At 64.2% G+C, this 57,671-nt stretch carries 49 protein-coding genes (1 of these 49 running past the window's edge); 26 read left to right on the top strand and 23 right to left on the bottom strand.

The features are described from left to right. The 4 genes from def to DK366_RS04460 form a co-directional block, all read left to right on the top strand. Positions 1–123, top strand: the end of a protein-coding gene (def, locus tag DK366_RS04475; protein ID WP_109124527.1) for a peptide deformylase. 387 nt of this gene lie to the left of the window's left edge; 123 of the gene's 510 nt are visible here — the last part of the coding sequence; its start codon lies beyond the left edge, outside the window; its stop codon occupies positions 121–123. Continuing rightward, positions 120–1,040 (top strand): methionyl-tRNA formyltransferase, encoded by a 921-nt coding sequence (fmt, locus tag DK366_RS04470; protein WP_109124340.1) that lies wholly within the window; start codon positions 120–122, stop codon positions 1,038–1,040. The genes def and fmt overlap by 4 nt, the downstream gene beginning before the upstream one ends. Before the next feature lie 188 nt (positions 1,041–1,228). Continuing rightward, positions 1,229–2,524 carry a 16S rRNA (cytosine(967)-C(5))-methyltransferase RsmB gene (gene rsmB, locus DK366_RS04465; RefSeq protein WP_109124339.1) on the top strand — a complete coding sequence of 432 codons (1,296 nt, stop codon included), beginning with the start codon at positions 1,229–1,231 and terminating at the stop codon, positions 2,522–2,524. Positions 2,525–2,629: 105 nt separating this feature from the next. After that, positions 2,630–4,360, top strand: a complete 1,731-nt coding sequence (locus DK366_RS04460; RefSeq protein WP_109124338.1) for a glycosyltransferase family 39 protein — start codon at positions 2,630–2,632, stop codon at positions 4,358–4,360. Positions 4,361–4,456: 96 nt separating this feature from the next. Here DK366_RS04460 and DK366_RS04455 read toward each other — a convergent pair whose 3' ends face one another. Genes DK366_RS04455 through DK366_RS04435 form a run of 5 tightly spaced genes read right to left on the bottom strand, consistent with a single transcriptional unit; the run spans position 4,457 to position 9,524 of the window. Next, positions 4,457–5,572: a glycosyltransferase family 4 protein gene (locus DK366_RS04455; RefSeq protein ID WP_109124337.1), complete on the bottom strand. Its 1,116-nt coding sequence runs from the start codon at positions 5,570–5,572 to the stop codon at positions 4,457–4,459. After that, a complete protein-coding gene (locus DK366_RS04450; RefSeq protein ID WP_109124336.1) occupies positions 5,569–6,429 on the bottom strand; it encodes a glycosyltransferase family 2 protein in 861 nt (286 codons plus the stop codon). Before DK366_RS04450 ends, DK366_RS04455 begins: the two co-directional genes overlap by 4 nt. Next, positions 6,426–7,361, bottom strand: a complete 936-nt coding sequence (locus DK366_RS04445; protein ID WP_109124335.1) for a glycosyltransferase family A protein — start codon at positions 7,359–7,361, stop codon at positions 6,426–6,428. The genes DK366_RS04450 and DK366_RS04445 overlap by 4 nt, the downstream gene beginning before the upstream one ends. Further along, positions 7,358–8,308, bottom strand: a complete 951-nt coding sequence (locus tag DK366_RS04440) for a UDP-glucuronic acid decarboxylase family protein (protein WP_109124334.1) — start codon at positions 8,306–8,308, stop codon at positions 7,358–7,360. The genes DK366_RS04445 and DK366_RS04440 overlap by 4 nt, the downstream gene beginning before the upstream one ends. A 40-nt stretch (positions 8,309–8,348) precedes the next feature. Beyond that, entirely contained in the window at positions 8,349–9,524 is a 1,176-nt protein-coding gene (locus tag DK366_RS04435) for an O-antigen ligase family protein (protein ID WP_198651419.1), read from the bottom strand. A 231-nt stretch (positions 9,525–9,755) separates the two neighbouring features. Here DK366_RS04435 and DK366_RS04430 point away from each other — a divergent pair, with 231 nt between their 5' ends. The 4 genes from DK366_RS04430 to DK366_RS04415 all read left to right on the top strand — a co-directional run bounded on the left by DK366_RS04430 (position 9,756) and on the right by DK366_RS04415 (position 13,727). Next, positions 9,756–10,571 carry a glycosyltransferase family 2 protein gene (locus tag DK366_RS04430; protein WP_109124332.1) on the top strand — a complete coding sequence of 272 codons (816 nt, stop codon included), beginning with the start codon at positions 9,756–9,758 and terminating at the stop codon, positions 10,569–10,571. Continuing rightward, a complete protein-coding gene (locus DK366_RS04425; RefSeq protein WP_109124331.1) occupies positions 10,568–11,614 on the top strand; it encodes a CDP-glycerol glycerophosphotransferase family protein in 1,047 nt (348 codons plus the stop codon). Before DK366_RS04430 ends, DK366_RS04425 begins: the two co-directional genes overlap by 4 nt. 86 nt (positions 11,615–11,700) lie before the next feature. Next, entirely contained in the window at positions 11,701–13,407 is a 1,707-nt protein-coding gene (locus tag DK366_RS04420; RefSeq protein ID WP_109124330.1) for a glycosyltransferase family 39 protein, read from the top strand. Next, on the top strand, positions 13,404–13,727 hold the full coding sequence (locus tag DK366_RS04415; protein WP_109124329.1) for a tetratricopeptide repeat protein: 324 nt from the start codon (positions 13,404–13,406) through the stop codon (positions 13,725–13,727). Before DK366_RS04420 ends, DK366_RS04415 begins: the two co-directional genes overlap by 4 nt. A gap of 107 nt (positions 13,728–13,834) precedes the next feature. Here DK366_RS04415 and DK366_RS04410 read toward each other — a convergent pair whose 3' ends face one another. Beyond that, positions 13,835–14,716, bottom strand: a complete 882-nt coding sequence (locus DK366_RS04410; protein WP_109124328.1) for a lipid A biosynthesis acyltransferase — start codon at positions 14,714–14,716, stop codon at positions 13,835–13,837. Between the two features lie 139 nt (positions 14,717–14,855). Between DK366_RS04410 and dtd the strand changes: the two genes are divergently transcribed. Both dtd and rpoD read left to right on the top strand, forming a co-directional pair. Then, a complete protein-coding gene (gene dtd / locus DK366_RS04405; RefSeq protein ID WP_109124327.1) occupies positions 14,856–15,296 on the top strand; it encodes a D-aminoacyl-tRNA deacylase in 441 nt (146 codons plus the stop codon). 166 nt (positions 15,297–15,462) lie between these two features. Then, positions 15,463–17,319, top strand: a complete 1,857-nt coding sequence (gene rpoD / locus DK366_RS04400) for an RNA polymerase sigma factor RpoD (protein WP_109124326.1) — start codon at positions 15,463–15,465, stop codon at positions 17,317–17,319. A 215-nt stretch (positions 17,320–17,534) separates the two neighbouring features. Here rpoD and DK366_RS04395 read toward each other — a convergent pair whose 3' ends face one another. From DK366_RS04395 to ftrA, 5 genes are all read right to left on the bottom strand, one after another. Further along, positions 17,535–17,909, bottom strand: coding sequence for a nuclear transport factor 2 family protein (locus DK366_RS04395; protein ID WP_109124325.1), 375 nt, complete (start codon positions 17,907–17,909; stop codon positions 17,535–17,537). Between the two features lie 96 nt (positions 17,910–18,005). After that, positions 18,006–19,607, bottom strand: coding sequence for a peptidase S10 (locus DK366_RS04390; protein WP_109124324.1), 1,602 nt, complete (start codon positions 19,605–19,607; stop codon positions 18,006–18,008). Between the two features lie 100 nt (positions 19,608–19,707). Further along, a complete protein-coding gene (locus DK366_RS04385; protein ID WP_109124323.1) occupies positions 19,708–20,088 on the bottom strand; it encodes a DUF1090 domain-containing protein in 381 nt (126 codons plus the stop codon). Between the two features lie 66 nt (positions 20,089–20,154). Continuing rightward, the gene (locus DK366_RS04380; RefSeq protein WP_109124322.1) at positions 20,155–21,012 is read right to left on the bottom strand and encodes a hypothetical protein; all 858 of its coding nucleotides are present in this window, start codon (positions 21,010–21,012) and stop codon (positions 20,155–20,157) included. 84 nt (positions 21,013–21,096) lie between these two features. Next, positions 21,097–22,086: a transcriptional regulator FtrA gene (ftrA, locus tag DK366_RS04375; RefSeq protein ID WP_232820905.1), complete on the bottom strand. Its 990-nt coding sequence runs from the start codon at positions 22,084–22,086 to the stop codon at positions 21,097–21,099. Positions 22,087–22,164: 78 nt separating this feature from the next. On the opposite strand from ftrA, the gene DK366_RS04370 reads away from it, so the two are divergent. The 5 genes from DK366_RS04370 (at position 22,165) to DK366_RS04350 (ending at position 26,626) form a co-directional block, all read left to right on the top strand. Further along, positions 22,165–22,557, top strand: coding sequence for a rhodanese-like domain-containing protein (locus tag DK366_RS04370; RefSeq protein ID WP_109124320.1), 393 nt, complete (start codon positions 22,165–22,167; stop codon positions 22,555–22,557). A gap of 1 nt (position 22,558) precedes the next feature. After that, a complete protein-coding gene (locus tag DK366_RS04365; RefSeq protein ID WP_109124319.1) occupies positions 22,559–23,023 on the top strand; it encodes a GNAT family N-acetyltransferase in 465 nt (154 codons plus the stop codon). A 60-nt stretch (positions 23,024–23,083) separates the two neighbouring features. Continuing rightward, positions 23,084–23,389 (top strand): DUF1272 domain-containing protein, encoded by a 306-nt coding sequence (locus DK366_RS04360; protein ID WP_109124318.1) that lies wholly within the window; start codon positions 23,084–23,086, stop codon positions 23,387–23,389. A 63-nt stretch (positions 23,390–23,452) separates the two neighbouring features. Then, positions 23,453–25,669: a sensor domain-containing diguanylate cyclase gene (locus DK366_RS04355; RefSeq protein WP_198651418.1), complete on the top strand. Its 2,217-nt coding sequence runs from the start codon at positions 23,453–23,455 to the stop codon at positions 25,667–25,669. 21 nt (positions 25,670–25,690) lie between these two features. Further along, on the top strand, positions 25,691–26,626 hold the full coding sequence (locus DK366_RS04350) for a hypothetical protein (RefSeq protein WP_109124316.1): 936 nt from the start codon (positions 25,691–25,693) through the stop codon (positions 26,624–26,626). A gap of 20 nt (positions 26,627–26,646) precedes the next feature. On the opposite strand, the gene DK366_RS04345 is transcribed toward DK366_RS04350, so the two are convergent. Continuing rightward, complete coding sequence (locus DK366_RS04345) at positions 26,647–27,975, bottom strand: MFS transporter (RefSeq protein ID WP_109124315.1); 1,329 nt, start codon at positions 27,973–27,975, stop codon at positions 26,647–26,649. Between the two features lie 214 nt (positions 27,976–28,189). Here DK366_RS04345 and cyoA point away from each other — a divergent pair, with 214 nt between their 5' ends. From cyoA to DK366_RS04320, 5 genes are read left to right on the top strand one after another with little or no spacing between them, the layout of a single operon-like run. Then, a complete protein-coding gene (gene cyoA, locus DK366_RS04340) occupies positions 28,190–29,101 on the top strand; it encodes a ubiquinol oxidase subunit II (protein WP_232820904.1) in 912 nt (303 codons plus the stop codon). Between the two features lie 46 nt (positions 29,102–29,147). Next, positions 29,148–31,121, top strand: a complete 1,974-nt coding sequence (cyoB, locus tag DK366_RS04335; protein ID WP_198651436.1) for a cytochrome o ubiquinol oxidase subunit I — start codon at positions 29,148–29,150, stop codon at positions 31,119–31,121. Beyond that, positions 31,114–31,749, top strand: a complete 636-nt coding sequence (gene cyoC / locus DK366_RS04330; protein ID WP_109124312.1) for a cytochrome o ubiquinol oxidase subunit III — start codon at positions 31,114–31,116, stop codon at positions 31,747–31,749. The genes cyoB and cyoC overlap by 8 nt, the downstream gene beginning before the upstream one ends. Continuing rightward, complete coding sequence (gene cyoD / locus DK366_RS04325; RefSeq protein WP_109124311.1) at positions 31,746–32,135, top strand: cytochrome o ubiquinol oxidase subunit IV; 390 nt, start codon at positions 31,746–31,748, stop codon at positions 32,133–32,135. The genes cyoC and cyoD overlap by 4 nt, the downstream gene beginning before the upstream one ends. A gap of 33 nt (positions 32,136–32,168) precedes the next feature. Beyond that, positions 32,169–32,936 carry an SURF1 family protein gene (locus DK366_RS04320; RefSeq protein ID WP_109124310.1) on the top strand — a complete coding sequence of 256 codons (768 nt, stop codon included), beginning with the start codon at positions 32,169–32,171 and terminating at the stop codon, positions 32,934–32,936. Positions 32,937–33,048: 112 nt separating this feature from the next. Here the strand turns inward: DK366_RS04320 and DK366_RS04315 are convergent, their stop codons facing one another. After that, entirely contained in the window at positions 33,049–33,585 is a 537-nt protein-coding gene (locus DK366_RS04315) for a DUF2501 domain-containing protein (RefSeq protein ID WP_198651417.1), read from the bottom strand. A gap of 158 nt (positions 33,586–33,743) precedes the next feature. Here DK366_RS04315 and DK366_RS04310 point away from each other — a divergent pair, with 158 nt between their 5' ends. Further along, entirely contained in the window at positions 33,744–34,109 is a 366-nt protein-coding gene (locus DK366_RS04310; protein ID WP_109124308.1) for a hypothetical protein, read from the top strand. A 45-nt stretch (positions 34,110–34,154) separates the two neighbouring features. Here the strand turns inward: DK366_RS04310 and DK366_RS04305 are convergent, their stop codons facing one another. From DK366_RS04305 to zwf, 5 genes are all read right to left on the bottom strand, one after another. After that, entirely contained in the window at positions 34,155–34,631 is a 477-nt protein-coding gene (locus DK366_RS04305) for a hypothetical protein (RefSeq protein ID WP_198651416.1), read from the bottom strand. 127 nt (positions 34,632–34,758) lie between these two features. Beyond that, a complete protein-coding gene (gene eda, locus DK366_RS04300) occupies positions 34,759–35,400 on the bottom strand; it encodes a bifunctional 4-hydroxy-2-oxoglutarate aldolase/2-dehydro-3-deoxy-phosphogluconate aldolase (RefSeq protein ID WP_109124306.1) in 642 nt (213 codons plus the stop codon). Between the two features lie 35 nt (positions 35,401–35,435). After that, positions 35,436–37,256, bottom strand: a complete 1,821-nt coding sequence (gene edd / locus DK366_RS04295; RefSeq protein WP_109124305.1) for a phosphogluconate dehydratase — start codon at positions 37,254–37,256, stop codon at positions 35,436–35,438. A 68-nt stretch (positions 37,257–37,324) separates the two neighbouring features. Then, complete coding sequence (gene pgl / locus DK366_RS04290) at positions 37,325–38,038, bottom strand: 6-phosphogluconolactonase (protein ID WP_109124304.1); 714 nt, start codon at positions 38,036–38,038, stop codon at positions 37,325–37,327. A gap of 134 nt (positions 38,039–38,172) precedes the next feature. Next, on the bottom strand, positions 38,173–39,678 hold the full coding sequence (zwf, locus tag DK366_RS04285; RefSeq protein WP_232820903.1) for a glucose-6-phosphate dehydrogenase: 1,506 nt from the start codon (positions 39,676–39,678) through the stop codon (positions 38,173–38,175). A 178-nt stretch (positions 39,679–39,856) separates the two neighbouring features. Between zwf and DK366_RS04280 the strand changes: the two genes are divergently transcribed. From DK366_RS04280 to DK366_RS04270, 3 genes are all read left to right on the top strand, one after another. Beyond that, positions 39,857–40,609, top strand: a complete 753-nt coding sequence (locus DK366_RS04280) for a GntR family transcriptional regulator (RefSeq protein ID WP_109124303.1) — start codon at positions 39,857–39,859, stop codon at positions 40,607–40,609. A 195-nt stretch (positions 40,610–40,804) separates the two neighbouring features. Continuing rightward, positions 40,805–43,960: an efflux RND transporter permease subunit gene (locus DK366_RS04275; RefSeq protein ID WP_109124302.1), complete on the top strand. Its 3,156-nt coding sequence runs from the start codon at positions 40,805–40,807 to the stop codon at positions 43,958–43,960. 951 nt (positions 43,961–44,911) lie between these two features. Beyond that, positions 44,912–48,466, top strand: a complete 3,555-nt coding sequence (locus DK366_RS04270; RefSeq protein WP_109124301.1) for an efflux RND transporter permease subunit — start codon at positions 44,912–44,914, stop codon at positions 48,464–48,466. A gap of 12 nt (positions 48,467–48,478) precedes the next feature. Here the strand turns inward: DK366_RS04270 and DK366_RS04265 are convergent, their stop codons facing one another. The 5 genes from DK366_RS04265 to DK366_RS04245 all read right to left on the bottom strand — a co-directional run bounded on the left by DK366_RS04265 (position 48,479) and on the right by DK366_RS04245 (position 55,411). Then, entirely contained in the window at positions 48,479–48,952 is a 474-nt protein-coding gene (locus tag DK366_RS04265) for a DUF3617 family protein (protein ID WP_109124300.1), read from the bottom strand. A gap of 72 nt (positions 48,953–49,024) precedes the next feature. Then, the gene (locus DK366_RS04260; RefSeq protein WP_232820902.1) at positions 49,025–51,034 is read right to left on the bottom strand and encodes an alkaline phosphatase family protein; all 2,010 of its coding nucleotides are present in this window, start codon (positions 51,032–51,034) and stop codon (positions 49,025–49,027) included. A 496-nt stretch (positions 51,035–51,530) separates the two neighbouring features. Next, positions 51,531–53,177: a multicopper oxidase domain-containing protein gene (locus DK366_RS04255; protein ID WP_109124298.1), complete on the bottom strand. Its 1,647-nt coding sequence runs from the start codon at positions 53,175–53,177 to the stop codon at positions 51,531–51,533. A 143-nt stretch (positions 53,178–53,320) separates the two neighbouring features. Next, on the bottom strand, positions 53,321–54,784 hold the full coding sequence (locus DK366_RS04250) for an MATE family efflux transporter (RefSeq protein ID WP_109124297.1): 1,464 nt from the start codon (positions 54,782–54,784) through the stop codon (positions 53,321–53,323). A gap of 30 nt (positions 54,785–54,814) precedes the next feature. Continuing rightward, on the bottom strand, positions 54,815–55,411 hold the full coding sequence (locus DK366_RS04245) for a DUF2239 family protein (protein WP_109124296.1): 597 nt from the start codon (positions 55,409–55,411) through the stop codon (positions 54,815–54,817). Positions 55,412–55,532: 121 nt separating this feature from the next. Here DK366_RS04245 and DK366_RS04240 point away from each other — a divergent pair, with 121 nt between their 5' ends. Beyond that, positions 55,533–56,453 (top strand): bestrophin family protein, encoded by a 921-nt coding sequence (locus DK366_RS04240; RefSeq protein WP_109124295.1) that lies wholly within the window; start codon positions 55,533–55,535, stop codon positions 56,451–56,453. Positions 56,454–56,711: 258 nt separating this feature from the next. Then, complete coding sequence (locus tag DK366_RS04235; RefSeq protein ID WP_109124294.1) at positions 56,712–57,227, top strand: lipid A 3-O-deacylase; 516 nt, start codon at positions 56,712–56,714, stop codon at positions 57,225–57,227. Positions 57,228–57,671 lie beyond the last annotated feature (444 nt).

Raw genomic sequence — 57,671 nt, 5'->3', positions numbered from 1 at the left:
TGCGTGCAGCACGAGATGGATCATCTCGCCGGCAAGGTGTTCGTCGATTACCTCTCGCCGCTCAAGCGCTCCATGCTGCTCAAGCGCATGGAAAAGCAGCGCAAGCAGGCGGCGACCGCTTGAAGCTCCGCGTCGTTTTCGCGGGCACTCCCGAATTTTCCGTCCCCTGCCTTGAAGCGTGCCGCGCCAGCGGCGCCGAGGTGGTGGCCGTCTACACGCAGCCGGATCGTCCGGCCGGCCGGGGCCGCAAGTTGACGCCGAGCCCGGTGAAGCAGGCGGCCATCGCCGCCGGTATCCCGGTGGAACAGCCCGAATCACTCAAGTCCGAAGCGGCACGCGCCACGCTGGCCGGCTACGACGCGGACCTGATGGTGGTGGTGGCCTACGGCCTGATTCTTCCGCGCAAGGTGCTGGCCATGCCTCGCCTCGGTTGCTGGAACGTGCATGCCAGCCTGTTGCCGCGCTGGCGCGGGGCGGCGCCCATCCAGCGCGCCATCCTGGCGGGCGATGCCGAAAGCGGCGTCGACCTGATGCAGATGGAAGCGGGCCTGGATACCGGTCCCGTCCTGCTGGAACGGTGTACGCCCATCAGTCGCGACGACACCGGCGGCACGCTGCACGACCGTCTTTCCGCGCTGGGCGCGGATGTGCTCACCGAAGGCCTGTCCCGCGTGATGGCCGGCGAAACACTCACGCCTCACCCGCAGCCGGACGAGGGCGTCGTCTACGCGCACAAGCTCGACAAAGCCGAAGCGCGGCTGGATTTCACCCGTACGGCCATGGAGCTGGAGCGCCAGGTGCGTGCCTTCGATCCCTGGCCGGTCGCCGAAGGCGATGTGGCCGGCGAAACGCTGCGCATCTGGTCGGCCCGCGCCGTGGAAGGCAACGGGGCTCCAGGTTCGGTGATCGGCATGAGCCGCGATGGCATCGACATCGCCTGCGGCGAAGGCGCCCTGCGCGTAACAGCATTGCAGCGTTCCGGCGGCAAGCGCATCACCGCTGCCGATTACCTCAATGCACTGAAGCCGCGAAACGGCTGATGCCCGTCATTCCGGCGCATGCCGGAATCCAGTGCGAGGGCGGTTGGACGTCGCGCGGCGTCCATCAAGACGTTGCCAGCACCTCGCCAGAATCAAACGTGGCGGCCACCGGATTCCGCCCTGCGCCGGATTGACGGGCAAAGCATCGTTTACCTCCACTTCTCATATAACTCCATACATTCTCCTCCATGACCGACACCCGCGCCCTTGCCGCCCAAGCCCTTGCCGACATTGCGTTGCGCGGCACGTCACTGCGCGACGCCATGGAACGCCACGCACACAAGCTGGCCGATGGCCGTGATCGCGCACTGTTGATGGCCCTGCTCAGTGACGGCGCGCGCTGGTGGTTGCGCTTCGATCCGGTGCTCGATCGCCTGATGGAAAAATCGCTGCGCCAGAAGGAGCCGGCGATCCATGCGCTGCTCGTGCTGGGCCTGGTGCAGCTGCAGATCCTTCAGCTCCCCGAATACGCCGCCGTGGCTGCCACCGTGCAGGCCACGCGAGCCCTGCAGCGCCCGCGCATGGCAGGACTGGTCAATGCCGTGCTGCGACGCTGGCTGCGCGAGCGCGACGATCTGCTGGCCGCACTCGATGCGAAGCCGCAGACACGGCACGCGCACCCGGCGTGGCTGGCCAGGACGCTGGCACGCGACTGGCCCGAGCAGGCTGATGCCGTGATGGCGGCCGACAATGTCGAGCCGCCGCTGATGCTGCGCGTCAATCGTCGCCGCGCCACACGCGAATCGTTGATCGAGCGTTTGCGTACGGACGGCTATACGGCTGAAGCGCATGCGTGGTTGGAAGATGGCATCGTGCTGCCGCACAGCACCGACGTGACGCGACTGCCGGGTTTCGCCGCCGGCGAATTCGCGGTACAGGACGGTGCCGCCCAGATCGCGGCCGATCTGGCCGACCTGCGCGACGGCCAACGCGTGCTCGACGCCTGTGCCGCTCCCGGCGGCAAGGCGTGCCATGTGCTGGAACGTGCCGACGTTGCATTGTCGGCGCTCGAATTCGACGCCCGGCGCGCGCAGCGCATCACGCAGAACCTGGATCGACTCGGACTGCAGGCCCACCTGATCATTGGCGACGCCGGCCAGCCCGGCGACTGGTGGGACGGCAAGGCTTACGACCGCATCCTGATCGACGCTCCCTGCTCGGCTACCGGCGTGCTGCGCCGTCGACCGGACGTGCGACTGCATCGCCGCGAAAGCGACATCGCCGCGCTTGCCGTGCAGCAGCAGCGCATACTGGCGGCGCTGTGGCCGTTGCTGGCCCAGGGCGGACGCCTCCTCTACATCACCTGCTCGATGCTTCGCGCTGAAAACGACGTCATCGTCGCCGAGTGGCTCAAGACGCAGCCCGACGCCCGCGCCGTGGACCTGCAGCTGCCGGTGGGCCAGGCCGCTGCCGTGGGTTGGCAGATCCTTCCCGGCGATGGCGATCTGGACGGCATGTACTATGCCGTTCTCGAGAAAGCCTGAAGCCGCCCGTGGGCGCGACTGGAACGCGCCTAAGCCAGGGACAAGGCGACGCCATTAAGCTATGAGGCTGGCGATGCGATCTCGCCGCCGCTCCGGAACCTACGCATGTCTGTTTTCCCAGAAGCCACGTCCCTCGAACGCCGCCGATTCTGGCTGCTGATGCTGATCGCCTTCATCGTGATCGGCGCCGGCATGGGCCTGCGCGATCCGTGGCCCTCGGACGAGCCGCGCTTCGCGCTGGCCGCCAAGCAGATGGTGGAAAGCGGCGACTGGCTGTTCCCGCATCGCGGCAGCGAACTGTATTCGGACAAGCCGCCGATGCTGTTCTGGCTGGAAGCGGCCAGTTACACGGTGCTGCGCAGCTGGCGCTTCGCGTTTCTGTTGCCTTCGTTGCTCGCGGCACTCGGGTGCCTGGCTTTGGTCTATGACCTGGGCCGACGCCTGTGGAGTCGCCAGGTCGGCATCTACGCGGCCTCGGCGCTGCTGATCACCTTCCAGTTCGTCTACCAGACCAAGCGAGCGCAGATCGATCCGTTGGTGATGTTCTACATCACGGCGGCGAACTGGGGCCTGCTCGTGCACATGCTCAAGGGACCGAACTGGCGGGCATTCTGGTTCGGCTGCTTCTGCGCCGGCCTTGGCGTGATCACCAAGGGCGTCGGCGTGCTGGCACTCTTCATGTTCGTGCCATACCTGGTCGCCGCGTTCGGCCAGTGGCATGGCGTGTCGCGCATGGGCGAGGGCGCGTGGTGGCGCTGGGCGCTTGGCATCGTCGCGTTGATGCTGGCCATGGCGCTGTGGCTGGTGCCGATGCTGCTGGGCGCGAAGGCGCATGCCGGCGACCCAACGTACGCCGCTTACGTCAACGACATCCTGTTCCACCAGACGGCAGGCCGTTACAGCAAGTCGTGGGATCATCACCACAACGCGCTCTACTACGTGCCCATCGTGCTGTTCACGTGGCTGCCCTTGTCGCTTACGTATCCCGGCACGCTGCCACGCTGGTGGCAGGCGCTGAAGGCCAAGGACGCTCGCATCCTGCTGCCGCTGGGCTGGATCGTGCTGCTGCTGGTGTTCTTCTCCATCCCCAAGGGCAAGCGCGACGTGTACATCATGCCGGCGCTGCCCATGCTGGCACTCGTCAGCGGTCCGTATCTGGAAGAACTGCTGCGGAAGCGCTGGCTGCGCGTAGCTGGCCTGGTGTTCATCGGCATCATGGGTGCGGCGATGCTTGGCGTGGGCGCCGCTGCACTGGTCGCGCACCCGAAGTTCGCTGCCGAATTCGCCACCGCCCGCGGCTTCGACGATGGCGGCCATGCGCTGTGGTGGATGTTCGTCACCATCGGCGCCATCCAGCTGCTGCTGATTGCCGCGCTGCGCATGCGCCGGGCCGTGGCGGCTGTTGCCGGTGGCCTGGCGGCGATGTGGCTGGTGTGGAGCCTTTGGGCGTATCCCATCCTCAACGATTCCAGCTCGGCCGCGGGCCTGATGCAGGACGTGCGCGAACGCCTGCCGGCGGGAGACGAGATCGGTTTTGTGGCGTGGAAAGAACAGAACCTGCTGATGTTCAACCATCCTGCGACGGACTTCGGCTTCACGCGCCCGTGGCACGAGCAATACGGCGCTGCAGTGAAATGGCAGGCCGAAGATCCTGCTCATCGCTGGTTGTTCGCCCTCGATGGCGTGATGGCCAACTGCGTGGATCGCAGCAAGGCGGTGAGCCTTGGCCATGCGAACCGACGCGAGTGGTGGATGTTCAAGGCCGACGCGGTGGTGCCGGGGTGCCTGCCGAGCGAGGACGTGGATCGCGTGTCGGCAGCGTCGCTGGAAGAGTGAGCTCGACGCGATGAGGGCGCGAGGTTGATCCCTCGCTGGCGTAAAGACCGCATGCCCCGACCCTCTCCCTGAAAGCGGGAGAGGGGGAAAGCGATGTCACCGCGACTGCAACAGCCGTGTGTACGCGGCTTCCGTGCGCTCCACGAACAACGGCAAGCCAAACTCGTGCTCTGCGTGCTCGTGTGCGGCGACGCCCATCGCGGGCAGTGAATGGCGCTGCCGGACCAGCCGCTCCACCGCGGCAGCGATGGCCTGGCGATCACGCACAGGGACCAGCCAGCCATCCCTGCCTTCGTGGATGTTCTCGGGAAGTCCCGCATAGCGCGTGAGCAATACCGGCTTGCCCATCGCCATCATTTCGCGGCAGGCAAAGGAAATCGTCTCGACGTCGTACGAAAGCACGAAACCCGCATCGAGCGACGCGACCATGCCCCGTGCATCGGTCAATACGCCAGGGAAGACCACCTGTTCCGACAGTCCCAGTGCAGCGACACGCTCCAACTCGGCTGTTTCGGGTGGAACGCCGGCGACGATCACGCGCACCTGTTTGCGCACATCCTCGGAAAGCAGGCCAAGCGCCTGGACCAGATCCATCCAGCCCTTGTAGCTCGCGGTACCGGCATTGCTTCCCAGCAGGAATACGCTGCTGTTGCCGCCATCCCAGCGCACCCGCTCTGCCTGGACATCGCTTGTCGACCACGGAGACCAGCGCTCGATATCGACGCCGTTGTAAACCGTCTCCATGCGGCAACGACGATACGCGGTATGCAGCAGCTCGCGTCGCGTGTACTCGCACACCGCGATGACGAGATCGGTGCGGCGCGCCCGCAAGGCATTGCCGATGCCACGCACCGGCTTGGAGTTGTGCTTAGTCCAGACCAACGCCGGACGCTTCGACGGCATGGCCGCCAGCACGAGGCGATGATCCGCCGAGCCATTTACGTGGACCAGATCGAACTGCTGCTCGCGCAAATACGCGGCCAATTGAGCCCGCGCGCGGCGCCGTGCCTTCCAGCGATTGAGGCCGTTGGGAAACGGCTGATCCACCACGAACACACCGGGAAGCGCACGAGCCTCGCGATTGAGGCGACTGCCAGGCGGTGCGGCGACATGCACTTCGTGCCGGGCCGCCAGCGCAGCCGCCAGCTCGCGAATGTAGGTGGTGTGGCCACCCCCGTCACCGCCGTGGAAGTTCGTGTAGAGCAGCTTCATGCCACGCCATCCGGCGCTTCAAGCAGATCGGCATGCTGGCTGATGCCTCGCTCGCACCAGGTAATGCGCTGCGTACGCGTGGCATGGAACAGGCGGTTGTTGGGCAGATCCATGTCGTCCACGTCCGGCGGAGAACGCGAGTTGTGCCAGAGGTGCACGGCAAGCGCGGCCCACTTGAGCGGGCGACGCTTCAGGCCGGCATTTTCCAGCCGCGCTGCAAGCTCGCGATCTTCAGCACCGTAGCCTTCCATGCGCTCATCGAAACCGTTGACCTTCAACAGGTCGTCGCGCCAGAAGCTCATGTTGCAGCTCATCACGCGGCCACCGTTGCGCGAACGCGATTTCCAGCGCGCCAAGGCGGGAGCACGAAAGGCATAGAGTCGCTTGGTGCCGTCGAATTCGTCGAAATTCGCGGTAGACCACGGGGCAAAAACCGGCGCCTTGCCATCAAGCAGCCGCAGCGATTCCTCGGGTGTCGCCTTGATGCGGCCGCCCTGGAGGAAATAGCCACGCTCGGCGAGCATCAGGTGATCGGCGATGAAGTGCGGATGCACCAGCATGTCGCCATCGAGCAGGATCACGTAGTCACCGCGGCTTGCGGCGATGCCGCGATTGCGTGCGCGCGCCGCGCGAAAGCCGTGGTCTTCCTGCCAAAGGTGACGCAACGGCACAGGGAACGTCGGCGCCATGCGACGGATGAGCGCGGCCGTTTCTTCCGTGGAACCGTCGTCCGCCACGATGACTTCGTAGGGAAGCTGCGCCTGCTTCGCCAGGCCTTCGAGCATGCGCTCAAGTGCATGCGGCCAGTTGTAGGTCAACAGGACCACGCTGACCTTGAGGTCGGCGCTCGCGTTCATGCGGCAGGGCCTGCCTTGCGTCGCTGCCTGCGCCCATGCCCGAGAATGGAAACCGCGCGCTCGATGCGCTTGAGCAGGCCAGCGGTACCGCGGCGCAGGGCAATGCCCGCATAGCGACGCGCCTCGTCCATGCTCGGCTCGGGCTTGCTGCGAAACTCGAACTTCGCCAGATCCAGCGTATGGACGTCCATATGCATGCGCTCGGCGTAGTGGTTGATCAATACGCGCGAGCGGAACAGGTTGGCGAACTGGTTTTCGCGCTCACGCGCATGCCACCAGCCGTTCGCGCCATGCACTCGGTACTGCACCATGCCGGTCGGCAGATAGTACTTGCGCGCGCCGAGCACACTGGTGCCGAACACCAGGCAGTTGTCGGCCGAGATGCGCCAGGTGGTGAGAAATTCGTGCGGCAGATCGAGCGCACGCTGCGCCCAGAGTCGGCGCATCGACAACGCGGAGGTGGCTGCGCCGTACCAGTACGCGGTAACCCAGGTGCTGATGGCGGTGAAACCCAGGTCAACGGCGCGATCGGCGTAACCGACGATACCCTGCTCGTTGCCGAACAGGTTGACGTCGGTGAAGACGAAATCGATGTCGCGGCGACTGTCGTAGACCTCGCCGATGCGCGCGAGATAATCCTTGTCCCATCGATCGTCGGCATCGAGGAAGCACACGATGTCGCCGGTGACGCCTTCCATGCCCTTGACGAATGCCGAGAGCTGGCCGCCATTGGTGACGCATCGCAGCGTCACGCGCGGATCGTTGCCATAGTGCTCGGCCAGCCACGCGGCGGAACCGTCCGTGGAACCGTCATCCATCACGATGATCTGCGCGGCGGCGCGCGTTTGCGCCAGCACGCTGTCGATCGCTTCGCCGACGTAGTCGCGGTAGTTGTAGTTGGTAATGACGACGCTGAAGGTCACCGCCTTCATGCCGCAGCCTCACCCTTCAATGTCTTGCGGAAGTAGGCGATGGTTTCGCGCAGGCCGTCGTCCAGGCTCACGCGCGGCTCCCAGCCGAGCTTGTCCTTGGCCAGCGAGATGTCCGGCTGGCGCTGGCGCGGGTCGTCCGACGGCAGCGGACGGAACACCAGCTTCGACTTGCCGCCGACCAGTTGCAGCACGCGCTCGGCCAGCTGCAGCATGGTGTGTTCCACCGGGTTGCCGATGTTCACCGGGCCGACGAAACCGGCCTCGCTGTTCATCATGCGGGTGATCACTTCAATGAGATCGTCCACGTAGCAGAAGCTGCGCGTCTGGCTGCCATCGCCGTAGATGGTGATGTCTTCGCCGCGCAACGCCTGCACGATGAAGTTGCTCACCACGCGCCCGTCGTTGGGGTGCATGCGCGGGCCGTAGGTGTTGAAGATGCGCACCACCTTGATGTCCAGGTTGTGCTGGCGGTGGTAGTCGAAGAACAGCGTTTCGGCGCAGCGCTTGCCTTCGTCGTAGCAGCTGCGGAAGCCGATGGGATTCACGCGACCCCAGTAGTCCTCGCGCTGCGGATGCACCTCGGGGTCGCCGTACACCTCGCTGGTCGACGCCTGCAGAATGCGCGCGCGCGTGCGCTTGGCCAGGCCCAGCATGTTGATGGCGCCATGCACGCTGGTCTTGGTGGTTTGCACCGGGTCGTGCTGGTAGTGCACCGGCGAAGCGGGGCAGGCGAAGTTGAAGATGCGGTCCACTTCCACGTACAGCGGGAAGGTGACGTCGTGCCGCATCAGCTCGAAGTACGGGTGGTTGAGCAGGTGGGCGATGTTCTGCTTGCTGCCGGTAAAGAAGTTGTCCACGCACAACACGTCGTGGCCATCCTTGAGCAGCCTGTCGCAAAGGTGCGAGCCAAGAAAACCCGCGCCACCCGTTACCAGCACCTTGTTCATCGATAACCCCGATCCCCAAACGCGTCGGGGTACTTTAATTTCAATGGAGAGAATTTGCCGACTTCAGCCGGTCGCTGCAGGTCATGCCAAGCACCAGCGCCATGGGCAGCCAGATCAGCAGCCAGGCGGGGCGGGGACTGTCGAGCATCTGCGGCATGTCGAACTGCAGCACGATGGAGGCATACACCCAGATCGCCAGCACCACGCGCCCCTGCAGGCTCCGGCGATGCCGCCAGCCCTGCCAGGCAATCATCAACCACAGTGCCACGGTCAGCAGCAGGCCGGGCAGGCCCAGCTCCACGGTGACCTGGGTGAGCAGGTTGTGCGTGTGCGTGTAGGCGGCACCGTTGACCATCAGGGTGATGGGTGCGCCCTGTCCCAAGCCGCGAAACGGGTGCTGGGCGATCAGATGCAGCGCCTGGGTGAAAAGCTCCGGACGCAGCGACGTGCCGCGCTCGGTCAGCAGCGCCGTTGGCCGCAACAGCATGGCCGCGGCCAGCAACGCCAGGACCACCGCCAGCCAGCGATGCGCGCGGCCGGGCTGCCACAACGGCATGGCCACGATGGTGACGGCCAGCGCCAGCCAGACGCCACGCGTATGGGTGAGGCCAACGAACAGGAGCAGGGCGGCGATGCCCACGTATCGAGCAACGGACCAACGGCGATCCGCAAGCTCCAGCTGGCTCAGCCAAAGCGCCACCACGCCCATCAGCGCCGCCGCGTAATTGGCCGTGGCAATGGTGCCCTGGCCAATGATGCGGCCGTCATCCATCGGCACGAAGATGAAGCTGATGCAGTAATAGGCCGCACATGCGGCCACCGCCAGGCCGGCTCCCAGCAACAGCTGGCTTATGCGCCTGGCATCATCCTCGGCATACGCGTGCCAGCCCACCACGAAGATCAGCACACTGGCGAGGCGACCCACTTCGCTGGATGGATGGGCGCCCTGTGTCCAGGCCAGCGACAGCAGCGCCCACGCCAGCAACACGAGGAAAACGCGAAACAGCGGCTGCGGCCAGAGCTCCCGCCATGCGCGGGCGCCAAAAGAGAATGAAACGAACAGGGCGGGGAGATAGAGCAGAACCACCAGACTCGTCTGGTACGCCCTGCCAGGGTTGAACGACACACCGGCCGGCATGATCACCATGCCGAGAATCAGCCACGCGAGACCCACGCCAAGAAGGCTGTGACCGATGCTCAGGCTCTTCGGTAGCACATCGGATTTCAATGGGGTCGCCCTGCTTCTCATACTGCCTGCTTGCGTAATCGTCACTGCCTCCCGGTCAAGCCCGGGAATCGCATAGTCTCGGGCCTGACGTACCCAATGTCAGCCAAATAGTGCACGGCTCCAGCTGAAACTGAGCCGACCATCACCCCTGCATCCAACGCAGGGCCATGGCGGCCAGAGGACAAGAGGCTACGGGCGAATGCGGCTAGAATTCACCTCATGCCTACTTTCCCCCTCACCCTCGTCGTCATGACCTACAACGAGGCGAAACATATTGCGCGCTGCCTGGATAGCGTGCCCTTCGCCGGTGAAAAGCTGGTGATCGACAGCGGAAGTACGGATGACACGGTGGCCGTGGCCCAGGCGCATGGGGCACGGGTGGTGCACCAGGACTGGCTCGGGTTCGGGCCGCAGCGAAATTTTGCCACCACGCAGTGCAGCAACGCGTGGATCCTGGCGCTGGACGCGGACGAGTATCTCTCGCCCGAACTGGCGGCCGAGCTTGAGCAGCGGCTTCCGCAGCTGATGGCCAGCGATATCCGCGCGGCCTTCCTGCGTCGCGCCACCATTTTCATGGGCGCGCGCATGCGCTGGTACCTGCCGTCCATGGGCGAGAAGATGGCACGCCTCTATCACCGCGACCGGGCGCGCTGGACGGATGCCCGCGTGCACGAATCGCTGACCTTCGACGGTCCGTCGGTGACGCTCAAGGCAGCCTTCAACCATGAGAACAACCCCAGCCTTCCCGAGAAGCAGATCAAGGTGTTGCGCTACGCGGAACTCAAGTGCCGGGACTGGCTGGAAAAGAACAAGCCGGTGCGCATGTGGCAGACGCCGTTCGTGTACCTGCTGGCCTTCATCAAGGACTATTTCTTCCGCCTGGCCTTCCTTGATGGCTGGCGCGGCTACGTGATCGCGCAAACGGCAGCGTCCTATGCGGCCTACAAGCGCATGCGCTACTACGAGATGCGCCGCAACCCCGCGTCACTGCCCAGCGCAGCCGACGCCCTGATCCGCCACGGCATCGACCGATGAAGCAACCCGATTCCAAGCAGCATTACCTTCTCTATGGCTCCGAGCGCTACGCGCTGGCCATCCTGCGCCCCGTGCAGGAAGCCATTCGCGCACGCGGCGACGAAGCCGCCTGGTTTTTCGACGGTCCCGGCGCCGAAGACCTGGAAGAGGGCGAGCGCCTGCTGACGGTGGACGAAGTGCGTGCATGGAAGCCGCGCGCGGTCATTACCTCCAGCAACGCCGTGCCGCACTTCTTCCCCGGCGTGAAGGTGGAAACCTTCCACGGTTTCGATGCCGGCAAGCCGCGCCACATCTATATCCGCGGCTTTTTCGACCTGTACTGCACCACCGGCCCGCGCGACACCGCGCAGTTCAAGGCCATTGCCGACCGGGTGGGTCATTTCGCCGTGGTGGAGACGGGCTTTCCCAAGCTCGACCCCTTCATGAAGGAAATCACCGGCCCGATCCCGCCGGTGCGCCAGCCGCCCGTGATCCTCTATCACTCCACCTTCTCGCCCTCGTGGAGCGCGGCGGAGACCCTGTACGAAGAAGTGAAGCGGCTTTCCCGCGACGGCCGCTGGCGGTGGATCGTCACCTTCCACCCCAAGATGGACCCGGCCACCACGGCCAAGTACAAGGCGCTGCAGAACGAATACCTGACGTTTGCCGAGAACGACAACATCCTCGAACTGTTCCCACAGGTGGACATGATGTGTTCGGACACCTCGTCCGCGCTCAACGAGTTCCTGCTGACCGGCAAGCCGGTGGTGACATTCAAGAACCGCCGCCCCGGGCCGCAGCTGATCGACATTGATGACGCCTCGCAGTTCGAGCCGGCCATCGAGCGCGCGCTGTCGCGCCCGCCGGAGCTGATGCAGGCCATTGCCGACTATGGCGACGCCATCCATCCTTATCGGGACGGCCACTCGAGTGAGCGCATCCTGAAGGCCATCGACGGGTTCATTGCCGCCGGCGGGCGCAATCGTCGCCGTAAGCCTTGGAATCTGTGGCGAAAATTGAAGATTCGCCGCCGCATCGGCTATTGGGGCCCGGCCGGCTACTGAACCCGCGCCGCCCTTGTGAACCCCGGGCCAGCACCATGCTGGCTTGGCGGCTAGAATTCGTCTCAAATCCATCAAGAAGACTGCCCGTGGCATCCAGCAGCTATAGCCGCTCCGAACACCTGCGCTCCCTTTGGCCCTGGCTTCCGCTGTGGGCGCTGGCCGCGTTGCTGGCGATCTTCTCGCACGGTCCGATGCCGCTGTACTCCACGCGCACCCTGGCGGTGGCGTGGGAAATGTGGAACCACGGTCACTGGCTGGTGCCGCACATCAACGGCGCGCCATACAGCGAAAAGGTGCCGCTGCTGTTCTGGATGATCCATGCCGGCTGGCTGGTGACGGGCGTCAACGACATCTGGCCGCGCATCCTCGAGGTGATCTTCGGCGGCACGCAGCTGGTGCTGGTGTCGCTGTTGGCGCAGCGCCTGTTCCCGAACCGCCCGTGGGTGGCCAAGGGCGCGCCGTGGATTTTGCTGGCGCTGGGTTATGCGTTCCTGTTCGGCCTGCAAATCATGTACGAGGTGCTGCTGGCCGTCTGGGTGCTGGCAGCGCTGCTTGCGCTGACGCCCAAGCCGCAGCGGGCCGAACCGCGCTGGGTGCTGTTCGGGCTGGCCGTGGGCGCGGGCCTGCTGACCAAGGGCCCGGTGATGTTCCTGCACGTGGCCTTCCCGTTCCTGCTCGGCCCGCTGTGGAACGACTGGGCGCGTGACAACCGCGTGCGCTGGTACAGCCGCGGCGTGCTTGCGCTGCTGCTGGGCGGCGCGATGTTGCTGGCCTGGGCGCTGCCGGCCGGTTTCAGCGGTGGCGAAGCCTATCGCCAGCGCCTGTTCTTCACGCAGACCGCCGGTCGCGTGGTGAACGCGTTCGACCACGCCCGCCCGTTCTGGTGGTACGTGCCGATGATTCCGGCGCTGCTGTTCCCCTTCAGCGGTTGGCCTCGCGCCTGGGCAGCACTCCTTACCCTGCGTCGCCCGCTCGACAGCGGCCTGCGCTTCGCGCTGTGCTGGCTGGTGCCGGTGATGGTGGTGTTCTCCTGCATCAGCGGCAAGCAGCTGTATTACCCGCTGCCGGAATTTGCCGGTGCCGCGCTGCTGATCGCCGGAGCCGTCGCCGCATTCCGCGAACAGCGACCGGCACTGGCGACCAACCCGTGGCTGGGCACCTGGCCGCTGGGCGTGGGCGGCATCCTGTTCGGCATCTTCCTGTTCGTGTTGCCCGTGCTGGTGGCGCATAACGACCTGCACGGCGAGTGGTTCGACAGCACGCAGCGCTACAGCCGCTTCTTCAGCGTGGTGTTCGTGCTGCTCGGCATCCTGCTGCTGTTGCGCGGACGTGGCGAGATGCGTCGCCTGGCCTTCGCCGGATTGGTGGGCACGCTGGCGCTCAATACGCTGTTCACGCTCACCATGTGGCAGAACTTCGACCTGCGCCCGGCATCGCAACTGCTTGGGGCGGCGGATGCAGACCACCGCAGCATCGGCATCCTGGGCAACTACGAAGGGCAGTTCCATTTCGCCGGGCGCCTGACCCAATCCATCGAACGCCTGTACGAAGGCAAGTCGCTGCAGGCGTTTGCCCAGGAACATCCCGATGGCGTCGTCATCGAGCATCCAGAAAAGCTCACCAACGAATCGCTGCGCTACGCCTTGCTGGTGCAGCCGTTCCGTTCGGGCTGGGTCGTGATCTGGCCGGCCAAGTCGCTGGCCGACCTGCGCGAAGGCCGCGTGCCCGCCGAGCCGCCACACCCCACCCGGGTCTACCAGGTGGACGAGTGGCGCTTCCGCGCCCTGCAATGAACGACGCGCTGATCGCCAACCTGCGTGCGCAGTGCGGTGGTCCGCGCGATGGCGCGCTGCTGCGCTTTTCGCTGGGTAACGCACTGCTCTCGGCAGGCGATGCTGCGGGGGCCATGCCGGAGTTGAAGCGGGCGGTCGCGTTCGACGCGAGCTACTCCGCCGCCTGGAAGTTGCTCGGCAAGGCATGCCTTGCCGTCGGCGACACCGAAGGCGCCGTCGATGCCTGGCAACACGGCATCACCGCGGCGCAAGCACGCGGCGACAAGCAGGCGGAAAAGGAAATGACGGTGTTTCTGCGCAGGCTGGAAAAGCAGGCCTGAGCACCCGGCGATCATTTGTGGGAGCGCACCCTGTGCGCGACAAACCTACGAAGCGGTAACAACCCTGCGCCTGTCGCGCACAGGGTGCGCTCCCACACGAGCTTCACTCAGTCGTACGGGCTCTTCCAGGTATCGGCCGAAAACCGCTTGTACTGCCACTGGTACTGCGTGAATGCGAGTTCGACGCAATTCTCCACGCCCTGGTTGAGCGCCCGGCAAGCCACCGCCAGATCCGCATCCGCCAACCCTTCCGGGGCCGGCAGGAAGTGGATGCGGTAACCGTCGCCCTTGGGCAGGCGCTCGGCAAACGCGAACAGCACGGTCGAGCCGGTGCGAGCCGCCAGGCGCGGCAGCAACACCATGGTCAGCGCGTCATGACCAAAGAACGTGGACACCTCGCCTTCGCCGGCGCGCGGCTTCTGGTCGGGCAGGATGCCGACCGTGCCGCCGCCGGCCAGCCGCTTGTACAGCGTGCGCACACCCGCGCCTTCGGCGCGCACCTGCTCCGGCGCCAGGGCGCCGCGCACCTTGCGCAGCAGGCCTTCGATAGCGGCGATGCGTGGCGGGCGATACAGGATGGCCATCGGCGTCTTGCGGCACAGCCAGTAGTTGAGCAACTCCCAGCAGCCCAGATGCGGCGCGGCGATGATCACGCCCTTGCCCGCCGCCAGCGCGGCGTCGAACAGCGCTTCGCCGCGCACCTCGCGCACCATGTCCAGCGCGCGCTCGGCGTCCGTGCCCCAGATCTTGGCGATCTCGGTCGCGGAACGGCCGCTGTCTTCCATCACGTCGCGCAGCAACGTCGCCTGGGCCTTGTCGTCCAGGCCAGGTCGGGCAATGCGCAAGTTCACGGCGGTGTTCTGTGCCGTGCGCGTGTTGAGTGCCAGCGACAGGCGACCGATGGCCGCGCCGACGGCGTGCAGCGCGCGCAGCGGCAGCTTTCCGACCAGGCGCAGGAAGACGTAGAGAATGAAGATGTCGAATCGCATGAGCCACGCAGTGTAACCGCCCCCGCGACGGGTTCACGGGTCAACGACAGCGCCCCTGCTTACGTTCCTGCCTTCCAACGGCTATCGCCCGCGATGGCCACCCCCTAAGCTTCCGCGGTCCCTGGCCCCGATTCCCTCGATGATCGCCCTGATCCAGCGCGTCCTGTCTGCCCGTGTCGATGTCGAGAACACCACCGTGGGTGCCATTGGCCCCGGCCTGCTGGCGCTCGTGGCCGTGCAGCCGGGCGACGATGAGCCGCGGACCAAGCGCATGCTCGAACGCCTGCTGGGCTACCGCGTATTCGCCGATGAGCAGGGCCGCATGAATCGCTCCCTGGCCGATACCGGCGGCGAGCTGTTGCTGGTCAGCCAGTTCACCCTGGCCGCGGATACCCGCTCGGGCATGCGCCCCAGCTTCACCAGCGCCGCGACGCCGGAAGAGGGCCGTCGCTGGTTCGAACGGCTGGTGGAACTGGCGCGGGCCGCGCACCCCAGGGTGGAAATCGGCCGCTTCGGTGCCCATATGGAAGTACACCTGGTCAACGACGGCCCGGTCACCTTCTGGTTGGAGACTCCATGATCGCCACTTCACCCGGCGCGTCTCGACCGATGTTCCCAAAATCTTCGGAAAACGCCGATCTGGCGCGATTTTTGCGTGTCGGCGATCCGTTTTTTATTCCTTGAAAACTGGTCAAAAAAGCATCACATAGGTATACTGATCGGTTCCTGCATACGCGGCGGTAGGTATGAATAGCAAAGCTCCTGAGCAACAGTCTGAAATCAAGGCGCTCATCTCCAAGGGTCTGGAGCAGGGCTACCTGACTTACGCCGAGATCAACGACCACCTGCCCGACGACATCGTCGATCCGGAGCAGATCGAAGACATCATGGCGGTGCTCAAGGGCGTCGGCATTGAAGTGCACGATGCCGCGCCGGATTCCGATCCGCTGTCGGACAACGCGCCGGGCGCCTCGACCGACGATGAAGCCGCCGCTGAAGAAGCCGTGGCGCTGCTGTCGGCCGTCGACTCCGAAGTGGGCCGCACCACCGACCCCGTGCGCATGTACATGCGCGAAATGGGTACGGTCGAGCTGCTGACCCGCGAAGGCGAAATCGCCATCGCCAAGCGCATCGAGGAAGGCCTGGGCCAGGTGCAGACCGCACTCGCCAGCTTCCCGCTCACCATCGAGCTGCTGCTCGAGGAATACGACCAGCACCTGGACGGCAAGCGTCGCCTGAGCGAAATCCTGGCCGGCTTTGCCGACCTGGAAGAAGCCGCTGACGCCGCCCAGGCCGCTGCGGCTGACGCCGAAGTGGACGAGTCCGAAGCCGACGAAGACGAAGACGTCGAAGGCGCCGAAGAGGAAGAAGAAGCCGGCCCGACCGGTCCGGACCCGGAAGAGGTCAAGCGCCGCATGGAACTGCTGCGCGACTACTACGGCAAGTTCCAGAAGGCGGCCCCCAAGGCCACCGACATCAATGACAAGAAGGTCACCAAGCTGCGCGACCAGATGGCTGAGGAATTCCTCAAGCTCAAGCTGCCGTCCGCGCTGATCGACAGCTTCGTGCGCAAGCTGCGCGAAGTGGTGAACGACATCCGCCACCACGAGCGCGTGCTCATGGACATCTTCGTCAAGCACGTGAAGATGCCCAAGGCCGAGTTCCTCAAGGCGTTCCCCAGCAACGAGGGCAACCTCGAGTGGGCGAACGAGCTGGGCCGCAAGCGCCAGAAATGGTCGCCGAACATCAAGCCGTACAAGGAAGCGATCGACGCCGAGCAGGACAAGCTGGGCGCCATCGAGCGCAAGCTGTTCCTGCCGCTGACCGACATCAAGGAAATCAACCGCACGATGTCGATCGGTGAGGCCAAGGCCCGCCGCGCGAAGAAGGAAATGGTCGAGGCCAACCTGCGTCTCGTCATCTCCATCGCCAAGAAGTACACCAACCGCGGCCTGCAGTTCCTGGACCTCATCCAGGAAGGCAACATCGGCCTGATGAAGGCCGTGGACAAGTTCGAATACCGCCGCGGCTACAAGTTCTCCACGTACGCCACGTGGTGGATCCGCCAGGCCATCACGCGCTCGATCGCCGACCAGGCACGCACCATTCGTATCCCGGTGCACATGATCGAGACGATCAACAAGTTGAACCGCATTTCCCGTCAGATGCTTCAGCAGTTCGGCCGCGAGCCGACGCCGGAAGAGCTGGCCAAGGAAATGGACATGCCCGAGGACAAGATCCGCAAGGTGCTGAAGATCGCGAAGGAGCCGATCTCGATGGAAACCCCGATCGGCGACGACGAGGATTCCCATCTTGGCGACTTCATCGAGGACACCAACGCGTCCTCGCCGATCGAGTCGGCCACCGAAACGGGCCTGATGGAAACCGTGCGCGACGTGCTCGCCGGCCTGACGCCGCGCGAAGCGAAGGTGCTGCGCATGCGCTTCGGCATCGACATGAACACGGATCACACGCTGGAAGAAGTCGGCAAGCAGTTCGACGTCACCCGCGAGCGCATCCGCCAGATCGAAGCCAAGGCACTGCGCAAGCTGCGTCACCCGAGCCGTTCGGAACAGCTGCGCTCGTTCCTCGATATCGACTAAGCATCACGCTGGTGCAAGTTGCAGGAAGCCCCGCGAAAGCGGGGCTTTTTGTTTGTGCGAAAGGTCCCTCTGTAGGAGCGCACTTGTGCGCGACATCCTTTCGCGATGAAGTCGTCGTGTCGCGAAAACCGGCCCATGGGGTAATCCGCGAATCTGCGGTCGCGCACGAAGTGCGCTCCTACAAAGGAGCCGGCAAACCTTGATTGCCGCGACAGTTACCCCTCGACGTCGTAGAAAAACTGCTCCTGCACGATCTTGTCGTCCTTCACGTGATAGACGCAGATTTCGCTCATCACAACGCGGCCGTAGTCCTTCATGGTCACATCCAGCGTCATGGCCACGCTGAACCAGTTGCCTGCGATGACCGGGTCGCTTACTTCCACGCTGTGCGTTTGCGTAATGCTGGCCTGGAAGCGTTTGCCCTTGTCGAGGATGGCCTCCAGTCCCTGCACGTTGCCCATGGGCCCCTTCGCCATGCTCTCCGGCTCGATGTTGATGGCGTCCCTGGCGTACAACTCGTGATGGGCTTCCTCGAAGCGGCCATGTCGACAGATGGCCACCAGACGCTTGGCGACGGATTCGGTGCTCATACGCAAACCTCCGGCTGACGAGGCCAGGGAGCGTAGCGCCGCCTGTCGCAGGGGGACGTGAAAGCGCGCCTGGAACGGCGCGCTTTCATCACCGCATCAGTGCTTGCCGACGTTGTCGGTTTCGTCGATGAAACGCGCCACGTTGTCGTGCAGCTGCTTCAGTGACGCTTCGTTGGCGTAAACCATGTGGCCCGACGGATACCACGCATACGAAATGTTCTTCTGCAGGTTGTCGGGAATCGGCATGTGGTGCATTTCGTAATCGGCGGCGTAGTACGGCGTGGCCAGGTCGTAGTAACCACCATGCAGCGACACATGCAGGTTCGGGTTGGTCTTCATCGCCTTGGCCAGATCGGGCAGCACGTTGGTGCTCTGTTGCAGCGCTTCATCGGAGCCGGGCACGCCGTGCTTGAATTCCCAGCTGTCGATGTCGGCGAACAGGCGATAGGTCTGGCCATCGCCGAATTTCAGCTGGCGGCGAACGTAGTCGTTGAACGCGGCCACGTAGGCCGAGCTGATCGCCGACGATTGCGGATCGTATTCCGCCGACTTGCTCAGCGGGTCCAGCGAAGGGCCGGAGAAGCGGCTGTCCAGTCGTCCCGTGGTCATGCCGTCGTCGGCCTGCAACGCTTGCTCGAACATGCCGCCGTTGACGCGCAGGTTGGCCTTGAGCAGATAGGCCACGGACAGTCCCGTGTACTGATGCAGCTTCTGCGCAACGGCCTGGCGACGCGACTCGTCCAGTCGCGAACCGGCCATCAGCGCGGTGGCGTAGTCCGTGGTGGCGTATTGCTCCACTTCGCGCAGGAACGACTCCAGCGATGCCGGCTGCTGCGGCAGCTTGTGGTGGTAGTACGCCGTCGCCGCATACGTGGGCAGCGCCAGCACATACGGCAGGTCCACGCCCGGGTTGGCGCTGGCGCCGCCGATGTAGGTGTCGAAGCTGAGGATCTGCGACAGCAGGATCACGCCATTGAGATCCACGCTGTCCTCGTTCTCCAGAATGTTGGAGACCACCGCCGAACGCGTGGTGCCATAGCTTTCGCCGAACAGGTATTTCGGCGAGTTCCAGCGGCCATATTTGGAAAGGAACTGCGTGATGAATTGCGCGAATGCGTGGCCATCGCCATCCACGCCGTAGATGGCCTTCTTGCGGTCTCTCATCTGCTCATCGCGCTTGCCTTTGTCGGCGTCGTCGGCGATCAGGCGGCTGAAACCTGCGCCCGGCGCATCGATGAAGACCAGGTCCGACGCATCGAGCAGGCTGTAGTCGTTGTTCACCAGTCCATAGGGCGCGGCGGGCGTGTGCGAGTCGTCGCTGGTCACCACGCGCCTGGGACCGAACGCGCCCATGTGCAGCCACACCGTGGCCGATCCCGGGCCGCCGTTGTAGATGAAGGTGATCGGCCGCTTGCCCGGCTCCGCGCCTTTCTTGAAGTACGCGGTGTAGAACATGCTGACCTGCGGCTCGTTTTCCTTGTCGCCGGAGCCATGCAGCACCAGCGTGCCGGCGACGGCCTTGTAGTCGATGCTCTTGCCTTCCACCTTCACCGAGCCCGAGGTTTCCGAGGCCTGCGGCTTCAGCAGCGAGGCTTCGGGCTTGTCGTCGGGCTTGTCCTTTTCGCTCTTGTCGGCGGCGTAAGCGCCCGTGGTGAGCATCAGCGCAGCGATGGCGGCGGTGAGGGTGAGCTTGCGCATAAGGTGAAACCCCTGGGACAGGCGCGATGGCGCGAATGCCCCAGCTTAGGCAGCGACGTGCTTTGGTTTCATACGCCAGAAGTCACTGGCGCGTGCGATGTCAGGGCGAGGCGTCCAGCAGCGCCTGTTCCAGGTCGGCGTGGGCTTCGTCGACCTTGCGCTGGCGGTCGGCGATTTTTTGCGCGCTCTTGCCCTGGTCCCTGGCTTCCTGAAGCTCCTGCTGGCGCTCGGCCAGTTTTTGCTGTGCCTTGGCCACCTTCTGCTCGGCATCGCTGCGCAGGCCGGCCTCGGTGCAATGGGCGTTCACTTCGGACAACGCCTTCTGCAGGCCTTGCACGCGCGACGCATTGCCATGCGCCTGGGCGTAGGTGATTTCCTGCTGGATGGATGCCCGCTTGGCGTCGCAACCGCCCGACTGGGCGAGGGCTGAAAGCGGGAGCAGGCACGAGCCCAACAGCACTGCAATGATGACGGGCTTCATCGGCGGCTCCGTGTGACTGACCATGGAGTGCGGATGATGCGCCCGGAGCGTGTGATGCAGCCGTCGTCAGCCGAAGGCGATCACGCCGATGGCCGCCAGCGCCAGCAGCACGCCAGCCACGTTGACCCAGCTCAGCCGCTCCCGGAACGCCACCGTGCCCACCAGCGCACCCAGGGCAACCACGCCCAGGTTCATGCTGGCGAACACCAGCGACGGATGATCCGGCAGCGCCTGGTGCCCGCGCAGGTAGAACACGATGTTGCCGAAGTTGGCCAGGCCCAGCAGCAGGCCGGCGACGGCATCGCGCAGGGTGAAAAAGGTGCGGTCGTGCCAGCGGCGCCACAGCAGGATGGCCAGCGACACCACGAAGGCGAGCGCGAACATCGCCTGCAACGACGCCGGGAACGGCGTGCCCGCTACAGCGACGCGCTTGAACAGGATGTCGATGAGGCCAAAGCCCACGAACACCACCAGCGGCCACAACCAGCCGCGCTCGCCATTACCGTTCGCGGCCGGCCCGACGCGCCACACCATGCAGGCCAGCGCCAGCAGGCCCAGCGCAATGCCCACGCCCTTGCCAAGGCTCAGCGATTCGCCGAACAACGCGAAGGCCGCCAGCAGTGAAATCAGCAGCGACAGCCGTTGTGCGGCATCCGTGCGCACGATGCCCGCGCTGCTCACCGATGCGGCCAGCGCCAGGAAGATCAGCGGCAGCAACAGGCCCAAGCCAATGAAGCCGAGCCACGGCGCCTGGGGTGTGGTGAGGACCGACAGCGTGGGGCGAAACACCATGGCCGTCAGCACGCTGGTGGCCACGTAGTTCCAGGCGATGGCCTGTCCCACGTCCACCGACAACCGGCGGGCGAGCTTCAGCAGCACCGACACCAGCACGCTGCAGACGACGCTCAGCAGTACGTAGATCATGAAACGTCCTTTGGAGGGCAGTGCCGATGGGTTCTGCCGATATATCGGGCCAAGATGTCAGCCGTCCTGCGGAAACCGTGACTTTCAGCGCTGCAGCGCAAATCGCTCGCGGTAACGCGCCGGGCTCAACTGCAGCTGCTGGCGGAAATGGTGTCGTAGGGTATCCGCACTGCCGAATCCACACACCTCGGCGACGCGATCCACACCCATGCCGCTGCCCTCCAGCAGTTCGCGCGCCCGGCCAAGACGCTCCCGCGTCAGCCATTGCTTGGGCGATGAGCCGGTGGTTTCCTCGAATCGACGCAGCAGGGTGCGTTCGCTCATGCGCGCGCGTTCGGCCAGTACCGAGATGGATAGCGGCTGATCCAGGTGGCGACGCATCCATTCCAGCAATTTGCCCAGCCCGTCGCCCTGCGCCGGCAACGGCGACTGGATGAACTGCGCCTGCCCGCCATCGCGATGAGCCGGCACCACGGCACGCCGCGCCACACTGTTGGCCACCTCCGGGCCGTAGTCGCGACGGATGAGGTGGAGCGAGAGATCCAGCGCGGCCGCGCTGCCAGCCGAGGTCAGCAGCTGGCCCTCGTCGACGTAGAGCACGTCGGGCTCGATGTGGATACCCGGATAGCGCTGGGCGAGCGTCTCCGCGTAGCGCCAGTGCGTGGTCGCCCGCCGGCCGTCCAGCAAGCCGGTGGCCGCCAGCACGAACACTCCCGAACAAAACGACACCAGCCGAGCGCCGCGCTCGTGCGCAGCACGCAGCGCCCGCAGCAATGCTGGCGGCGGCCCGGCATCCGCACCGCGCCAGCCCGGCACGATGATGGTGCCGGCATCGGCCAGCTGCTCAAGGCCGCCATCCGCCAGCACCTTCATGCCGCCCGCCGCGCGCATGGGGCCCTTGTCCACCGCGCACAGGCCGAACGTGTACCAGTCGTCCAGCTCCGGCCGTGGCAGCGCGAACATTTCCACGGCAATGCCGAACTCGAACGTGCACAAGCCGTCGTAAACCAGCGTGGCCACCTTTCGGTTGGAAGGGCCGGATGGACGTCTGGATCGTTTTGGCGGTTTCTTCATGGTGACTGTCATTCTTGCCAATGTCGCCCACGGATGCCAGTGCCGATACTGAGCCCGTCCCTTCCACGGAGTGAAGCCATGGCCAGTACCGTTCAACGTGTTCCCGCCGCCAGCAGCCACGACGCGCTTGCGCATTTCCAGGCACGCCTGGGCTTCGAGACCGACTGCGCCGACATCTGGTACGCCACCCATCACGAAGCGAAGGATTTCGTGTTGTTGGACGTGCGCACGCCCACGCTTTACGCCGCCGGTCACGTGCCGGGCGCACTCAACCTGCCGACCCGCATGATCAGCGCCCAGCAGCTGGCGGACTATCCCGCCGACACCTTGTTCGTCGTCTATTGCGCCGGCCCGCACTGCAACGGCGCCAACAAGGCCGCGGTGAAACTTGCGCAACTCGGCCGCCCGGTGAAGGAAATGATCGGCGGCCTCACGGGGTGGATCGACGAAGGTTTCGGACTGGAGCGCTGAGGTGATCGATCACCTCACGATTCGCCGCGCGGGCCGAGCCGACGTGGCCGCACTGATGGCCATCTGCGCAGAGCACGCGGCGTTCGAGCGTTTGCCGGGCAGGCATGGCGAACGCGCGGACGCGCTTGCCGATGCACTGGAGGGCTCGCCACCGGCGCTCTATGCCTGGCTGGCCTGCGTGAATGACGCCATCGTGGGCTACGCCAGCGCCACGGTGGATTTCTCCACGCTCGATCGCGCCAGGTTCCTTCACATGGACTGCTTGTACGTACGCGCGGCCTGGCGTAACCGGGCCGTGGGGCGCGCGTTGTGGCAACACGTCCATGCGCAAGCCATGGCGCTGGATTGCATCGCCGTCCAATGGCAGACACCAGCGTGGAACGACCATGCCGCCCGCTTCTATCGACGGCTTGGCGCAAGCGAATCTGCCAAGCTGCGTTATGTGTTGCCGCTGGGTGTCGCATGATGTGCTGACGCCACGCGGCAGTCCGTACCGTCGTGGCAAACACGCACAGCGGGAGGCCGCATGCTCGAACTTCGTCCCACCTGCGAAAACTGCAGCAAGCCACTGCCGCCGGCATCGACGGAAGCCATGATCTGCACCTTCGAGTGCACGTTCTGCCTCGACTGCGTCGCGTTGCTGCAGAACGTGTGCCCCAACTGCGCCGGCGGCTTCACGCCGCGTCCCGTGCGACCCACGTGCGACTGGGTGGCCGGCGCCACGCTGTCGCGGCACCCTGCGACCACGCGCGTGACGCACAAGCCCGTGGACATGGCGGCGCACGCAGCCCTGGTGGCGCATGTGAACGGCGTCGCACCCCGGGAACGCTGATCCCCGGATGGTCGCGGCAACGACAAACCGTTGACGCAGGTCATCCTAAAGATGGCATGGGGCGTGCAAGCGACTCGCACGTTCCGTCACGTCATGGCCATGCACGATATTCATCAGCGGCGCCACGCCCGCCTGGCTTTGCTCGCCGAGTCGGCAGGGCTCTTTGCTGCGGTGCTCGTCGCCGTCAGCTACTCGCTGCTGCTCGCTCGCCACACCGGCAGCGTGGTGACCATATGGATCACCAACGGCATCGTGCTCGGCGCACTGCTGGCCGTGCAGCGCAGCAAGTGGCCGGCCTACCTGGTCGCCGCCTTTCTCGGCTTTCTCGCGGGACAGCACATCGGGCACGGCGGCCTGATGGGCCAGGGCGTGGCATTGCCGTTGGCGCTGGGCCTCACCAATGGCGTGGAGATACTCACGGTGGCCACCGTGGTTCGGCATGTATTTCCGCGCATCGCGGACGACACCCGCTTTCTGCTGCTGGGGCGCATCGCGTTGGGTTCAACCCTGGTCGCGTGCGTGGTCTCCGCACTGCTGGCCGCGACCATCCAGCGCGCAGCCCATGGCCAACCCTTCTGGATCACCGCCGACTGGTGGTTCCGCGCGCACCTGCTGGGCATGGTCATCGTGGGGACCTTGACGCTGGTAGCGCTGCTTCAGCGTCGCCGCATGCTCGGTCGTCCGGGACGGCGGTTGCTGATGTTGCGCGACATTGTCGGCTTGACCGCCATCACCGCGGCCGTGTTCGCGCAGTCGAGTTTTCCGTTGCTGTTCGTGGTGTTCGCGCCGCTGTTGTACGTGGTATTCCAGCACCGCTTTCCGGGGCTGGTCATCGGCATTGCCCTCATCTCGCTGATCACCACGGCAGCCACGGCGTTGGGCACCGGGCCTTTCCAGTTGATCGTGCCCTCAACGCCGAGCCGGCAGGCCATGCTGGCGCAGGTGTATCTGGGCGTGCTGTGCATCACCGCGCTGCCGGTGGCACTGGCCCTGGCCGATCGCCGACGACTGGCACGTCGCGTGACGGAAAGCGAGAGCCGCTATCGGCTGCTGGCCGACTACGCGAGCGATCTGGTGATGCGCATTGCACGCGATGGATCGCGTCGTTACGTATCGCCTTCCGTCCATGATCTTCTGGGATGGGAAGTGCACGAATTCATGCCTTACCGCGCCGAGCTCATCCATCCCGACGACCGCGAGCGCGTGGCGGCCGCCGTGCAGCAGCTATGGGAAACGCGAAGGCCATCGCTCACGCAATATCGCCTGCAGCGGCGATCCGGCGATTACATCTGGATCGAAGCCCTGGTGCGCGTGGTTCCCAGCCTGGACCAGCCTGGCGAGATGGAGCTGATCTACACCGGCCGCGACATCACCGAAGCCATGGAAGCGGAGCAGGCGCTGGCCGACAGCGAGAAGCGACTTCGCACCATCACCGACAACGTGCCGGCGGTGATCGCGCACATCGATGCCCATGAGCGCTACACCTTCGTCAATGGCTATGTGCGCGAGGTCACCGGCGGCGCTCCCGAAGACATGGTGGGGCGTACCGTCGAAGAGATCCGCGGACCCGTGCTGTATCCCGTGCTCAAGCCGCACATTGAACGCGCTCTGCGCGGCGAAACCGACACCTTCGAATACGAAGCCGAATACGCGGGCCGTCGCCACCATTTCCAGACGACCTACCTGCCCGCCACCACCGGCAACGGCCAACCCAACGGCTTCTACGCGCTCACCACTGAAATCACCCACATCAAGCAGGCCGAGCAACAGCTCAGCTATCTCGCGCATTACGACGTGTTGACCGGCATCGCCAACCGCCGCTACTTCAGCGAAGGCATCAACATGGCGGTACACCACGCCGCCATCGCCAACTCGCCATTGCTGGTGATGCTGATCGACATCGACCACTTCAAGCAGATCAACGACACCTACGGACACGCCGCTGGCGACGCCGTGCTGTCGGAAATCGCGTCGCGCCTGAAAGCCTCCATCCGCAAGACCGACCTTCTTGCGCGACTCGGCGGCGATGAATTCGTGGTGCTGTGCGATGACATCGACAGCCAGAGCGTGGCCGAAACGCTGGCGCAAAAGATTACCCGCGCCATGGATGCACCCATTGTGACCGGGCCGCACAGGCTCAAGGTCACGCTGAGCGTGGGGGCGGCGCTATGTCGGGATGCTGGCTCCGTCGATGCACTGATGCAAAAAGCCGACGAAGCACTCTATCGCGCCAAGGAGCGTGGCAGGGCATGCTATGAGCTGTCCGTCACGGGCTTATGACTTTGTCAAAGGGTTCCATGGATGAACCGCCCAGGCCTCTTTTTTTCGCTCGGCATCGTTGCGATTGCCGTCGTCGCAACGACGTGTTGGCTGATCGTCCGGCATCCCCGCGAACACCGTTCCCTGCCTACGACGGCGAAGGCCGTCATCGCCGTCCGCAAGGATGATCTCCCTGCACTTCCTCCCGCCGGCGCGCCGCTGGAGGCGACGTACGAGCTATTGCGGCAGCGGGCGGGTGATGGTGACCCGGTTGCTGCGCAACGTGTCTTCGATGGCGCACGGGAATGCATGATTGCCGCCCGCCTGGATGCTTTCTATCAACACGCTCTGCAGGACAAACACTGGATACTCAATCAACCCGAGTCACCCGATGCCAGTGCGTGGGACAAGCAGTACCGCGAGTCGACCATCCAGGCCATTCAACAAGGCATGGAGCGGGTTCAGCGCGACATTCCGAATTGCGGTTCGTTCTTCCACGAAAACCTCGATGACGGCCGCATGCTGGCGATGGCTCTGGCAGCGGCTCGAACCGGCGATGACCAGGCCACTGCTTGCCTGATGACGGTGAACTACAAGGGTCGCTCCCCCTCGCCGGAGGAGAACGCGGCATTTGCGCAGGAAGTCATGCGTCTGGCGAACGACGGCATGCAGCGCGGCAGCTGGCAGATCGTCGAGGCCATGCGAGAGGTCGTAGGCAGCAGGTCCGTGGAAGGCGGACAGCTCACTCCTCTCAGCTACCCCGACCAGGCGAAGTCATGGGCGTATGCCCGACTCTACCGACTGGGCCTTCCGGATGACTCGCCCGCAGCCATCCACATGGACAAGGTGTTGTCTGAGGTGTCAACGACGTCACCCGCGGAGCAGGCCAAAGCCCAGGAGTGGGCGCAAGGTATCTACCAGCGATACTTCATCCATAGCGGTCCGGCGCAACCGGATGCCATTCCCTGCGAGTATTAACCTGCGTTATTTGCGGTCGATCACTCACGCGCAGCCAGTGCACGATTCACACGCAGCGCCAGCAGCGTACACACCACGCCTGACAACAGATACGCACTGACAGCCACCAGACCAAATCGCACCGAAAGACCCAAAGCCACCAGCGGCGCAAACGCGGCACCGATCAACCACGCGAAATCGGTGGTCAGTGCCGCACCGGCGTAGCGCAGGCGCATTTCGAAGTTGGATGTGACGCTGCCGGCCGCCTGACCATAGGAAAGGCCAAGGCCGCCGAAGCCCAGGATGATGAAAGCGTCCTGGCCCAGCTTGCCACCGCCCAGCAGCCACGGCGTGAGCAGCGCGAAAATCGCAATGAGCGCCGATGTGGCGCCCAGAGTGGTGCGACGCCCAATGCGATCGGCCAGCACACCCGAAATCATCATGCCCAATATGCAGGCGAACGCACCGATGATCTCGGCAATCAGCACCGCATTCACCGACTGCGTGGAACCCAGCGTGATCCACGACAGCGGAAAGATCGTCACCAGATGGAATAGCGCGTAGCTGGCCAGCGCCGCAAACGCGCCGATGAAGATGTTGCCGCCCTGCGTGCGCAGGAGTTCGAGGATGCCGATGGGTTCGAGCTCGCGCTCTTCCATGGCCACCGTGTATTCCTCGGTCACCACCAGGCGCAGGCGGGCGAACAACGCCACCACGTTGATGGCGAACGCGACAAAGAACGGATAGCGCCAGCCCCAGTCGATGAAGTCGTCCGCATCCAGGCTGCTGTGCAGGAACAGGAACAGGGCGCCAGCCACCATGAAGCCGATCGGCGCGCTCAGCTGCCCGAGCATGGCGTACCAGCCGCGTCGCTCGGGTGGCGTGTTGAGTGCCAGCAACGAGGGCAGGCCATCCCACGAACCACCCAGCGCAATGCCCTGCAGGATGCGAAACAGCACCAGCAAGCCGATCGACCAGTTGCCGATGACCGCATAGCCGGGCAGAAAGGCCATGCCTGCCGTGGCACTGCCGAGCAGGAACAGCGCGATGGTGAGCTTGATGCCACGACTCCATCGCCGCTGGAAGGCCATGAACAGCGCCGTGCCGAAGGGGCGCGCGATGAAGGCCAGTGAAAAGATCGTGAAGGCGTAAAGCATGCCATCCAGTCGACTGGCAGACGGAAACAGCAGCGACGGAAAGACGAGAACGCAAGAAATGCCGAACACGAAGAAGTCGAAGTGTTCGGACGTCCGCCCGATGATCACGCCAATGGCGATTTCGCCCGGCGCCACCTTCGCGTGGGCCTGGATGCGGTGCAGCTCCTCGATCGAGGGGGCCGTCGTGCCGTGCTCAGGGAAGGTGCTTGACATAGTCATTACTCACGAAGAAGGAATATGTCGCGGCCCTATAGTGGCACCGCCACGCCTCTGCCGTCACTGGGAATGATTTTCCTGTTCCCGTTTCGCGCCGAACGGCGTACCGTTTTCCACACTGGTTGCGTCGTCGGTCATGTCTATGAAGCTTTGTCGTGGACTGCTCGCCTGTATCGCCATCTTGCTGCTTGCGGGATGCCAAACGGTTTTGATGTCGCCCTCGGGCGATCTCGCCGTGCAGCAACGCAACCTCATCATCACTTCCACGGTGTTGATGTTGCTGATCATCGTGCCGGTGATCGTGCTCACGCTGCTGTTCGCCTGGCATTTCCGCGCGTCCAACAAGAAGGCCCACTACGATCCCGACTGGGATCACTCCACCATCCTCGAACTGCTGATCTGGGCCGCACCGCTGCTGATCATCATTGCGCTGGGTGCGATTACCTGGGTCAGCACGCACAAGCTCGATCCTTATCGCCAGCTCGAACGCTTGTCGGCACATCAACCGATTCCCGAAGGCGTGCGTCCGTTGCAGGTCGACGTGGTCGCGCTCGACTGGAAGTGGCTGTTCATATACCCGGAGCAAGGCATTGCCTCCGTGAACGAGCTGGTCGCGCCGGTGGACCGGCCGATTCAATTCAAGATTACGGCCACCTCGGTGATGAACTCGTTCTTCATTCCCGCGCTGGCCGGCCAGATCTACGCCATGCCCGGCATGGAGACCCAGCTGCAGGCGGTGATCAACGCGCCGGGCGAGTTCAAGGGTTTCTCCGCCAACTACAGCGGCCACGGGTTCTCGGGCATGCACTTCCTGTTCCACGGCGTGAGCGAAGAAGGCTTTTCGCAATGGGTGGAGAAGGCCAAGAGCGGTGGCGGGGACTTGAGTCGTGATGCCTACGTGAAGCTGGCTGCGCCCAGCGAGAACGAGCCGGTGGCGTACTACGCCACCGTGGAACCGGGCCTTTATCGCGCCATCCTCACCCGCTGCGTCGATCCGGAAAGCCCATCATGCATGACGCGGGTGGACCTGAGTCCGCACGACGGCGGCGATTCGGGCGCCATGCTGCAGTCCGGGCACGCCAGCGGCATGGCCGCGATGGCGACCCAACCTCATTCCGACTGATCCGGTGGTGTCCACGATGCTTTCCCATCCCGACCTTGCCAAGCTGATCTTCGGTCGACTCTCGCTGGATTCGTTGCCATTGCACGAACCCATCGTGGTGTACACGTTCATCGCGGTCGCCCTGGGTGGCATCGCGCTGCTGGGCACGGTCACCTATTTCAAGCTCTGGGGTTATCTGTGGCGCGAGTGGTTCACCAGCATCGACCACAAGAAGATCGGCATCATGTACATGATCCTGGGCTTCGTGATGCTGCTGCGCGGCTTCTCCGACGCCATCATGATGCGCGCTCACCAGGCGCTTTCGTTCGGTGACTCGCACGGCTTCCTGCCGCCAGAACACTACGACCAGATCTTCACTGCGCACGGCGTGATCATGATCTTCTTCGTCGCCATGCCGATGGTGACGGGCCTGATGAATTTCGTGATGCCCCTGCAGATCGGCGCGCGCGACGTGGCGTTTCCGTTCCTCAACAACTTCAGTTTCTGGATGACGGTATCCGGCGCGATGCTGGTGATGGCATCGCTGTTCATCGGTGAATTCGCGCGCACCGGCTGGCTGGCCTATCCGCCGCTGTCGGCCATCGTGTCCAGCCCCGACGCCGGCGTCGACTACTACATTTGGGCGCTGCAGATAGCCGGTGTAGGTACCACGTTGTCGGGCATCAACCTGCTGGTGACCATCATCAAGATGCGTGCGCCCGGCATGACGATGATGAAGATGCCGGTGTTCGTGTGGACATCGCTCTGCACCAACGTGCTGATCGTCGCCGCCTTCCCCGTGCTTACGGTCTGTCTGGCGCTGCTGGCATTGGATCGCTATGTCGGCACCAACTTCTTCACGACCGAACTTGGCGGCAACGCCATGATGTACGTGAACCTGATCTGGATCTGGGGCCATCCGGAGGTCTACATCCTGGTCCTGCCGGCGTTCGGCATTTTCTCCGAAGTCACTGCCACCTTCAGCCGCAAGCCGCTGTTCGGCTACGCATCAATGGTGTACGCCACGGTGGTGATCACGGTGCTGTCGTACCTGGTGTGGCTGCATCACTTCTTCACGATGGGATCGGGTGCGAGCGTCAACTCGTTCTTCGGCATCACCACCATGATCATCTCGATCCCCACGGGCGCGAAGATCTTCAACTGGCTGTTCACCATGTACCGCGGCCGCGTGGAATTCCAGCTGCCCATGATGTGGACGGTGGCCTTCATGGTCACCTTCGTCATCGGCGGCATGACGGGCGTGCTGCTGGCCGTGCCACCGGCGGATTTCTCGCTGCACAACAGCCTGTTCCTGATCGCGCACTTCCACAACGTGATCATCGGTGGCGTGCTGTTCGGCCTGTTCGCCGGCATCACGTACTGGTTCCCCAAGGCTTTCGGCTTCCGGCTCGATCCGTTCTGGGGCAAATGCTCGTTCTGGCTGTGGGTGACGGGTTTCTATTTCGCCTTCATGCCGCTGTACATGCTGGGCCTGATGGGCGTGACGCGTCGCCTGAGCCACTTCGACGATCCGTCGCTGCGCATCTGGTTCCTGATCGCGGCGTTCGGCGCGTTCCTGATTGCGCTGGGCATCGCCTGCAACATCATCCAGTTCTTCGTGAGCTTCAAGAACCGGGAAAAGCTGCGCGACACCACGGGCGATCCGTGGGATGGCCGCACGCTGGAATGGTCCACCTCGTCGCCGCCGCCGAAGTACAACTTCGCGTTCACGCCCATCGTCCACGACCACGACGCGTGGTGGATGATGAAGAAGAACGGCTTCAAGCGTCCGCTCGGTGGTTTCGTGCCGATCCACATGCCGCTCAACACGGGCGCGGGCGTCATCATGGGCGCCATCAGCTTCGTCTTTGGCTTCGCCATGATCTGGTACATGTGGCCACTCGCGGCACTGTCGTTCGTGGCGCTGCTGGCCGTGGGCATTGGACACACCTTCAACTATCACCGCGATTACTTCCTGGGCGCGGATGAAGTGACCCGCACCGAGGCATCCCGAACGGAGTTGCTGGCCAGCCATGTCTGACATATCCGCCACCTTGCCCGCCGACGGGCCGAAGCAACCCCTGGTATTCCTGGACACCGCGGAGCATCACCCGGTCAACGGTACGTTGCTTGGGTTCTGGGTGTACCTGATGAGCGATTGCCTGATCTTCGCGTGCCTGTTCGCCGCCTACGGCGTGCTGGGTCGCGAATACGCCGGCGGTCCCACCGCGCAGGAAGTGCTCGAACTGCCGGCGGTGGCGGTGAACACCACGCTGCTGCTGCTTTCTTCCATCACCTACGGGTTCGCCGTACTGGCGATGCAGAAGAACCAGCGCAACCCGATGCTGGTGTGGCTGGTGATTACCGGGCTTCTCGGCGCCGGATTCATCACGCTGGAGCTGCGCGAATTCGCGCATCTCATTTCCATCGGCGCAGGGCCGCAGCGCAGCGCCTTCCTGTCGTCGTTCTTCACCCTGGTGGGGACGCACGGTTTGCACGTCACCTGCGGCCTGATCTGGCTGGTGGTGCTGATCACGCAGGTGCTGAAGAAAGGCCTGATCACTGCCAACAAGCGCCGCATCCTCTGCCTGTCGATGTTCTGGCACTTCCTCGATGTGGTGTGGGTGGGCGTCTTCAGCTTCGTCTATCTGATGGGAGTACTGCCATGAGTGCGCATGACGAACTGCACGCCCACGGCGACGACCACGGTCACGACGACGACCTGGGCATCCACGCCACCTTCAGCGGCTACATGACGGGTTTTGCCTTGTCGGTGGTGCTTACCGTCATCCCGTTCTGGCTGGTGATGGGCCACGTGATCACCAAGTCCAGCACGGCCGCGGTGATCATCCTGGCACTGGCTGCGGTGCAGATCGTGGTGCACATGATCTACTTCCTGCACATGAACGCGAAATCCGAGGGCGGCTGGAACATGCTGGCGCTGGTGTTTACCATCGTGCTGGTGGTCATCACGCTGAGCGGGTCGATCTGGATCATGTATCACCTCAACAGCAACATGATGCCGTCGATGATGGATCCGTCGAACCTGCCTTGACGATCCGCGCTCCCTTTCAAACGTGCCTTTCCGATGAGTGTTGCTGAAGAACCGGGCCGCCAGCCGCGCGGCCCCGTGGCGTTGACCCTGCTTGCCCTGCTGGGCGTGGTGCTGTTCGCGGGCTTTGTCGCCCTGGGCACCTGGCAGGTCTATCGACTGGGCTGGAAGCGCGACCTGATTGCGCGCGTGGATGCGCGGGTGCACGCGCCACCGGTCGCCGCGCCGGGGCCGCCGCAATGGCCTGGCGTGGATGCGGCATCATCGGAATATCGCCACGTGGAACTGCACGGCACGTTCCTGCATGACCGGCAGACGCTGGTCTGGGCCGCGACCGATTTCGGCAGCGGCTACTGGCTGATGACACCGCTGCAGCAGGACGACGGCTCCATCGTGCTGGTCAATCGCGGCTTCGTGCCACCGGACTGGTGCGGCATCAAGGGCGGCTGTGCGCCATCGCCCACCGGCGAGACGACACTCACGGGATTGCTGCGCATCAGCGAGACCACGCGACCGTTCCGTCACAACGATCCGGTGCGCAACAGCTGGTACACGCGTGATGTCGTCGCCATTGCCACTGCGCGTGGGCTCACGCACGTCGCGCCGTATTTCGTGGATGAAGATGCCGCCCCGGGCACGCTGGAAGCCGGCAAGCACGCCTGGCCGCAAGGCGGTCTTACGGTGATCTCGTTTCCCAACAACCACCTGAGCTACCTGATCACGTGGTACGTGCTGGCGCTGATGGTGCTGGCGGCGGGGGTGTTCGTGGTACGGGACGAAAGGCGGTTGCGGCGGGGACGATGATCGCCGGCTTTTTGTAGGAGCGCACTTGTGCGCGAACAGGCCTCTCACGCTGCGGTCAACCGCTGAGGCACGGTCGCGCACAAGTGAGCTCCTACAAGTTGGCAGCTGCTTGCTACTTCAAGAACGACTTGCCCTGCTTCAACACGGTGTCGCACACCTTGGTGGTCATCTGCGACTTGATGTCACTGGAACCGCCGCCGACGCTGTTGAGGTCCACGCTCTGTCCATTGCTGCCCTGCAGGATGCCCTTGGCACCGCTGAGGTAGCCGGGATCATTCGCGGCGCTGCCTGAGCTTGCCGTGCCGGCACTGCTGCTGTCAGACGATTTGTGCTTGCTGCCGGTGAGCTGGCCCAGCATGTCGCTGGTGCTGGAACCGCCGCTGTTGCTGGACGAATTGGAACCACCGCCCAGCTTGCCCATCAGCTGGTTCTGGATGCCGGAGGCGCCCGAATCACCGCCGAGGTAGTTGTTCTTCACGCAGTATTCCAGCAGCCCAGCCACGTTGCCCATGCTTCCTGACGTCATGGAGCCGCCGCCGGGAATCATGCCGCCCAGTTTCCCCAGGTCCTGTGCGCCAACCGCGCTGCTGGCGAGGGTAAGTGTGACGGCCATGCAGGCCGTTCCGACGACGCCGATGCGCTTGTTCATGGGTGTCCCTCCGTCTGGATGCTCGCCGGGCATTCAACACCCTGCACCGTCACGGCCGCGTCAGCGCAATGTGCGTCTCGGACGTTTGCGCGGGGATGCATCCGTGCGCGCTGCGCACGTACCATGCATCCATCCACCTGACTGACGGAAGACGTTCGATGAAGCAATTCGTGGCTCTCGCCCTGACGGCAACCCTGCTCACCGGCTGCGCCGCCTCAGGCAGCCTGCGCAACACCAAACCCACCGCGTCGTACGCGGGCGAGGGCAGCGTGGCGGACATTGCCTCCTGTGTCTCCGATGCGTGGAGCACCAAGCCCGTTCACCTGGAGTCGTACACGCTGTATACGGGCACGACCATCGAGATTCACCCCACCGAAAAGAGCCCGACCATCGCGCTGGTGGACATCAAGCCGGTGGGTGACCACACGGTGGCCACGTATTACTCGAACTTCAACGAAGACGACACCTGGTACTTCAAGCAGTTGGAGCAGTGCGTCGCCATTACGCCGGCACCGCGCCCGTAAACGCTCGACTTGCGCGGCCCGCACTCGCGGGCCGCGAACAGGGCATCAGAGATTGCGGAAGACCAGCGACAACGATGCGCCCAGGCTGTCGCGGGGCGACCGTACGACTGCCATGGAATAACCCGCGCCATCGCCCAAGGCGCGCTCGACCTTCATGCCGCCATCGGCATGCGTCACGGTACTGTCGTTCTTCAACGATGCGTTGAATCGCTCGGACGAAGCCGGCGTGAGCACCAGGCCGGCCACGGAACGCGCGCGGTCCATCCACAACGCGTCGGACATCTCGCCATCGTCGGCCACCCACAGGCGTGCCGAGATCATGGGGGTGACGCAGCCCGTGGCGCCCACGCGCAGCACGTCGCCGTTGTTGTAGATCAACGTGGCACGCGTGCGGCGTGCGTCGAACACCACGGAGCGCACGCCAGGCAACGTCTTGAGATGGTCGGAGTCCACGTTCAGGGCGCGGACCGGACAACCTTCCGATGCGTCATCGGCCATGGCCGGCTGCCAGGACGACGCCAACAGGCACGCCCCCCACAGCACCGCTCGACACAGCACGACCCTACGCATCGGAAATCCCCCTGGATACCAGTGATACCCCGACTTTGACACGAGCGCCGGGGCGAGCCAATGGCCCCGGCGCACAAACTCAGCGAAGCGCGGCCGCTTCGCGCGCCAGGGCTTCGATGCCGGCCCAGTCGCCGTTGCGCAACTTGTCCGCCGGCGTGATCCATGAACCACCCACGCACACCACGTTGGGCAGCGAAAGAAAATCCGGTGCCGTGCTCAGGCTGATGCCGCCGGTGGGGCAGAACTTCACCTGGGGCAGCGGGCTCGCCCACGCCCCGAGCAGCTTGTGGCCGCCCGCGGGAACGGCCGGAAACAGCTTCAGGTAGCGATAGCCGCGCTCAAGCAGCGTCATCACTTCGCTGGCCGTGGCCGAGCCCGGGAGCAGCGGCAATTCGCTGTCGTCGGCGGCATCGAGCAGGCCCGGTGACACGCCCGGCGACACGGCGAATTTCGCGCCCGCCTTGTGGGCGGCGTGCAGATCCCTGGCGCTGAGCACGGTGCCGACGCCCACCATGGCGCCTTCCACCTCAGCGGCAATCGCCTTGATGGCGTCCAGCGCGGCAGGCGTGCGCAGGGTGACCTCGATGGCCGGCGTTCCACCCGCCACCAGCGCGCGCGCCATCGGCACGGCATGACGCGCGTCTTCGATAATCACCACCGGAACCACCGGTGCGAGGCGCAGCGTGGCTTCAACCTGCTTCTGCTTGTTTTCGATGCTCATGGCGTTCCGTGAATGCGATGGAGGAGTGGGTCCGCTCAGAACACGCCTGCGCCGAGATCGGCGGTGGTGGCGTTGCGGCGGAACATGCCGAACAGTTCGCGGCCAAGGCCGAACTGGTGGGCAGAAAGATCGGCCGTGGCCGGCACGCGTGCAGCGAAATCGGCCTCGTCCACGAGCACGTCCACGCGGCCATGCACGGCGTCGAGGCGAATCATGTCTCCGTCGCGAATGCGCGCGATGGGGCCGTTGTCCTGCGCTTCGGGCGTGACGTGAATGGCGGCAGGCACGCGACCGGACGCACCGGACATGCGGCCATCGGTGAGCAGCGCGATGCGGTGACCGCGATCCTGCAGCACGGAGAGCGTGGGCGTGAGCTTGTGCAATTCCGGCATGCCGATGGCCTGCGGACCCTGGAAGCGCACCACGGCGACAAAGTCGCGGTTCAATTCGCCACGCTCGAATGCCTTGCGCACGTCGTCCTGATCGTGGAACACCACGGCCGGCGCCTCGATGACGAGACGGTCGTCCGGCACCGACGACACCTTGATGACGGCACGGCCGAGGTTGCCGCTGAGCATGCGCAGGCCGCCGTCGGCGCGGAACGGTTCGTCGATGCCACGCAGCACGCCGCGATTACCGCTTTCCTTCGACACCGGCTTCCACGCCAGCGCGCCGTGTTCGTCCAGATGCGGCACCTGCGTATAGCCGTCCAGACCGGTGCCGAACACCGTGCGCACGTCGCCGTGCAGCAGGCCCTGGCTCAGCAGCTGGTCGATCAGGAAGCCCATGCCGCCGGCTTCATGGAACTGGTTCACGTCGGCATAGCCGTTCGGATAAACGCGTGCCAGCAGCGGGACCACCGACGACAGCGCGTCGAAATCATCCCAGCGCAGCTCGATGCCCGCCGCACGCGCGATGGCCACCAGGTGCAGCAAGTGATTGGTGGAACCACCGGTGGCATGCAGGCCGATCACGCCGTTGAGGATGGCGCGCTCGTCGATGATGTGGCCCAGCGGCAGGTGCGCCGAGCCCGGCTCGCTCAGTTCCGCCACGCGCAGCACGGCTTCGCGCGTGAGTGCGTCGCGCAACGGCGAATCCGGCGCCACGAAGCTGGAGCCCGGCAGGTGCAGGCCCATGATCTCCATCAGCATCTGATTGGAGTTGGCGGTGCCGTAGAACGTGCACGTGCCCGCTGCGTGATACGACGCGGCTTCGGCTTCCAGCAGCTCCGCCTTGGTCGCCTTGCCTTCGGCGTACGCCTGGCGAACCTTGGACTTCTGCTCGTTACTGATGCCGCTGGGCATCGGGCCGCCCGGCACGAAGATGCCCGGCAGATGACCAAAACTGAGCGCGCCGATCAGCAGGCCCGGCACGATCTTGTCGCAGATACCCAGATACATCGCGCCATCGAACATGTCGTGCGAGAGCGACACGGCCGTCGCCATGGCAATCAGGTCGCGCGAGAACAACGACAGCTCCATGCCGGCGCGACCCTGCGTGATGCCGTCGCACATGGCCGGTACGCCGCCCGCCATCTGCGCGGTAAGGCCGGCTTCGCGCGCCACGTCGCGGATCAATTCCGGATAGCGCTCGTACGGCTGGTGCGCCGAGAGCATGTCGTTGTAGGAGTTGATGATGGCGAGGTTGGGCGTATGACCTTCGCGCAGGCGCTCCTTGTCGGTGGCACCGCAGGCAGCAAAGCCATGCGCGAGGTTGCCGCACGAGAGACGCTCGCGATGCACGCCGCCATTGCCCTGGGCAGCGTCGATGCGGCGCAGGTACTGCGCGCGCGATTCGCGGCTGCGCTCGCGCAGGCGTTCGGTGACTTCGGCAAGAACGGGGTGAAGCACACTCATGGTTCAACTCCGGAAAAATCAGCGGGCGCGCGTGGCGCGCACAAGCAGGGGATGAAACCGTTGGCGCCTTACGGGCACCAGTACACGGCAACCGGCACGCGCTGCTGTGTCAGCACGGAACGCACCGGGAAATTCGCGGCCTCACCGAGGCCCAGTCGCGCGTCAGCCAGCAGCTGGCGCTTGGTGTCGCCCTCGATGTGCAGGTACAGCGCACGCGTATCGAGCAACGCGGACAAGGTGAACGTGATGCGCGGTTCGCCGGCACCTTCCGCACGCATGGGCAGCACGCGCGCCGTGTTGTTCACGTCCAGCGCTTCCGGCAGGCGATCGCCACCGGGGAAGAACGACGCGGTATGACCGTCGTTGCCCATGCCCAGCACCACGGCATCGAACGGCAACGCCAGCGACGCCACGCGTGCGCGCACCGTCACAAGACCGGCTTCCGGCGTCGGTGCATCGGCATAGAGCGGTACGAACTGCGCGCTCGTCGCGGCGTGCTGCAACAGCGTGGCCTTCACCATCGCGGCATTGGAACGCTCGTTGCTCTCCGGCACCCAGCGTTCATCCACCAGCGTCACCTGTACCTTCGACCAGTCCAGCGACTGGCGGGAAAGCTTCTCGAACAGATGCCGCGGCGTGCTGCCGCCGGATACAGCCAGCAACGCATGGCCGCGTTCGGCAATGGCGTCGCGCAGGCGCTCGGCGATGCGTTCGGCCAGTGCGCTGGCAAGCGCCTGGTTGTCGGAGAAGCTGTGAGTGGTGACGTTGAGAGGCTCAGACATGGCACATGGGAAATGGCGGCTTCGCGGGAACACACGCGTGGCGAGCGAAACGTGGGGAGGAAGAGTCTAGGAACCGGCTTGCGATGCACGGGTGAATGACCCGTGCATCGCTTTCAACCACATCGAACGAAGGCTTACTCACCGTCCTCGTTCCAGGTACGACCATCGCGCTCGATCAGCGCCACGGCCGCACTCGGACCCCAGGTACCGGAGGTGTAAGGGCGCGGCGACTCGCCGCTTTCCGCCCACGCGGTGAGGATGGGGTCGGCCCAGCGCCATGCCGCTTCCACTTCGTCGCGACGCATGAACAACGTGGGGTTGCCACGCACCACATCAAGCAGCAGGCGCTCGTAGGCATCCGGCTGCGAGGCACCGAAGGCTTCGGCAAAGCTCATGTCCAGCGGCACGTGGCGCAGGCGCAAGCCGCCCGGCCCCGGATGCTTGATGGTGAGCCACAGCTTGATGTCTTCGTCCGGCTGCAGGCGCAGCACCAGGCGGTTCTGCACCAGCGGACCGGCCGAGGCATCGAAGATGGAGTGCGGCACCGCCTTGAACACCACGGTGATTTCCGAGACGCGCTCCGGCAGGCGCTTGCCCGTGCGCAGGTAGAACGGCACGCCAGCCCAGCGCCAGTTGGCGATCTCGGCCTTCACCGCCACGAAGGTCTCGGTGTTGGACTTGTGGTCCTTCAGCTCATCCAGGTAACCCGGCACGGCCTGGCCTTCGGCCGAGCCCGCGCGGTACTGGCCGCGCACGGTGAGCTGCGAGGCGTTGCTTTCGTTGATGGGCTTGAGCGAGCGCAGCACCTTGAGCTTCTCGTCGCGCACCGCGTCCGGCGCCAGCGAGGAGGGCGGCTCCATCGCCAGCATGCACACCAGCTGCAGGATGTGGTTCTGCACCATGTCACGCAGCGCGCCGGCATGGTCGTAGTAACCCGCGCGCTGACCCACGCCGAGGGTTTCCGCCACGGTGATCTGCACGTGGTCGATGTGCTCGGCATTCCACAGCGGCTCGAACAGCGCGTTGCCGAAACGCAGCGCCAGCAGGTTCTGCACCGTTTCCTTGCCGAGGTAATGATCGATACGGAAGGTCTGCGACTCGTCGAAGAAACGGCCGACGTCGTCGTTGATCTGGTTGGCGCTCTTCAGGTCGTGCCCGATGGGCTTTTCCAGCACCACGCGCGACTTGCCCTTGTTGAGGTCGTACTTGCCCAGGCGGTTGCAGATGTCGACGAACAGGTCGGGCGAGGTGGACAGGTAGAACACGCGGATGCGATCCGCGTCCTTGCCCATCAGCGTGGCGAAATCGTCCCAGCCGTCGTCCTTGCGCGCGTCGAGCGAGCGGTAGCCGACGAGCTTGAGGAAATCCTCGACCTTCTTGCCGTTGCCGTCCTTCACCAGGACCTTACGCAGGTTGTCGCGATAGCCCTCGTCATCGAGCCCTTCGCGGGCGATGCCGATGATGCGGCTGTCGTCGGGGATCTGGCCGTCGGTGTAGCGGTGGTAGAGCGCTGGCAGGAGCTTGCGCAGGGCAAGGTCGCCGGTGCCGCCGAAAATCACCAGGTCAAAGGTTTCGACCGGCTGGGGAGAAGCAGTCACTTCAGTCACCTCGGGGCGATGCGTGGGGAGGGCGCGTGGCATGCATACCACGTGCATTGCCCGCTGATCGTACCAGTGACATACCAGACAACACCAGTTCCCCGGCACGCCAGCCGCAGCCTCATTTGGGCAAGGATTCGCCACCCAAATTGGTACCACCCAAAAGCCGCGGCAGAACAGTCGATTGCCAAATTGGTATGGTCATTGGTATCGTTTAGGTATGGAAACCGCCCTCGTCAACGAATACCGCCGGCTCAGCCGCGACCCCGCCACCAGCCAGCCGCTGGCTTATCTGCGCCTGCGCAGGGCCATCCGCAACGTGGTGGACCACCGCGACATCGAGCCGGGCCAGGCGCTGCCGAGCGAGCGCGATCTGTCGCGCCTGCTGCAGCTGTCGCGCGTCACGGTACGCAAGGCGATTTCCGGCCTGGGGGCAGAAGGGCTGCTGCACCAGCGCCACGGCGCGGGCACCTTCGTGGCCGAACGCATCATCAAGCCGATGTCGCGCCTCACCAGCTTTACCGAAGATTTGCGCGCGCGCGGCCTTAATCCGCGCTCGGAGTTCTCGGAGCGGATCATTGGCGAAGTGACGCCCGAGGAATCGATGGCGTTGAACCTGTCGCCCGGCGTGCTGGTGGCCCGCCTGCATCGCGTGCGCTATGCGAAGGAAGAACCCTTGGCGATCGAGCGCAGCGTGGTGCCGGCGAGCATCCTGCCGGACCCGACCATCGTGCAGGATTCGCTCTACCAGATTCTCGAAACACTGGGCGCGCGCCCGCGTCGCGCCTTGCAGCGCCTTCGCGCCGTGTCGCTTGGCGCGCAGCAGGCGCGTTTGCTGCACGTGCCGGCAGGCAGTGCGGGTCTCAACATCGAACGACGCAGCTTTCTCGATGACGGTCGCGTCGTTGAATTCACCACCTCGTGGTATCGCGGCGACATCTACGATTTCGTGGCGGAATTGCAGACCGACTGATTGCCTTTCGCGACGCTGAAGTGACAGCGTCGTGAATTCACGCCACGCAGGGCGTGACGCTTGGCCTATACGCACTTACGGCACATTCGCCGACACCCGTTTGCGCGCATAAAGGCGCCCTGAGAGGGCCTACCGGTGGCCTCTCGTGTCTCATGGCGCGGACGAGGGCGCGCCAACGCCAGCGATACGCACGCCGTGAATCTGTTCGCGCCATTGATACGTCGACCCATCGGCACCTCCGTGCTGGCCTTCGGCCTCGCGCTGGCGGGTTTCTGGGCATACCTGCTGCTGGGTGTGGCAGCGCTGCCGTCGCTCGAATTTCCGGGCATGGTGGTCTACACCGAGTTGCCCGGTGCGAACGCGCAGACCATGGCGTCCACCGTTGCTGCACCCCTGGAACGCCATCTGGGCCGCATTCCCGGCATCAAGGAAATGCACTCGGAAAGCAACGACGGTTCGACGTCGGTGCGCATCATCTTCAATTTCGGCAACAACACGGACAAGCTGGCGCGCGATGTGCAGGCCGCCATCAATGCGGCACAGGCTGATCTGCCGGCCAACATTCCGATACCGCCGCGTTACTACAAGTTCAACACGGCCAATATTCCGGTGTTGCTGCTTTCGCTGACGTCCCAGACGCTGCCGCCGGACAAGCTGTACGACCTGGCCGACACGCTGATCAATCCCACGCTGTCGCAAATCCCTGGTGTCGCGCAGGTGCGCGTGATCGGTGGCCGCCCGCGCGCCGTACGCGTGGAACTCGACACGCAGGCACTCGCGGCCAAAGGCCTTACGGCGAACGACGTGGCCAACGCACTGCGCGCTGCCAACGTGACATCGCCGCAGGGCGCGCTGAGTGACGGTCGCACGCAAATGACCGTGGCGGCTACCGATGCGCTGAGCACGCCGCAGGAATTCGGCAAGTTGCTCATCGCCATCCAGAAGGGTTCGCAGGTACGCCTTTCCGATGTAGCGCGGGTCACCACCGGCCAGCAGGACGAGTATCAGGCCGCGTGGTTCAACGACCACCGCGCCGTGGCCGTGCGCATCAGCAAGCGGCCCGAGGCCAACGCCGTCGCCACCGCCGATGCCGTGCGCGCCAAGCTGCCGCAGATGCGGGCGTGGTTGCCGGCGGATCTGCAGATCACGCCGATTTTCGACCTTACGCAAACCACCAAATCCGCGTTGCGCGAGGTGGAAGTGGCGCTGATGATCAGCGTGCTGCTGGTGGCGCTGGTGATGCTGGTATTCCTGCGGCGCGTTGGCCCCACGCTCATTGCGATGCTGAGTGTGCCGCTGTCGCTGGCCGGCGCATTCACCGTGATGTGGGTGCTTGGCTTCACCCTCAACACGCTGTCGCTGGTGGCGCTGGTGCTGTGCATTGGCTTCGTGGTGGACGATGCCATCGTGGTGATCGAGAACATCGTGCGCCATATGGAGCAGGGTTCGCCGCCCTTGCAGGCCTCGCTGGATGGCGTGAAGGAGATCGGCTTTACCGTGGTGTCGATCACGCTGTCGTTGATCGCGGTGTTCGCGCCGCTGTTGTTCGGCAACAACCAGTTCACGCTGTTGCTGCGGGAATTCTCGGTGACACTGACCGCGGCCGTGGTCATCTCGGCCGTGATTTCCCTCACGCTGACGCCGGCGTTGTGCGGCCGCTACCTGTCGTTGGAAAACGCCGGAGGGCGTGAGCCCAGCCCCATGGAGCGCGCACTGGAACGCTTCGACCGGGGTTTGCACCACGTCTACGAACGCGCACTCGACTGGGCCATGCACCACCGCCGGCTGATGCGCTGGCAGCCGTTGATCCTGCTCGCATTGACGGTCGGCATGGCCATGGCCGTGGTGAAGCTGTACGGCTTCAACTTCATGCCGCCGGAAGACATCGGCATGATCCAGGGCGACGTAAAGGCGGACGTCAACATCTCGCCCACGCTGATGGCAGAGCGGGCGAAGAAGGCCGCGGCCATCATGGTCAGCGATCCCGCCGTGCGCGACGTCACCACGTTCCTTGGTAGCGATAACGCCGGTGGTGCGGTGGGCAACCAGGCGACGATGTTTGTCGACCTCAAGGCGCGGGGAAGCGGTCCCGGCATGCGCAATGAGTCCATCAAGGACACCATTGCACGATTGAACAAGGCCTACGAAAAGCTGCCCGAACTGCACGTGGCGCTCAATTCCATCGGCTTCTTCAACGACAACGACAACGCCAATCGCGGCAGCCAAAGCTTCCAGCTGGTCAGCAGCGACAATGTGGACCTGCAACCGTGGGCCTACAAGGTCACGCAGCTGATGCGCCAGCACAAGGAATTCCGCGACATCAGCAGCGACTACGACGACATCGACAAGCAACAGATGCTCACCGTGGATCGCCTGACAGCCGGCCAGCTGCAATTGACCATGGGCGACATCGATTCGGCGTTGTACAACGCGTTCGGTCAGCGGCAGGTATCGATCATCTATTCCAACATCAACCAGTATTGGGTGGTGCTGAGTTCATCCGCGGAGCGCTCACTGAGCCCCGATGCGCTGCTCAACACCTACGTGCGCAGCGACAGCGGCGCCATGGTGCCGTTGTCGGCCGTCGCGCATATCCAACCCACCGTGCAGCCCTCGCTGGTGATCCACACCAACCAGCTCGAGGCGACGCAGATCTACTACAACACCGAGCAAGGCATGTCGCAGGACAAGGCTAATGCCATGATCGCGCAGATCGTTTCCGACGCGCGCCTGCCGCCCGGCATCCAGTTGGGTTATTCGGGGGACGCGCAGAATCTGGAAGAAACGAAGTCCAACGCGAACGTACTGCTGCTGGGTTCGATTCTGGCGATGTACATCGTGCTGGGCATCCTCTACGAAAGCCTCGGCCATCCGCTGACGATTCTTTCCACACTGCCAGCCGCGGGCGCAGGAGCGTTTCTCGCGATGCTGGTCACCGGCACATCGATGTCGCTGATGGCGATCATCGCGATCCTGATGTTGATCGGCATCGTGAAGAAGAACGCGATCCTGATGGTGGATTTTGCGCTGGTGGCACAGCGCGAGCGCGGCTTGTCCGCGCCGGATGCGATTCGCGAAGCTGCGTTGGTGCGCTTTCGTCCGATCACCATGACCACCCTGGTGGCGATGGGCGCGGCCTTGCCGCTGGCCATTGGCTTCGGCATCGGTTCGGAGCTGCGGCAACCGCTGGGAGTGGCGATCGTGGGTGGCCTGCTCGTGTCGCAATTGCTGACGTTGCTGAGTACGCCGGCGATCTATCTGTGGAACTACGACCGAAAGGTTCGTAAAGAGGCGCGTCGCGCCAGACGTGCGGCGAAGCGATCGCTGAAGGCGCAGACGGCGGTAGGTTGATGCTTTTGCTCCCTCTCCCCTCCGGGGAGAGGGTTGGGGTGAGGAGTGGGTTCTCGAAAAAGCATCGCCAATGTCGAGCTTTGACTCAGCTCTTCAAAACACCAGTCAGGAGCAAAGTCACTGGATGACCGGCCCTTCGGCCGTTGAAAAGCGCCTCCTGCCTTCGCAGGGATGACGGTGAGGGAATTACACGTAGTCGTGAACTTGGCCTTCGCCCCAGGTTTTGGCTTTTGGCTTTTGACTTGCTCTTGGTTTTTCCGGGCCCCGTATGAAAGCGGCGTGCGGGTGAAGGAATAGCCCGAAGGGTGGCCGGCAGGACGCCGGCCAGTTTGGCGTCAGGGCAGGAAGCCCTGTCGACAAACCCCGTAGCCCGCACGCGTACCTGGAGGGCTGAAAGCCCGGAAGGCGCGTCATCCGGGGTGCCCTTTCTTTTGGTTACTTTTCTTTGGGCATGCAAAGAAAAGTAACCCGGCCTCCGGCAGGAGGTCGGAAGCCCGCGGCAGGCGAGCCAGGTTGCGGGATCAAAAACAAAAGAGCCAATAACTGCACAGCGACAGCCCAACAGCAAGGCGCTGGATGCCGGCCTACGCCGGCATGACGGCTAAAAATGAAACGTCGAGGCGAGCACCCGCCCCTCACCCCAACCCTCTCCCCGTAGGGGAGAGGGAGATAACAACGCGACGTTGCCACGCTTCCCAACCCATCCATGCCGCCACCCCTCTCACCGGCTAGCCCTATGAATGCCCACCCCCAAATGCGTCACCCTTGACGCTTTTCCGCACCGTGCCTTTCGGCACGGACCGACTTCAGGCACATTCGCGAATCTGTCCCCACAGGCATAAATAGCGGCATATGTCTGGGCCTTTCGCCTTGCTTGCGTGAACGTGCGCCCGCGCTGATGGTCTGCCTGCGTGACGGGCGCGTGCTGCCCTAACCGGTATGGAAACCTGAGTGAATATCTTCGCCCCCCTGATCCGTCGACCTGTGGGTACGTCGCTGCTGGCCGTAGGCTTGCTGCTGGCGGGCATCTTTGCCTATCGCCTGCTGGGCGTGGCAGCGCTGCCGTCGCTGGAATTCCCGGGCGTGTACATCGTGGCGTCGCTGCCGGGGGCCAGTGCGCAGACCATGGCGTCCACGGTGCTGGCGCCGCTGGAGCGTCACATCGGGCGCATTCCGGGCGTGGACGACATGTACGGCAATGCCTCCGAAGGCAGCGCCTCGATCCAGGTGCGCTTCACCTTCGACCGCACGGCCGACAAGGCGGCTCGTGATGTGCAGGCTGCCATCAATGCCGCGCAGGCCGACCTGCCGGACATGCCCAGCCAGCCGCAGTATTTCAAGTTCGACACCTCGCAGTTTCCCATCCTGCTGGTGTCACTGACGTCCACCGGCTTGCCGCAGGACAAGCTTTACGACCTCACGGACACGCTGCTCAAACCCGCCGTCTCGCAGATTCCCGGCGTGGCGCAGGTGCAGGTATTCGGCGGTACGCCGCACGCGGTACGCGTGGAGCTGGACATCAACGCGCTGGCGGCGAAAAGCCTCACCGCCAACGACGTGCGCAACGCGCTGATCGCGGCCAATGTCACCTCGCCACAGGGCATCCTGTCGGACGGGAAGATGCAGATGACCGTCACGGCGAACGATGGCCTGCAACAGGCGTCCGGCTTCGCCAATCTGCTGGTGGCCACCCGGAACGGTGCACCGGTACGTCTCTCGGATGTGGCGAAGGTGTACGCCGGCCAGCAGGACGTCTACCAGGGTGCATGGTTCAACGGTCAGTCCACCGTGGCTATGCAGATCAGCAAGCGGCCTGAGGCCAACGCGGTGCAGACGGTGGACGAGATTCGCCGTCGCCTGCCCGAGCTGCGCGCGTCGATGCCGGCCGACGTGCAGATCACGCCCATCTTCGACCTGACACAGACCACCAAGTCCGCGCTGCACGAAGTCCAGATCGCGCTGCTCATCAGTATCGTGATGGTGGTGCTGGTGATGCTGATTTTCCTGCGTCGCATGCGCCCCACGCTGATCGCGTCGCTCAGCGTTCCACTGTCGCTTGCAGGCGCCTTCGTGGTGATGCTGGGCCTGGGTTACACGCTCAATACGTTGTCGCTGGTGGCGCTGGTGCTGTGCATCGGCTTCGTGGTGGATGACGCCATCGTGGTGATCGAGAACATCGTGCGCCACATGGAGCACGGCGAGCCGCCGCTGCAGGCCGCGCTGATCGGCGTGCGCGAGATCGGCTTCACCGTGGTGTCGATCACGCTGTCGCTGGTGGCCGTGTTTGCGCCGCTGCTGTTCGGCAACAACATGCTGGTGATGCTGCTGCGCGAGTTCTCCGTGACGCTGGCAGCAGCGGTGGTGATCTCGGCCATCGTGTCGCTGACCCTGACGCCGGCGCTATGCGGCCGCCTGCTGAAACACGAGGAACCGGGCGAACGTACACCCGGCCGCATGGAGCTTGCGCTGGAGCGCTTTGACCGCAGCCTCCATCGCGTCTATGAGCGCGCCCTGGATTGGGCCATGCACCATCGGCGCGTCATGCGCTGGCAGCCGATCATCCTGTTGCTCTCCACGTTTGCACTTGGCGCTGCCGTGGTTGCCACCGCGGGCGGCAACTTCATGCCCGAGGAAGACATCGGCATGGTGCAGGCGGACATCAGCGCCGACGCCAACATCTCGCCCAACATGATGGCCACGCAGGTGCAGCGCGTGTCCAAGATCATGCAGGACGACCCGGCCGTGCTCGACGTGCTCACCATCCTGGGCGGCAACGACGGCTCCGGCGCGGTGGGCAACTCCGGCACCATGTTCGTTGACCTCAAGACCAAGGGCAGCGGACCGAACGACCGGCACGATCCGGTGAAGACGGTGGTGGAGCGCTTGTCCAAGCAATATGACGCGCTGCCCGGCGTGCGCGTGTCGCTCAGTCCCATGCAGTTCCTGGGCGGCGGTGGCAGCGGTGACAAGGGCGGCTCGTACGAATTCCAGCTGGTCGGCAGCAACGGCGTAGACCTTCAGCCGTGGACGCTGAAGATGGTGCAGCAGCTGCGCAAGACCAAGGAATTCCGCGACGTCGGCAGCAACTTCGACCTGGTCGGCAAGCAGCAGCAATTGAAGGTGGACCGCAACGCCGCGGGACGCCTGGGCGTCACCATGGGTGACGTGGACACCGCGCTGCTCAATTCCTTCGGGCAGCGCCAGGTATCGATCATCTACTCGGACATCAACCAGTACTGGGTGGTGCTGACGTCGAGCTCGGCGACCACGCTGAGTCCGCAGGCGTTGCTCAACGTGCGCGTGCGCAATGCCACCGGTGAAATGATTCCGCTGTCCGCGCTGTCGCACATCGAGCCCAACATGAGCCCGATGCGCATACGCCACCACAACCAGCTGGAAGCATCGACCATTACCTACAACCTGGCCAAAGATGTACCGCAGGATGTGGGCACCAAGCTGGTGGAGAACGCGGCCATTGCGGTGGGCCTGCCCGAAGGCGTGCGCGTCGAATGGACCGGCCAGAACCAGCGCCTGCAGCAGGCCAAGAGCAACGGCATGATTCTGCTGATCGGTGCCATCGTGGCGATGTACATCGTGCTGGGCATTCTTTATGAAAGCCTGGGTCATCCGCTGACGATTTTGTCCACGCTGCCGGCAGCGGGCATGGGCGCGTTCCTGGCCATGCTGGTTACGCAGACGCAGCTCACGCTGATGGCAATCATCGCCATTCTCATGCTCATCGGCATCGTGAAGAAAAACGCGATCCTGATGGTCGACTTTGCGCTGGTTGCGCAACGCGAGCGGGGGCTCTCACCACCCGATGCCATCAAGGAAGCGGCGCTGGTGCGCTTCCGTCCGATCACCATGACCACCCTGGTGGCCATGGGCGCGGCGCTGCCGCTGGCGGTGGGTTTTGGCGTGGGTTCGGAGATGCGCCAGCCACTGGGCGTGGCGATCGTGGGCGGCCTGCTGGTGTCGCAGTTGCTGACGCTGCTCAGCACGCCGGCCATCTACCTGTGGAATTTCGATCGCCTGGCACGTCAGGCACGCGGCCTGATGCCGGGCCGCCTGCAGTGGACCTCGGGCCTGAGCATCTTCGTTGGCGTGGCGATGGTCGTCGTGTCGCTGGTCTATGCGATCAAACCGGATGCGCTTGCCGACAAGGGCTTCAACGGCGTCATCGCCATCGTCGTCGCGCTATTGGGTGTCGCACTCGGTACGTTCGCCATCCTCACGCTGCGCAAGAAGGCGTGGGCGCGCTTCGTGGTGTTCGGCATGCTGGCCGTGATGCTGGGCTTGCCGGCGCTGGGCATGCTGGTGTCCTCGATGGCCAGCCACCCCGACGCCACGCAAGGTGGTGGCCCCAGCCCGATGGGCGCGTTGATGCTGGCCATCCTGCCGATCTACGCGGGTTGGGCCGCCTTCAGTCGCACCACGCGCGAGTACTTCGCACGCCGCCGGCAAGCGCCGATGGGTGGTACGGGCACCTTGATGGGCGCGCACTGACGCGCCCGTCGTTCAATCCTTGGGACTGGTGCAGGCCGCATAGCGGCGGCCTTCCACTTGCACCACGTCCTTGCCGTTTACGTTGATGGCGGCGTTGTAATGCTCCGCCGAATCGAACTTCACCTGGCCGCGCACGACATCCGCTGAGCCCTGGCACTGCAGTGCCCAGCTCAGCGCCGTGCTGCTGCGCCGCTTGTTGGCCTGCTCACACTGCGCCTGGCCCGGCACCGGGACTTGCGCGAACTCCACCCACGGGTCCGGACTTTCGTCCACGCAATGCCACGTCACCTGCGGTGCGCCTTCGTGGCCGCTTTCGAACACGCGCGTGACGATCTTCCACAGGCCAGGCATGGCCTGGAAATCGCCGGGATCGGCATGGCCCGGTTCGCCGATGAGCGCGGCAGCGAGCAGCACGCCGGCCGCAGCGAGCCGCGACAGCGTATTTCGCCGGCCAGCCGAATCGGTGCTTGGGGAAACGTGATTCATCGTGCGCCAGCTCCAGAAACAGCGAAGGACCTGCCCGCGTGAGCGGGCAGGTTCGGGTTCCGCGTTATTGGATCAATCCGATGTTTCAGTCGTAGCAGCGTAGGCGTGCCCACCACCGCTGAACTCGAACATGTTCATCAGGTTGCCGATGGCCGGCGCATTGAGCGGCACATACGGGTTGTTGGGCAGCGACACCGGGTTGGGCAGGTTGTCGCGGCTGCGGTTGGAGATCGTGTCGCGCAGGCCCCAGTTGGCTTCGACGAATTTGTCGAAGGACACGTGGTCGTAGTACGTGTGCACCACGCGACCGCCTTCGGAGAAGCGCGACACCACCAGCAGCGGGATGCGCGTGCCGTCGCCGAAGAAGTCGATCGGCTGCACGTAACCCGAATCGTAGTAACCGCCGCCTTCGTCGAAGGTCACCATGATCACGGTGTCGTTCCACACCTTCGGGTTGGCCTTGGCCAGCTCGACGATCTTCTTCACGTAGCCTTCGAACAGATCCAGCTTGGACGAGGCCGGATGGCCGTCCAGGATGCCGTCCGGCTTGGCGATGGACACCGCCGGCAGCGTGTCGTTCTGGATGTCGTTGTAGAGGTCGGTGATGTCCTGGTTGTTCGCGCGCAGGGTCGGGTTGGTCATGACCTGCGTGGAGTACAGGAACGGATCGCAGATGTTGCAGAACGTACCGGCTTCACCGTTCTCCTTGCCCTGGGCGTAGCCCTCGCCGTAGTACTTCCACGACACGTGGTGGCGATTGAGCAGCAGCGCGAGGTTGTCCTGGCGCGTCGGCGGAATGGTGAACTGCTGCGCGCCCAGCGGAGCCGGCGTGCCGTCGCCCAGGTAACCCGGGTTGTAGTTGTTCACCAGGTAGTACGCGTTCTTCTTGCAGTCGGTGCCGTGGAAGGTGCGATACGAGAGCGACTTCAGGTAGCTCTTTACCTCGCCCACGCCCGGCTGCGTGTCGTCGGCGCAGTTCACGTAGGAACCGCCGCTGTAGCCGTCCTGCACATACCAGTTGTTGGTGCCGTTCTGCGCGTCCGGATTCTCGATCTGGTTGGACGGCGGTGTGGCCGGATTGCCATTCGCATCCGCGTAGTAGATCAGGTCGCCGAAGCCCAGCATGATGTGGTTGGCACCCGTGCCGCCCATCACCGACTGGTGGAAGTTGTCGCTCAGCGTGTACGTGCGGGCGAGTTCGTCAAAGTAGGGCGCATCGCCCTTGGCCATGTTGAGGAACTGCATCGCGGTGGAACCTTCGCCCGTGGTTTCGTCATCGAAACCGGCGGGTTGCGTCTTGCCGTTGGTGCCGGCGCCGACGCTGGTTTCCACCCAGGGGAACAGGTCGTTGCGGCAACCGCTGGGGTTCTTCGCGGTGGCGTAATGCACGTCGCAGTCCAGCTGCTGCCACATCTGGAAGAAGCGGTGCACCGGGCTGTTGGCGTAGTCGTCGTAGCTGATGGATGCATGCATGTCGACCGGCGCATTCGCCAGCGTGGCCGGGAAGCGCGTGTCCACCACATCGTTGGGCAGGCCGGTGCCACCGGCGGCGAGTTCGCCGTAGGCATCCGACGGAAGTGCCGGTTCAATGGCCTGCGCCTGCGCGGCGGAAGCAAACGGTGCCTGCGTGGGTGCGCCGCCCGTATTCATCTGCGGCAGCGTGGCGTACGCAGAGGTGTGCTTGGGCGCCAGCGCGAACTTGCCCGTGCTGGTGGCCTGCCACTGTTTGGCGGCGGCCACGTTCGGACCGGGCGTGCCGTCGGCGTTGACGATGCCTTCGGACAGCAGGTTGTGCACGCTCTGGCCCTTCGGCGGCGTGTACGTGGCGTACACGTGATCGAAGGTGCGGTTTTCACCGATCAGCAGAATCACGTGCTTGACGGGCGTGGTGGTGCGATCGTCGTTGTCGTTGTCGCCACCCGGCTTGTGCAGCACGGTGATGCCGGTCGCGGGGACCTGGCTGGCCGATACGGCGTTCTGTTCGGTGGAGTTGCTTTGCGCGCTCACCACGCCGGCAAGGCCGACAGCGAACGTGCCGATGACAAACGGCAGCAGCCGCTTGCGAAGGTGCGTCATAGACATGACTTCGATCTCCTGCAGGCACCCTGGAAGGGCTGCAATCGAGTGATCCCCCTGATTCACCGACGCCCTGTTCGCAACATTCAGCGGCGCCAGCCGGCGGCGAGTCTGGTCCGCCCAGATGACGGACCCTTGGCGTTTTTGCGACACCGCCAGCGCGCTACATGACAGTGCGAAGACGTCGCAAGGGCTTGCGTGTCAGCGGTGCACGGGATGCCGCATGCACGTTGCTTTGAACGCGAAGTGGTTTTCGTGCGAGGCATGCGAACAGCAAGAAATTGCCTTTGCGAAGGGCGCGTGAGCATGCAGGGAAATGTGCGGCGTCGCACGTTTGGACGCGCGCCCCGCAAGCGTTCCTGTAGGAGCGCACTTGTGCGCGACATATGCGGTCATGCCTGCGCGCACCCAAATGCCGGCGTCATGTTGTTTGCGATGATTTTCGCCACGCCGCACGCTGCGGTCGCGCACAAGTGCGCTCCTACAAAGTGGCGCGCTGTTGTCAGGCAGGAAGCAACTGGAACGGCCGCATCATTTCGTTGTCTTCGTGCTCAAGCAGATGGCAGTGCCACACATAGCGGCCGGGCTCGCCTTCGAAGGTGGCGATGATGCGCGTGACCATGCCTGGGTCGGCACGCACGGTGTCTTTCCAGCCCATCTCTTCCGGTCCGGGTGGTATGGCAGGCCCGGTGTACTTGAGCGTCTTGCTCTCGTTCCACGCAAACAGATCGAACGGCCGACGTTCGAGCACCTGGAAACGCACCAGATGCAGATGCATGGGATGCGCGTCGCCGGTGAGGTTCACCATGCTCCAGATTTCGGTGGTGTTCTGCCGCGGATCTTCGGTGATGGGTGCGGACCAGTGCTTGCCGTTGAGCATCATCATCATGGGACTGCCGCCCGCATCGTCCTGCTCGCCCAGCGTGAGTACGCGATCGCGTACGGCGCTCGCTGCCGCGATTCGCTCGATGCTTCGCAGCGTGGATGGCACGGTGCTGTCGTCCTTGCGGCCACGATCGCGCACGCGAAATTCCATGATGGCTTCGGCCTGCTGACGCAACTGCACCTGCTTGCCGTCCATGCCGGAAAAATCGATCACAACCTCGGCACGCTCGGCGGGATACAGGGTTACGCGCGGTCGCACGAAGGGTGCAGCAAGCAGGCCCTGGTCGCTGGCGATCTGCTGGAACGACATGCCGCCCGACAACGACAACTCGTAGAAGCGCGTATTGGCCGCATTGATCAAACGCAGGCGATAGCGTCGCGGTTCCACGTCCAGGAACGGATACAACTTGCCATTGCACAGGATGGCGTTGCCGTTGCATTCCGATACCCACGGCGCGTCCGGATCATCGGAAACGGGGTAGTAGAGCTGGCCATCCTTCGCGATCAGGCGGTCGCAAAGGATCAAGGGGAGATCGCAATCACCCTCGGGAAGCTTGAGCGAGCGCTCCGCGCCATCCTGGATCAGGTACGCGCCGAGCAGGCCTGCGTAGATGTTGAGACGCGTGATGCCCATCGCGTGGTCGTGATACCAGAGCGTGGCCGCATCCTGTGCATTGGGATAGTTCGACACGATGGAACGACCCGGCGCAAACCATTCTTCCGGATAGCCATCGCTGGACGGCGACACGCGTGCGCCATGCACATGCGCGATGGTGCGTACTTCGGGCTTGTCGCGTTCGGCGCCGTGGATGTTGTGATCGATCGGCAGGAAATGTTTTTCCGGCAGCGCGTTGGCCCATTCGATCAGCAACGGCTCACCGCGTCTGGCCATCACCGTAGGACCGGGAAATGTGCCGCCGTATCCCCACAGCGGCGTGGGTGGCAGGTCGCGATGCAGCTGCGCCGTGAACGCGCGCATCTCCATCCGATACAACGGCAGCCGTTTGCCGGGATAGGCCGGATGTGCGCGCTGCCCGACGGGCTTTGCCACGGGCGGCAACGGCAAGGGATCGACGAAGCGCGCCAGCGTCACCGGATTCACCAGCGGCACCTTGGGCGCGGCAAGCTGCGGCATCGCCATGCGCGGCATCTTCTCGTCGCCGATGGCGGGCGAGGACCATGCAAGCAAACCCAGTTCTGCCGCGGTGGCCGCGCCAAGCATGTGGGCAAACCCGCTCAGGAACTGGCGACGAGAGGAGTTCATGCGGCGCCCCCTGTCGGAGACGCCGCGCGGTGATCAGCCGTGTGTGTCATCGAGCCACCCTAGGCAGCGCGGATGACAGTCACGTGGCAATGCGTGAAACCGTATTCACCCTTCATGCGTGATGGCGCGAAGGGTGATGCGGATCACTCGACGGACGCGGGCACGCCCTGTCCCGTGGTCGGTGCCTGCTGGCCGGCGACTTCGGGGTCCTGGCCGGCCTTGTCGATCGGCGTGGCGAGCATGCGCGCCTTACGCCAGCCGCCCCACTTGTAGTAGCCCATGGCCATCAGCATGGAGGCGAGCGAACCGAGCGGAAAACTCCACCAGATCGAATCGGCGCCCAGGCTGTCCTTCAATGCCAGTGCGAACGGTGGACGGATCAGCCACATCGAGATGAACAGGATCACCAGCGGCGGCATCACCGCGCCGGTGGAACGCACCACGCCGAACAGCACGAAGGTGACGCCGAAGAACATGAACGACCACACGGCGATGCTGTTCAAGTGCTGCGCAAGCGACAGCGCTTCGGCGTCGCTGGGCAGGAACAAACCCAGCGCACTGTGGTTGAACAGGTAGATCACGCCGATCAGGCAGCCGCTGAGCAGGAAGTTGTAGAGCACGCCCACCTTGGTGATGCGACTCACGCGATCCCACAGCTTCGCGCCCACGTTCTGCGCGGCCATGGACGACACCGCCGCGCCAATCGCCATCGCCGGCATCTGCACGTAGGTCCAGAGCTGCGTGGCGGCACCGTAGGCCGCCGTGGTCTTGGAGCCGTACGCGTTCACCATGTGGATCATGATGATCGCGGAGGTGGAGATCACGATCATCTGCAGGCCCATCGGCAGGCCCTTGAACACCAGCGAGCGCAGGATTTCCGGATCGGGCTTGAGGAACTTCAGCTCATGGCTGGTCAGGCGCAGGAAGTGCTTGCGCTTGTACAGCGTGAAGATGAGCGCGAACAGCGCGACGGTCTGCGCAATCAACGTGGAGGTGGCCGAACCGGCAATGCCCATCTTCGGGAACGGACCCACGCCGAAGATCAGCAATGGGTTGAGCACGATGTCCATCACCACGGAAAACGCCATGAACACGAATGGCGTGCGCGAATCGCCTGCGCCGCGCAGCGTCATCATCAGGAAGTTGTAGAAGTACATCGACGGTACGGCGATGAAGATGATGCGCAGGTACGGCACCGCGAACGCCTGTGCATCCAGCGGCGTGTTCATCGCACGCAACATAGCCGGCGTGGCGAAATAGCCGGCAATTGCCACGATGATGGACACCGAGACGAAGAACGTCACGCCGGTGCCGACCACGCGCTTGGCTTCCAGCATGTTGCGCGCGCCAAGGCTTTGGCCGATGAGGATCGTGCACGCCATGCTCAGGCCGAACACCGCGCCCAGCAGCAGGAACAGGATGAGGTTGGCGTTGCTCACCGCGCTCAGCGCGGCTTCGCCCAGGTAATGGCCAATCCACATCGCATTGACCGAACCGTTGAGCGACTGCAGCACCGTGCTGCCCAGGATAGGCAACGCGAACAGCAGCAGCGTCTTGGCAATCGGCCCTTCGGTGAGCAAAGGCTGCTTGGCAGCGAGAGATGACATCGAATCGTTCCGTGAAAGGGGAGTGGGGAATCAGCCGGCGACCGTGGCTTGCCATGCGCGCGTGGCCAGACGACGCACATGCTCGCGCACATCCGCGGGCCATGCATCCGTCACGTGCATGAAACGCTCGCGTTCCCGACGCCAGAACGCGCGCGATGCTTCTTCATGACCAGGGAGATTACCCGTCATGGCCGTCATGAAACGGTCCACGGCTTCGCCCGCGATGCGCGCGGCGTCGCGCTCGCGATGGGTGCGACGCGCGTCTTCCACCAAACGACGCAAGGTGGCCGATGCACCACCGGGCTGGCTGGCCAGCCAGTCCCAGTGCCGGGGCAGCAGGGTGACTTCGCGCGCCACCACGCCAAGCTTCGGCCGCCCCGGGCCACGTGGCGCAGGTTCTTCTTCGTCGGTCTCGGGTACGGGCAGGCGGGCCAGCACTTCCTCCTGCGAACCGCGCAGGTCCAGTTCCACCGGACGACCGCTGTGCTGATCGAACACCAGCACCGGGCCCTCGGCACCTGCATCGATGGCACGCCTGGTGGCCAGGGCGACCTCCGCCAATGTGCCGGCGGCAATCAGGCGGTGACCATCAAAAGCGATGCAGGGAGGGGCGTCGGAAGCAGACATGGTTTTGCCCGGGTAGAAATTGAGGCGATTATTGTCCGGGCAAAAAGGAAATATCAACACCGCCTGGGATCGCCATCGGACCGGCGCGCTAAAATTCACTGCCTCCCCGCCAAGCCCTCCCATGGTCATCCACCCACCGCACCGCTCGCTCAGGTTGATGCTGTTCACCCTGCGGGGCTCGATCGTCCCCGTGATCTGGAAGCGCGTGCTGGGCATGGTGTTACTGGCGGTTCTGGTAGTGCTGCTGGAACGTCACCTGCCTCACGCCGGTGTGGAACTGGGCGCCATTCCGCTCACGCTGATGGGCCTGACGCTGGCGATCTTCCTGGGCTTCCGCAACACCGTGGCGTACGAGCGCTGGTGGGAAGCGCGAACGCATTGGGGCGAGCTGTTGATCGTGGCGCGCAACCTGGGCCGCCAGACGATGAGCCTGCCCGCTGGGCTCAGTGCCACGGAGCGCGAACGCATGGTGCATCGCGTGATTGCCTTCGCCCATGCACTACGCCATCACCTGCGCGGCAGTGCGCCAGGCGAGGACGTCAGCCGCTGGTTGTCGCCCGAGGACATTGCCGCCATCGCAGGCCGACCGAATCCGCCGAACGTGTTGCTGGAACGGATGGCGCAGGACTACGCGCGCCTGCATCGCGAAGGGCGTCTCGATGCCATCCTGCTGGCAAGCATCGACGCGCAGATCACTCGCCTTTCCTACGTGCTTGGCGCATGCGAACGCATCCAGGGCACACCGATCCCGTTCGCCTACATCCTGCTGCTTCATCGCACGGTGTATGTGTACTGCCTGCTGCTGCCGTTCTGCCTGATCAGCAGCGTGGGCTGGGTCACGCCCGTGATGGTAGGCGTACTGTCGTACACCTTCTTCGGCCTCGATGCGCTGGGCGACCAGATCGAAAACCCGTTCGATCGCCTGCCCAACGACCTGCCGCTCGACGCCATGTGCCGCACCATCGAAATCGGCCTCGGCGAAATGCTGGGCGACCGCGAGCTGCCGCCCCCGATGCAGCCTGTCGACGGCGTGCTGTTCTAGGTCAAAACGTCCAAAAGTCGCCCGGAAACGGCAAGAACCCGCCCCCGCCTTGCCGTAGATTTACGGTGATCTCCGCGCGCGCTTCACGCTGCGTGAGACACAGTGCGCGCGTGTCCGGGATGGAGACCAGTCACTCGTGCCGCCCAGGCAACGCACTGTTGCTCAGACTCGACTTATTTCTAGTACCGGTCAGTCCAGTAAGTTATTAAACTTAGCGGTGCATAAATCTCCTCCCCCCAAAGAAAAAAGAAGAAGCACATGCGACTTTCCCTCCTGCGCAGTGCCGCTGCGCTCGCATTGATCGGCCTTTCCGCCTCCGCCCTCGCTGACCCCCGCATTGAAATCAATGGCGGGCGCAGTTACTCGGACGGCTATTGGGCCAACACGCTCTGGCTCGAAAGCATCTGGGGCGAACACGCCTTCGGCAACAGCCAGTTCTCGTGGGCACCCGCGGCCTCGCTGGGCTTCATCAACGGCCGCAACGTGACCAAGTACGGCAACGCCGTTTCCGACGATGTCTGGCTGCTCGGCGGTGGCGTGCGCATGCGCTACGGCGCCGCGGGCGACTGGTATCACCACCTGTTCTGGACCTCGGAGATCGCCGCGCAGGGCGGCCGCACGCTGGCCTTGAGCAGCGGCGGCGAATTCGTCAACTCCGTGGGCTGGACCGGCGACCGCTGGACCTTCCAGATTCGCCATGCATCCAACGCCGGTATCAAGGGCTCCAATCGCGGCGAAACGATGGCGTTGATTGGCTTTGCGTTCAATCCGTAAGGCTTGAGGCTGGCGACAAAACGACAACGGCCCCGAAAGGTGCCGTTGTCGTTTTGTTTGGACGTCCATTCGGTTTCTTGGTTACTGCACGCGAAGTTGCCAGGCCGCTTTGCTATCGACAACTAGGCAGAAGCGCAGCGACCTGCCCACGCCGCGATGTGCAGCGCAGCTGCACGAGCCGTCGTGCCCAGCTTTTGATCTTGGGCCCCCTGTGCGGCGGTGAGGGGAGGACGATCAGGCCCCGCAGGGGTGCCTGACATGGATGTCAGGCACTTTTCGTCCGGGCAGGATGCCCGGTCGAAAAGCCCGGCCGCCCCTCACGGGCTGGCTGGGCTGCAAGCCCAGACAGCGCCAAGTGGGGGTGCCTTTTCTTTTGGTTACTTTTCTTTGGGCAAGCAAAGAAAAGTGACCCGGCCTCCGGCAGGAGGTCGGAAGCCCGCGGCA

This window comes from Dyella sp. C11 (genome assembly GCF_003121485.1).
Classification (GTDB): domain Bacteria; phylum Pseudomonadota; class Gammaproteobacteria; order Xanthomonadales; family Rhodanobacteraceae; genus Dyella.
The sequence above is the reverse complement of the archived record's forward strand: the minus strand, read 5'-3'. Positions and strand labels throughout refer to the sequence as shown.

Excerpts from the sequence above, each read along its gene's own strand:
- rsmB (WP_109124339.1), top strand. The coding sequence starts at position 1,229 with ATGACCGACACCCGCGCCCTTGCCGCCCAAGCCCTTGCCGACATTGCG.
- DK366_RS04460 (WP_109124338.1), top strand. The coding sequence starts at position 2,630 with ATGTCTGTTTTCCCAGAAGCCACGTCCCTCGAACGCCGCCGATTCTGG.
- DK366_RS04455 (WP_109124337.1), bottom strand. The coding sequence starts at position 5,572 with ATGAAGCTGCTCTACACGAACTTCCACGGCGGTGACGGGGGTGGCCAC.
- DK366_RS04450 (WP_109124336.1), bottom strand. The coding sequence starts at position 6,429 with ATGAACGCGAGCGCCGACCTCAAGGTCAGCGTGGTCCTGTTGACCTAC.
- DK366_RS04445 (WP_109124335.1), bottom strand. The coding sequence starts at position 7,361 with ATGAAGGCGGTGACCTTCAGCGTCGTCATTACCAACTACAACTACCGC.
- DK366_RS04440 (WP_109124334.1), bottom strand. The coding sequence starts at position 8,308 with ATGAACAAGGTGCTGGTAACGGGTGGCGCGGGTTTTCTTGGCTCGCAC.
- DK366_RS04430 (WP_109124332.1), top strand. The coding sequence starts at position 9,756 with ATGCCTACTTTCCCCCTCACCCTCGTCGTCATGACCTACAACGAGGCG.
- DK366_RS04425 (WP_109124331.1), top strand. The coding sequence starts at position 10,568 with ATGAAGCAACCCGATTCCAAGCAGCATTACCTTCTCTATGGCTCCGAG.
- DK366_RS04415 (WP_109124329.1), top strand. The coding sequence starts at position 13,404 with ATGAACGACGCGCTGATCGCCAACCTGCGTGCGCAGTGCGGTGGTCCG.
- DK366_RS04410 (WP_109124328.1), bottom strand. The coding sequence starts at position 14,716 with ATGCGATTCGACATCTTCATTCTCTACGTCTTCCTGCGCCTGGTCGGA.
- dtd (WP_109124327.1), top strand. The coding sequence starts at position 14,856 with ATGATCGCCCTGATCCAGCGCGTCCTGTCTGCCCGTGTCGATGTCGAG.
- rpoD (WP_109124326.1), top strand. The coding sequence starts at position 15,463 with ATGAATAGCAAAGCTCCTGAGCAACAGTCTGAAATCAAGGCGCTCATC.
- DK366_RS04395 (WP_109124325.1), bottom strand. The coding sequence starts at position 17,909 with ATGAGCACCGAATCCGTCGCCAAGCGTCTGGTGGCCATCTGTCGACAT.
- DK366_RS04390 (WP_109124324.1), bottom strand. The coding sequence starts at position 19,607 with ATGCGCAAGCTCACCCTCACCGCCGCCATCGCTGCGCTGATGCTCACC.
- DK366_RS04385 (WP_109124323.1), bottom strand. The coding sequence starts at position 20,088 with ATGAAGCCCGTCATCATTGCAGTGCTGTTGGGCTCGTGCCTGCTCCCG.
- DK366_RS04380 (WP_109124322.1), bottom strand. The coding sequence starts at position 21,012 with ATGATCTACGTACTGCTGAGCGTCGTCTGCAGCGTGCTGGTGTCGGTG.
- ftrA (WP_232820905.1), bottom strand. The coding sequence starts at position 22,086 with ATGAAGAAACCGCCAAAACGATCCAGACGTCCATCCGGCCCTTCCAAC.
- DK366_RS04370 (WP_109124320.1), top strand. The coding sequence starts at position 22,165 with ATGGCCAGTACCGTTCAACGTGTTCCCGCCGCCAGCAGCCACGACGCG.
- DK366_RS04360 (WP_109124318.1), top strand. The coding sequence starts at position 23,084 with ATGCTCGAACTTCGTCCCACCTGCGAAAACTGCAGCAAGCCACTGCCG.
- DK366_RS04350 (WP_109124316.1), top strand. The coding sequence starts at position 25,691 with ATGAACCGCCCAGGCCTCTTTTTTTCGCTCGGCATCGTTGCGATTGCC.
- DK366_RS04345 (WP_109124315.1), bottom strand. The coding sequence starts at position 27,975 with ATGTCAAGCACCTTCCCTGAGCACGGCACGACGGCCCCCTCGATCGAG.
- cyoA (WP_232820904.1), top strand. The coding sequence starts at position 28,190 with ATGTCGCCCTCGGGCGATCTCGCCGTGCAGCAACGCAACCTCATCATC.
- cyoC (WP_109124312.1), top strand. The coding sequence starts at position 31,114 with ATGTCTGACATATCCGCCACCTTGCCCGCCGACGGGCCGAAGCAACCC.
- cyoD (WP_109124311.1), top strand. The coding sequence starts at position 31,746 with ATGAGTGCGCATGACGAACTGCACGCCCACGGCGACGACCACGGTCAC.
- DK366_RS04320 (WP_109124310.1), top strand. The coding sequence starts at position 32,169 with ATGAGTGTTGCTGAAGAACCGGGCCGCCAGCCGCGCGGCCCCGTGGCG.
- DK366_RS04315 (WP_198651417.1), bottom strand. The coding sequence starts at position 33,585 with ATGAACAAGCGCATCGGCGTCGTCGGAACGGCCTGCATGGCCGTCACA.
- DK366_RS04310 (WP_109124308.1), top strand. The coding sequence starts at position 33,744 with ATGAAGCAATTCGTGGCTCTCGCCCTGACGGCAACCCTGCTCACCGGC.
- eda (WP_109124306.1), bottom strand. The coding sequence starts at position 35,400 with ATGAGCATCGAAAACAAGCAGAAGCAGGTTGAAGCCACGCTGCGCCTC.
- edd (WP_109124305.1), bottom strand. The coding sequence starts at position 37,256 with ATGAGTGTGCTTCACCCCGTTCTTGCCGAAGTCACCGAACGCCTGCGC.
- pgl (WP_109124304.1), bottom strand. The coding sequence starts at position 38,038 with ATGTCTGAGCCTCTCAACGTCACCACTCACAGCTTCTCCGACAACCAG.
- zwf (WP_232820903.1), bottom strand. The coding sequence starts at position 39,678 with ATGCCACGCGCCCTCCCCACGCATCGCCCCGAGGTGACTGAAGTGACT.
- DK366_RS04280 (WP_109124303.1), top strand. The coding sequence starts at position 39,857 with ATGGAAACCGCCCTCGTCAACGAATACCGCCGGCTCAGCCGCGACCCC.
- DK366_RS04265 (WP_109124300.1), bottom strand. The coding sequence starts at position 48,952 with ATGAATCACGTTTCCCCAAGCACCGATTCGGCTGGCCGGCGAAATACG.
- DK366_RS04260 (WP_232820902.1), bottom strand. The coding sequence starts at position 51,034 with ATGTCTATGACGCACCTTCGCAAGCGGCTGCTGCCGTTTGTCATCGGC.
- DK366_RS04255 (WP_109124298.1), bottom strand. The coding sequence starts at position 53,177 with ATGAACTCCTCTCGTCGCCAGTTCCTGAGCGGGTTTGCCCACATGCTT.
- DK366_RS04250 (WP_109124297.1), bottom strand. The coding sequence starts at position 54,784 with ATGTCATCTCTCGCTGCCAAGCAGCCTTTGCTCACCGAAGGGCCGATT.
- DK366_RS04245 (WP_109124296.1), bottom strand. The coding sequence starts at position 55,411 with ATGTCTGCTTCCGACGCCCCTCCCTGCATCGCTTTTGATGGTCACCGC.
- DK366_RS04240 (WP_109124295.1), top strand. The coding sequence starts at position 55,533 with ATGGTCATCCACCCACCGCACCGCTCGCTCAGGTTGATGCTGTTCACC.
- DK366_RS04235 (WP_109124294.1), top strand. The coding sequence starts at position 56,712 with ATGCGACTTTCCCTCCTGCGCAGTGCCGCTGCGCTCGCATTGATCGGC.